This is a genomic window from Gluconobacter vitians (assembly GCF_015244565.1).
Classification (GTDB): Bacteria; Pseudomonadota; Alphaproteobacteria; order Acetobacterales; family Acetobacteraceae; genus Gluconobacter; species Gluconobacter vitians.
This window is the reverse complement of the sequence record NZ_JABCQG010000009.1, coordinates 56,930-114,600: the sequence shown is the minus strand read 5'-3', so window position 1 is coordinate 114,600 and position 57,671 is coordinate 56,930. Positions and strand designations below refer to the sequence as shown.

The 57,671-nt window shown below is 62.4% G+C and carries 49 protein-coding genes, 1 tRNA gene and 1 pseudogene (2 of these 51 running past the window's edge); 23 read left to right on the top strand and 28 right to left on the bottom strand.

The features are described 5' to 3' along the window. Both HKD24_RS08620 and HKD24_RS08615 read right to left on the bottom strand, forming a co-directional pair. Positions 1-34: transfer RNA gene (locus HKD24_RS08620), tRNA-Thr, on the bottom strand (it extends 42 nt beyond the left edge of the window). A gap of 79 nt (positions 35-113) precedes the next feature. Beyond that, a complete protein-coding gene (locus HKD24_RS08615; RefSeq protein WP_194259919.1) occupies positions 114-1,040 on the bottom strand; it encodes a 2-hydroxyacid dehydrogenase in 927 nt (308 codons plus the stop codon). A gap of 156 nt (positions 1,041-1,196) precedes the next feature. Between HKD24_RS08615 and HKD24_RS08610 the strand changes: the two genes are divergently transcribed. Further along, a complete protein-coding gene (locus HKD24_RS08610) occupies positions 1,197-1,385 on the top strand; it encodes a hypothetical protein (protein WP_194259918.1) in 189 nt (62 codons plus the stop codon). 21 nt (positions 1,386-1,406) lie between these two features. On the opposite strand, the gene HKD24_RS08605 is transcribed toward HKD24_RS08610, so the two are convergent. After that, positions 1,407-2,639, bottom strand: coding sequence for a pyridoxal-phosphate-dependent aminotransferase family protein (locus HKD24_RS08605; RefSeq protein WP_194259917.1), 1,233 nt, complete (start codon positions 2,637-2,639; stop codon positions 1,407-1,409). Then, positions 2,636-3,871, bottom strand: coding sequence for an allantoate amidohydrolase (locus HKD24_RS08600; RefSeq protein WP_194259916.1), 1,236 nt, complete (start codon positions 3,869-3,871; stop codon positions 2,636-2,638). Before HKD24_RS08600 ends, HKD24_RS08605 begins: the two co-directional genes overlap by 4 nt. A gap of 116 nt (positions 3,872-3,987) precedes the next feature. On the opposite strand from HKD24_RS08600, the gene HKD24_RS08595 reads away from it, so the two are divergent. Genes HKD24_RS08595 through HKD24_RS08585 form a run of 3 tightly spaced genes read left to right on the top strand, consistent with a single transcriptional unit; the run spans position 3,988 to position 7,716 of the window. Further along, positions 3,988-4,860: a LysR family transcriptional regulator gene (locus tag HKD24_RS08595; RefSeq protein ID WP_228124269.1), complete on the top strand. Its 873-nt coding sequence runs from the start codon at positions 3,988-3,990 to the stop codon at positions 4,858-4,860. 10 nt (positions 4,861-4,870) lie between these two features. Continuing rightward, complete coding sequence (locus HKD24_RS08590; protein WP_194259914.1) at positions 4,871-6,463, top strand: gamma-glutamyltransferase family protein; 1,593 nt, start codon at positions 4,871-4,873, stop codon at positions 6,461-6,463. Next, a complete protein-coding gene (locus HKD24_RS08585; RefSeq protein ID WP_194259913.1) occupies positions 6,457-7,716 on the top strand; it encodes a cation:dicarboxylate symporter family transporter in 1,260 nt (419 codons plus the stop codon). The genes HKD24_RS08590 and HKD24_RS08585 overlap by 7 nt, the downstream gene beginning before the upstream one ends. Here the strand turns inward: HKD24_RS08585 and HKD24_RS08580 are convergent, their stop codons facing one another. The 3 genes from HKD24_RS08580 to HKD24_RS08570 all read right to left on the bottom strand — a co-directional run bounded on the left by HKD24_RS08580 (position 7,717) and on the right by HKD24_RS08570 (position 10,286). Further along, positions 7,717-9,051, bottom strand: coding sequence for an AtzE family amidohydrolase (locus HKD24_RS08580; protein ID WP_194259912.1), 1,335 nt, complete (start codon positions 9,049-9,051; stop codon positions 7,717-7,719). Beyond that, on the bottom strand, positions 9,048-9,230 hold the full coding sequence (locus HKD24_RS08575; RefSeq protein WP_062500951.1) for a DUF4089 domain-containing protein: 183 nt from the start codon (positions 9,228-9,230) through the stop codon (positions 9,048-9,050). Before HKD24_RS08575 ends, HKD24_RS08580 begins: the two co-directional genes overlap by 4 nt. 141 nt (positions 9,231-9,371) lie before the next feature. Continuing rightward, positions 9,372-10,286, bottom strand: coding sequence for an NAD-dependent epimerase/dehydratase family protein (locus HKD24_RS08570; RefSeq protein WP_228124268.1), 915 nt, complete (start codon positions 10,284-10,286; stop codon positions 9,372-9,374). Positions 10,287-10,592: 306 nt separating this feature from the next. Here HKD24_RS08570 and flgH point away from each other — a divergent pair, with 306 nt between their 5' ends. Next, a complete protein-coding gene (flgH, locus tag HKD24_RS08565; protein WP_062507684.1) occupies positions 10,593-11,339 on the top strand; it encodes a flagellar basal body L-ring protein FlgH in 747 nt (248 codons plus the stop codon). 57 nt (positions 11,340-11,396) lie between these two features. On the opposite strand, the gene HKD24_RS08560 is transcribed toward flgH, so the two are convergent. The 9 genes from HKD24_RS08560 to hrcA all read right to left on the bottom strand — a co-directional run bounded on the left by HKD24_RS08560 (position 11,397) and on the right by hrcA (position 21,837). Then, positions 11,397-12,638: a tetratricopeptide repeat protein gene (locus HKD24_RS08560; RefSeq protein WP_194259910.1), complete on the bottom strand. Its 1,242-nt coding sequence runs from the start codon at positions 12,636-12,638 to the stop codon at positions 11,397-11,399. 3 nt (positions 12,639-12,641) lie between these two features. Next, positions 12,642-13,076: an ExbD/TolR family protein gene (locus HKD24_RS08555; protein ID WP_194259909.1), complete on the bottom strand. Its 435-nt coding sequence runs from the start codon at positions 13,074-13,076 to the stop codon at positions 12,642-12,644. 72 nt (positions 13,077-13,148) lie between these two features. Further along, positions 13,149-13,574, bottom strand: a complete 426-nt coding sequence (locus HKD24_RS08550) for an ExbD/TolR family protein (protein WP_062446513.1) — start codon at positions 13,572-13,574, stop codon at positions 13,149-13,151. A gap of 4 nt (positions 13,575-13,578) precedes the next feature. Continuing rightward, complete coding sequence (locus HKD24_RS08545; RefSeq protein WP_194259908.1) at positions 13,579-14,664, bottom strand: MotA/TolQ/ExbB proton channel family protein; 1,086 nt, start codon at positions 14,662-14,664, stop codon at positions 13,579-13,581. A gap of 137 nt (positions 14,665-14,801) precedes the next feature. Further along, positions 14,802-15,470 (bottom strand): energy transducer TonB, encoded by a 669-nt coding sequence (locus tag HKD24_RS08540; RefSeq protein WP_062500936.1) that lies wholly within the window; start codon positions 15,468-15,470, stop codon positions 14,802-14,804. Positions 15,471-15,890: 420 nt separating this feature from the next. Then, a protein-coding gene (prfB, locus tag HKD24_RS08535) for a peptide chain release factor 2 (protein WP_194259907.1) occupies positions 15,891-17,022 on the bottom strand; the annotation gives its coding sequence in 2 pieces (ribosomal slippage) (positions 15,891-16,952 and positions 16,954-17,022; 1,131 coding nt in all). 59 nt (positions 17,023-17,081) lie between these two features. Beyond that, complete coding sequence (locus tag HKD24_RS08530) at positions 17,082-19,727, bottom strand: penicillin-binding protein 1A (protein ID WP_194259906.1); 2,646 nt, start codon at positions 19,725-19,727, stop codon at positions 17,082-17,084. Positions 19,728-19,816: 89 nt separating this feature from the next. After that, positions 19,817-20,701, bottom strand: coding sequence for an aldo/keto reductase (locus HKD24_RS08525; RefSeq protein ID WP_194259905.1), 885 nt, complete (start codon positions 20,699-20,701; stop codon positions 19,817-19,819). 65 nt (positions 20,702-20,766) lie between these two features. Beyond that, the gene (hrcA, locus tag HKD24_RS08520; protein WP_194259904.1) at positions 20,767-21,837 is read right to left on the bottom strand and encodes a heat-inducible transcriptional repressor HrcA; all 1,071 of its coding nucleotides are present in this window, start codon (positions 21,835-21,837) and stop codon (positions 20,767-20,769) included. 81 nt (positions 21,838-21,918) lie between these two features. On the opposite strand from hrcA, the gene rph reads away from it, so the two are divergent. The 3 genes and pseudogenes from rph to HKD24_RS08505 all read left to right on the top strand — a co-directional run bounded on the left by rph (position 21,919) and on the right by HKD24_RS08505 (position 24,633). After that, positions 21,919-22,641, top strand: a complete 723-nt coding sequence (gene rph / locus HKD24_RS08515; RefSeq protein WP_194259903.1) for a ribonuclease PH — start codon at positions 21,919-21,921, stop codon at positions 22,639-22,641. Beyond that, on the top strand, positions 22,641-23,240 hold the full coding sequence (rdgB, locus tag HKD24_RS08510; RefSeq protein ID WP_194259937.1) for an RdgB/HAM1 family non-canonical purine NTP pyrophosphatase: 600 nt from the start codon (positions 22,641-22,643) through the stop codon (positions 23,238-23,240). Before rph ends, rdgB begins: the two co-directional genes overlap by 1 nt. 170 nt (positions 23,241-23,410) lie before the next feature. Next, a pseudogene (locus HKD24_RS08505) lies at positions 23,411-24,633 on the top strand (cation:proton antiporter). Positions 24,634-24,640: 7 nt separating this feature from the next. Here HKD24_RS08505 and HKD24_RS08500 read toward each other — a convergent pair. Together HKD24_RS08500 and HKD24_RS08495 are read right to left on the bottom strand one after the other, a co-directional pair. Continuing rightward, on the bottom strand, positions 24,641-26,020 hold the full coding sequence (locus HKD24_RS08500) for an amidohydrolase family protein (RefSeq protein ID WP_194259902.1): 1,380 nt from the start codon (positions 26,018-26,020) through the stop codon (positions 24,641-24,643). Positions 26,021-26,138: 118 nt separating this feature from the next. Further along, positions 26,139-27,956, bottom strand: a complete 1,818-nt coding sequence (locus HKD24_RS08495; protein ID WP_228124278.1) for an ABC transporter ATP-binding protein — start codon at positions 27,954-27,956, stop codon at positions 26,139-26,141. Positions 27,957-28,137: 181 nt separating this feature from the next. Between HKD24_RS08495 and nth the strand changes: the two genes are divergently transcribed. Beyond that, a complete protein-coding gene (gene nth, locus HKD24_RS08490) occupies positions 28,138-28,836 on the top strand; it encodes an endonuclease III (RefSeq protein ID WP_194259900.1) in 699 nt (232 codons plus the stop codon). Here nth and HKD24_RS08485 read toward each other — a convergent pair. From HKD24_RS08485 to HKD24_RS08470, 4 genes are all read right to left on the bottom strand, one after another. After that, a complete protein-coding gene (locus HKD24_RS08485) occupies positions 28,833-29,342 on the bottom strand; it encodes a hypothetical protein (protein WP_194259899.1) in 510 nt (169 codons plus the stop codon). The two genes, nth and HKD24_RS08485, sit on opposite strands and share 4 nt — an antisense overlap. 64 nt (positions 29,343-29,406) lie before the next feature. Then, positions 29,407-31,608, bottom strand: coding sequence for a ComEC/Rec2 family competence protein (locus HKD24_RS08480; protein WP_322783300.1), 2,202 nt, complete (start codon positions 31,606-31,608; stop codon positions 29,407-29,409). Between the two features lie 75 nt (positions 31,609-31,683). Further along, a complete protein-coding gene (locus HKD24_RS08475) occupies positions 31,684-32,409 on the bottom strand; it encodes an NADPH-dependent F420 reductase (protein ID WP_194259898.1) in 726 nt (241 codons plus the stop codon). Then, positions 32,406-32,993: a cupin gene (locus HKD24_RS08470; protein ID WP_194259897.1), complete on the bottom strand. Its 588-nt coding sequence runs from the start codon at positions 32,991-32,993 to the stop codon at positions 32,406-32,408. The genes HKD24_RS08475 and HKD24_RS08470 overlap by 4 nt, the downstream gene beginning before the upstream one ends. A 213-nt stretch (positions 32,994-33,206) precedes the next feature. On the opposite strand from HKD24_RS08470, the gene gltX reads away from it, so the two are divergent. The 9 genes from gltX to HKD24_RS08425 all read left to right on the top strand — a co-directional run bounded on the left by gltX (position 33,207) and on the right by HKD24_RS08425 (position 45,009). Beyond that, entirely contained in the window at positions 33,207-34,625 is a 1,419-nt protein-coding gene (gene gltX, locus HKD24_RS08465; RefSeq protein WP_194259896.1) for a glutamate--tRNA ligase, read from the top strand. Then, entirely contained in the window at positions 34,618-35,559 is a 942-nt protein-coding gene (locus tag HKD24_RS08460) for an aspartate carbamoyltransferase catalytic subunit (RefSeq protein WP_194259895.1), read from the top strand. The genes gltX and HKD24_RS08460 overlap by 8 nt, the downstream gene beginning before the upstream one ends. Further along, a complete protein-coding gene (locus HKD24_RS08455) occupies positions 35,556-36,842 on the top strand; it encodes a dihydroorotase (protein ID WP_194259894.1) in 1,287 nt (428 codons plus the stop codon). The genes HKD24_RS08460 and HKD24_RS08455 overlap by 4 nt, the downstream gene beginning before the upstream one ends. Continuing rightward, positions 36,839-37,471 (top strand): glycerol-3-phosphate 1-O-acyltransferase PlsY, encoded by a 633-nt coding sequence (gene plsY / locus HKD24_RS08450; RefSeq protein ID WP_194259893.1) that lies wholly within the window; start codon positions 36,839-36,841, stop codon positions 37,469-37,471. Before HKD24_RS08455 ends, plsY begins: the two co-directional genes overlap by 4 nt. A 44-nt stretch (positions 37,472-37,515) precedes the next feature. Next, positions 37,516-38,700 carry a DNA-processing protein DprA gene (gene dprA / locus HKD24_RS08445; RefSeq protein ID WP_194259892.1) on the top strand — a complete coding sequence of 395 codons (1,185 nt, stop codon included), beginning with the start codon at positions 37,516-37,518 and terminating at the stop codon, positions 38,698-38,700. A 25-nt stretch (positions 38,701-38,725) separates the two neighbouring features. Beyond that, positions 38,726-41,422 (top strand): type I DNA topoisomerase, encoded by a 2,697-nt coding sequence (topA, locus tag HKD24_RS08440; RefSeq protein ID WP_194259891.1) that lies wholly within the window; start codon positions 38,726-38,728, stop codon positions 41,420-41,422. A gap of 177 nt (positions 41,423-41,599) precedes the next feature. Then, complete coding sequence (locus tag HKD24_RS08435; protein ID WP_228124267.1) at positions 41,600-43,336, top strand: S41 family peptidase; 1,737 nt, start codon at positions 41,600-41,602, stop codon at positions 43,334-43,336. Between the two features lie 26 nt (positions 43,337-43,362). Continuing rightward, entirely contained in the window at positions 43,363-43,704 is a 342-nt protein-coding gene (locus tag HKD24_RS08430) for a DUF1491 family protein (protein WP_062507646.1), read from the top strand. Positions 43,705-43,860: 156 nt separating this feature from the next. Beyond that, positions 43,861-45,009, top strand: coding sequence for an OmpA family protein (locus tag HKD24_RS08425; protein WP_194259890.1), 1,149 nt, complete (start codon positions 43,861-43,863; stop codon positions 45,007-45,009). A gap of 132 nt (positions 45,010-45,141) precedes the next feature. Here the strand turns inward: HKD24_RS08425 and HKD24_RS08420 are convergent, their stop codons facing one another. After that, on the bottom strand, positions 45,142-45,687 hold the full coding sequence (locus tag HKD24_RS08420; RefSeq protein WP_194259934.1) for an Ig-like domain-containing protein: 546 nt from the start codon (positions 45,685-45,687) through the stop codon (positions 45,142-45,144). Between the two features lie 312 nt (positions 45,688-45,999). On the opposite strand from HKD24_RS08420, the gene HKD24_RS08415 reads away from it, so the two are divergent. From HKD24_RS08415 to HKD24_RS08395, 5 genes are all read left to right on the top strand, one after another. After that, entirely contained in the window at positions 46,000-46,560 is a 561-nt protein-coding gene (locus tag HKD24_RS08415) for a hypothetical protein (RefSeq protein ID WP_062507642.1), read from the top strand. A 67-nt stretch (positions 46,561-46,627) separates the two neighbouring features. Next, a complete protein-coding gene (gene parE, locus HKD24_RS08410; protein ID WP_194259889.1) occupies positions 46,628-48,643 on the top strand; it encodes a DNA topoisomerase IV subunit B in 2,016 nt (671 codons plus the stop codon). 2 nt (positions 48,644-48,645) lie between these two features. Continuing rightward, a complete protein-coding gene (locus tag HKD24_RS08405) occupies positions 48,646-49,536 on the top strand; it encodes an EamA family transporter (protein ID WP_194259888.1) in 891 nt (296 codons plus the stop codon). Between the two features lie 92 nt (positions 49,537-49,628). Continuing rightward, on the top strand, positions 49,629-50,051 hold the full coding sequence (locus HKD24_RS08400) for a DUF2946 family protein (RefSeq protein ID WP_194259887.1): 423 nt from the start codon (positions 49,629-49,631) through the stop codon (positions 50,049-50,051). Between the two features lie 115 nt (positions 50,052-50,166). Next, positions 50,167-52,311 (top strand): TonB-dependent receptor, encoded by a 2,145-nt coding sequence (locus HKD24_RS08395; protein ID WP_194259886.1) that lies wholly within the window; start codon positions 50,167-50,169, stop codon positions 52,309-52,311. Positions 52,312-52,341: 30 nt separating this feature from the next. Here HKD24_RS08395 and dld read toward each other — a convergent pair whose 3' ends face one another. The 5 genes from dld to ileS form a co-directional block, all read right to left on the bottom strand. Next, on the bottom strand, positions 52,342-54,072 hold the full coding sequence (gene dld, locus HKD24_RS08390; protein ID WP_194259885.1) for a D-lactate dehydrogenase: 1,731 nt from the start codon (positions 54,070-54,072) through the stop codon (positions 52,342-52,344). An 81-nt stretch (positions 54,073-54,153) separates the two neighbouring features. After that, positions 54,154-56,013, bottom strand: coding sequence for a DNA mismatch repair endonuclease MutL (gene mutL, locus HKD24_RS08385; RefSeq protein ID WP_194259884.1), 1,860 nt, complete (start codon positions 56,011-56,013; stop codon positions 54,154-54,156). A gap of 89 nt (positions 56,014-56,102) precedes the next feature. After that, positions 56,103-56,675, bottom strand: coding sequence for a DUF3035 domain-containing protein (locus HKD24_RS08380; RefSeq protein ID WP_062507636.1), 573 nt, complete (start codon positions 56,673-56,675; stop codon positions 56,103-56,105). A gap of 65 nt (positions 56,676-56,740) precedes the next feature. Further along, positions 56,741-57,253, bottom strand: a complete 513-nt coding sequence (gene lspA, locus HKD24_RS08375) for a signal peptidase II (RefSeq protein WP_062507634.1) — start codon at positions 57,251-57,253, stop codon at positions 56,741-56,743. Beyond that, a protein-coding gene (gene ileS, locus HKD24_RS08370) for an isoleucine--tRNA ligase (RefSeq protein WP_194259883.1) crosses the window boundary here: on the bottom strand, positions 57,253-57,671 show its end. 2,440 nt of this gene lie beyond the right edge of the window; only the last 419 of its 2,859 coding nucleotides appear in the window; its start codon lies off the right edge, out of view; it ends in the stop codon at positions 57,253-57,255. The genes lspA and ileS overlap by 1 nt, the downstream gene beginning before the upstream one ends.

Below are 57,671 nucleotides of genomic sequence, written 5' to 3'. Positions count from 1 at the left end.
GAATGACGTGCTCTACCAGCTGAGCTACACCGGCGCACCCATCAAGGTGGGCGCGTTCTAACCGAGCCCTTGGGGGTTGGCAAGCCGGAAAATGCAAAAACCGCTTCGAGACCTCAATAGCCGCGTCCGGTATCAATGACGCCGGTCATGAGTTCACCGGCTTCGTAGCGCCGCAGATTGGCCAGAACGGCCTCGGCTGCAGTGTCCGACTGGGCGGCGCTGGCGATATGCGGGGTCAGGAAAATGCGCGGATGATCCCAGAACGGATGTTCGGGCGGTAATGGTTCGGGTGTGGCAACGTCGAGCACGGCCTGTGAGAGCTGGCCGTTGTCGAGAGCGGGAATCAGATCGTCCTGCACCAGATGGCCACCACGGCCACAGTTGATGAGGCAGGCCCCTTTCGGCAGCTTTTCAAACAGGCTGCGATTGAGGATGCCGCGCGTAGCGTCCGTCAGCGGAACGAGACAGACCAGAATGTCGGTTTCCGCCAGAAACGCATCCAGCTCCCCTGCCCCGGCAAAGGACTTTACGCCCGGAACCTCGCGGCGACTGCGGCTCCAGCCCCGGCACTCGTATCCGAAGGAAACGAGCTTCTCCAGAACCGGACTGCCCAGTTCTCCCATACCCATGAGGCCAACACGGTAGAGCTTCGCCGGGCGGTTATGCGAACCATCCCAGACATGTTCGCGCTGCTGGCGGGCATAGCGGAACATGTCCCGGTGAAAGGACAGAACCGCCCACAGGACATATTCAATCATGCCCTCCACCAGACTGCTCTCCACCATCCGGATGATCTTTACGCCCGGAGGCACATTGGCGAGATTGAGCTGATCGATCCCTGCGCCCAGCGAGAACAGAACTTCAAGATTGGGAAAAAGCGTGGCGAGGTCGTCCGGTGTCTTCCAGGCCGCGAGATAGCGGACATCCTCTTTCGGGCCGGTTTCGGGCCAGACATAAAACGGCATGTCAGGCCGAGCCTTCGCGAACTTCTCGCCCCAGACCTTCGCGCGTTCGGGCGTGTGATGGAAGACGATCGACATTCTGCGTGTTCTCCAGCCGGAAAGATGTGCGGGAATGCTCGCGCCACGGGGAGTTCGGATCAACCCCGCACACCTGTTTGTGTATGGCCGACTACCGGGAACGCGCGCCGGGTTCGGGCGTAGAGGAGGCTGGATCTCATACAGGAGGGCAGGATCATGCCTCGTGGAGACAAGTCAGCCTATACGGACAAGCAGAAACGTCAGGCAGAGCATATCGAGGAAGGCTACGAAAAGCGTGGCGTCTCCGACAAGGAAGCCGAGCGCCGAGCCTGGGCCACCGTCAACAAGGAAGACGGTGGCGGAAAGAAAAGCGGATCGGGCCGGAAGAACCATCCGAAGGAATAGAACTTCCGGTCCGAAGACCGATCAGGCAGCGTCCCAGGCGGCGCGGGCTGCATCCACGCCTGAGCCGCGGTTGAGTTTTACACCCTCGCCGGCCAGCACGGAATCGAAGGCCGCAAGCGTGAGCAGGACCTTGTCCTTGCGGGCATTGATGCCCATTGCCCCAATACGCCAGATCTTTCCGGTCAGCGGACCAAAGGACGAGACGATCTCGATCCCGAAATCATCACGCATAAGCTGACGAATGCGGGTATTGTCCACACCTTCCGGCACCCAGACGCCCGTGACATTGCTCATGCGCGTGGCATCGTCCCCATAAACCTTCAGGCCCATGGCGCGCAGCCCGGCGACCATGGCGCGCCCTGCCCGTACATGACGGGCAACCCGGGCCTCCACACCCTCTTCCACGACCAGGCGCGCTGTTTCACGGGCGGCGTACAGCATGGACGTGGCTTCGGTATGATGGTTCATCCGCGCCGGGGACCAGTAGTTCATCAGCATCGCCAGATCGAAATAGTTCGACTGGATAACCGGACCATCACCCTGCGGCTGGCCGGTGGCAATGCCAGCTTCGTCATGGCGGCGCTTGAGGATAGCGGCAACGGCGCGTTCGGACAGTGTGATGGGTGCCGAGCCCGGAGGGCCGTTCAGGCATTTCTGCAGACCGGCCGTGGCAACGTCGATGTTCCAGGCGTCGGTCTCGAACGTCATGCCGCCGAGCGTGGCCGTGGCGTCCACATAAAACAGCACATCATGTTTGCGACAGATGCGGCCAATCTCTTCGAGCGGCTGAGCGGTCGTGGTGGAGGTATCACCATGAACACAGGCGACCAGACCGGGCTTATGCTCGATAATAGCAGCTTCAATGGCGGCCGGATCGACGACCTGCCCCCATTCCACATCCACCGTGCAGGGCACGCCGCCACAGCGATGAACGATTTCCGTCAGCAGCAGACCGAAGCGGCCAAAGCGCGGAATGACGACCTTTATGCCCGGCGAAACCAGCGAAACCAGCGCGGCCTCAATGGCCGAGCGGGCGGAACCGTTCACCAGCAGCGTCCAGTGGTTCTTCGTGCGGAAGACCTCACGATACAGGGCCATGACCTCGTCCATATAGGCGGTCATTTCCGGGTCCATCTGGCCGATCACGTCATAGGACATGGCGCGGAGGATACGCGGATGGACGTTCGTCGGTCCCGCACCCATCAGCAGACGGGACGGCGGATCAAGCTGGGCGAAAGTTGCGGGATGGGTCATGACTGGAACTCCTTGACGAAGGCAAGCAGCGCGCGATGGGCGAGATCGACATCTCCCACGCGGACGGTTTCATCGGGATGATGGCTCAGGCCGCCGGGGCTGCGGATGAACAGCATCCCCATCGGACACAGATCGACCATGGCCATGGCGTCATGCCCCGCACCGCTCAAAAGACGCTGGGCCGGGCGACCGGTGACGCTTGTGACGGCCCGCGCCAGACCGTCCACCAGTGCGGGCGCACAGGCGGCGGCAGGCAGGTATTGCGGGGTATCGAACGCAATGCCCAGACCGCGCCGGTCAGCGATGGCACGCAAATCCGTGCGGATCGCATCGGCCATGGCATCACGGGCTTCGTTGGTTTCGGCCCGCATGTCGAGCGAGAAGCGGACTTCGCCGGGAATGACATTCGATGTGTTTGGCGTCACGTCGATCTGGCCCACCGTAGCGACCTGCGTGGCACCCCCTGACGCACCATTGCGTTCGACCGCAAGAATCATTTCAGCAGCCGCCGTCAGGGCATCCTGACGCATGGTCATGGGCGTCGTGCCCGCATGGTCGGACTGGCCGGTAACGGTCACGCGCTGACGGGTCTGGGCGGCGATGGCAGTCACGACGCCGATCTCACCATCCGCGCTTTCGATGGCCGGGCCCTGTTCGATATGGGGTTCGATATAGGCGATCAGTTCATCCGGGCGACGGGCGGCTTCGCTCAGACCGGCGGGATCGAGGCCGTAACGGATCATGGCTTCCGCCACGGTCACACCGGACGCATCCGTCATGCCTTCAGGAACGGACTCAATCAGCCCGGCCATGGCACGGGAGCAGATCATGGGAGCCGCAAAGCGCGAACCTTCCTCGTCTCCGAAGCCCATGACTTCAATGGCGAATGGCAGGCGCGTGCCCTCTTCATTCAGGGCGGAGACCAGTTCGATCCCCAGCATGACACCGAGATTGCCGTCAAAGGCCCCGCCATTACGAACCGTATCGAGATGGGAGCCGATCATCAGCGCCGGAGCGCCGGGCGTCAGGCCCTCATAACGACCGATCAGGCTCCCGGCCGCATCCAGACGGGTGGTCAGACCGGCCTCCTCCATCCACTGCGCAACCTGCGTGAGTGTGCGCTGATAGGCAGGACCGAGCCAGAAGCGGAACAGACTGCCCGGTGTCTCGCTGAAAGGGACATCCGCGAGAATACGGCACCGCTCGACGGCGCGGGCTCCGTGGGCTGTCATGGGGGCTCCTGTTAGGGATGATGTGTCAAGACGAGTGGAACTGTGCTCTCATAACGGAGTCAGATCAAGTTGACCTGCCAATAAATATGGTCCCACATATCGGGATGAAAGATCAGATGCATCTCGACCCGTTCCATCTGCAATCCTTTCTCGCGGTCGCGGAAACGCTGCATTTCACGTCGGCCGCGCAGAGTCAGGGAGTAAGCCAGTCCACGATCAGCCAGCATGTCAGCCGGCTGGAGGAACAGCTTGGAACGCGCCTTCTGGCCCGGAGCACCAAGAGTGTGCGGCTGACGGAAGACGGCATGGCACTGATTGGTCTGGCACGGCAGCTTCTTCAGTGTGAGGACAGTATCCTGTCCCGTTTCCGGCAGGAGGCTCCAAGGGGGACGATCCGTCTGGGAGTAACGGAAGATCTGCTTCTGACGCGGTTTCCCGAAATCCTCGGAACATTCCGCGCGTCTCATCCCTCGCTTCAGATCACCATGACAGTCGGGCTATCGGCCTATCTGGCGCAGCTTCTGGAACAGGGAGAACTGGACGTCTGGTGCGGGATGCGGCGCACGACGGAGACACGCGGACAGAAGCTGTGGACCGAGGACATGCGCTGGTATGCGCCTGCGGGAACAGAGTTTCCGGCCGAGCAGTCCATTCCGCTCGTGACATTCCCCGATGGCAGCGTCACACGGCGGCTGGCGATCGAAACGCTCAACAAGGCCGGGCGCGCCTGGCATCTGGCCTTTACCAGCGGCAGTCTCGGCGCGCTTCTGGCGGCTGTGCGCGCCGGATATGGTGTAACCCCGCAGCCGGCTTTCCTGCGCAACGTGGAGCATCTGTCGCATTGTGCGTCGGGACTGCTGCCGGAAATGCCACAGGTCGAGTTCATTGCGTCCACCCGCCATCAGGTGGCGCAGGGGCCGGAAGAACTGCTGATCCGGACGCTCTGCGCTCATATTCCACGCCTGCAACCCGATCTCATGCCCCTTTGAGGACGCCGCCATGCTGACACCCAATGCTCTCGGCGGAATGGTAACGTCTCCGCATCATCTGGCCAGTCAGGCGGGGCTGGATGTCCTGCGCGAGGGCGGAACGGCGATTGAAGCGATCGTGGCCACGGCCTCCACGCTGGCAGTCGTCTATCCGCACATGACGGGACTGGGCGGGGATGCGTTCTGGCTGATCTGCTATCCTGATGGACGGACTGTGGCCATTGACGCCTGCGGGGCGCTGGCCATGGGCGCGGATCATGCGGTGTATGCCGAGGCCGGGCACAACGTCATTCCCTGGCGTGGCGGGCTTGCGGCCAATACGGTGGCCGGGACGGTCTCGGGCTGGGAGAAGGCGCTGGAACTGAGCAGCGATATCCGCGAGCCCCTCCCGCTGGACCGGCTTCTGCGGGACGCCATCTTTTATGCTGAGAATGGGCGTGTGGTCTCAGAGAGCGAGGCGGCCCTTCTGGCCCAGAAGCAACCGGAACTCATGTCGGATCCGACACTGGCGCGCATCTGTTTTCCAGAAGGCAAACCTTGGACAGCGGGCAGTATCCGCAAATCGCCCGAACTGGCGCAGACACTGAGAATGCTGAACCGGGACGGACTGCGCAGTTTCTATAATGGGCCGCTGGCGCGCAGTCTGGCCGCCGATCTGGCAGCGGCTGGCAGTCCGGTCCGGTCACTGGATCTTCTGGCGCATCGGGCAGAGGTCAAGGAACCGCTGCATGTGCAGACCAGCGATGGCTTCCTTTATAATACCGCCCCGCCCACACAGGGCGTGGCCTCGCTTCTGATCCTGGCCCTGTCGGATCATCTGAGCCGTGCGGACGGGCCGGAGAGCTTTGCGCATGTGCATGGTCTGGTCGAAGCCACCAAACAGGCGTTCCTCTACCGCAACCGCTATACGGATGGCAGCGAACATTCGGAATCCCGGGCCCGGGCTTTGCTGGCCGATCCGGCACGGCTGGAAGCGATGGCGTCCCGCATTTCCATGACCCATGCCCTGCCCTGGACGGAGCAGACGCAGTGGGGCGACACGACATGGATGGGGGCGATCGACCGCGATGGCGTTGCGGTCAGCATGATCCAGAGCCTGTATTTCGAATTCGGCTCCGGCGTGATGCTGCCGCAGAGCGGACTGTTCTGGCAGAACCGGGGATCGTCCTTCCGGCTGGCCCATTCGGGCTGGAACATTCTGCGCCCCGGAGCCAAGCCGTTTCATACGCTCAACCCGGCTGCCGCACGCCTGCGGGACGGGCGCACAATGGTCTATGGCACCATGGGCGGCGAAGGCCAGCCCCAGACACAGGCCGCGATCTTCAGCCGTCACGTCCGCTATGGGGTACCGCTTCAGGAAGCAATCTGCCGTCCTCGCTGGCTGCTCGGGCGCACCTGGGGAGACGAGAGCCTGTCGCTCAAGGTGGAACCGGGATTCAGTCCGAATGTCATGTCGCAGCTTGAAGCGGCCGGGCATACGGTTGAAGCACTCCCCGAACAGTCCATCATCATGGGTCACGCCGGCGCGCTGATCCGCCACGAAAACGGACGTCTCGAAGGCGCCACTGATCCACGCAGTGACGGAGCCGTTGCCGCGTGGTGAGAACTCTGGCCGGAAATCTGTTCGCGCAGGTCGTTCTGGCAACGGTACTCGGGCTTGGCGCCGGACTGTTTTTCCCAGGCCTCGCAGATGATGTGGGATGGATGACGGCGCTGTTCATGCGCCTCATCATCATGGCGGTCGGGCCGCTGCTGTTCTGTATCGTAACACTTGGGATTCTTGGGGCCGGATCGCTGAAAACGGTCGGGCGACTGGGGGGACAGGCCCTGCTCTATTTCGAGATCATGACAACACTCGCGCTCGGCGTAGCAGTTCTGGTGGCGATGGGGCTCGGAATCGGTCGGGGCGTCGGGTTCGTGCCGAGCGTCGAAGATATGCAGATGATCGCGTCCTATGGCGGCCATGCGCAGAGCCTGCGGGCGGGCGGCATCAGCGGATTCCTGCTCTCACTCGTGCCGCGCACCCCAGCGGAAGCCTTCGCACAGGGGAACGTCCTCCAAATCCTGGTCTTCGCGATTTTTGCCGGATGCTGCCTGAGCGGCATGGGAGAACGCAGCACACCTCTGGTCCGGCTGATCGAAAGCATCTCCGAACTGTTTTCGCGCATGATGGGTATCATCATCCGCGTGGCTCCTCTGGGCGTGTTCGGCGCGATGGTAACAACAACGGCGCGTTACGGACTGGAGACGATCGGGCATCTGGCCGGGTTCACAGCACTGTATTTCCTGCTGGTGGGTCTCTTTATCATTGGCGCGCTGGGCGGTGGGCTACGGCTTGCGGGCGTCAGTCCACTGCGGTTTGCACGTTATTTCCGCGAAGAACTGCTGATCGTCGCCACAACCACGGCATCGGACGCGGTTCTGCCCAGCCTGATGACCAAGCTCGAAAAACTCGGAGTGGAGCGTCAGGTCGTAGGGATCGTGGTGCCGGCCGGGTATTCGCTCAATCTGGATGCACTGTCGATCTATCTGGGACTGGCGGTCATCTTTCTGGCCAACGCTACCGGAACGCATCTGCCGGTCTGGCAGATCGCAACCCTGCTGGTGACAGCGCTGATCACCTCCAAAGGCGCGCACGGCATTCCGGGTTTTGCGATCGTCATTCTGGCGGCAACACTGGCAAGCGTGCCATCCATCCCGCCCGCAAGTCTGGTGATGCTGTTGGCAGTGGACTGGTTTGCAGGGATCGCGCGGGCCGTGGGCAATTTCGCAGGAAACTGCGTCGCCCCGGTTCTGATCGCAGCCCGGGAAAAGCGCCTCGACCACGCAAAGATGGCCGAGGCACTGGGACGTTAATCAGATCAGACGGGCTTCCGCCAGTCCGTCCGTTTCCAGCTTTTCAGCCAAAGCAAAGAGCTGGTCCTCGCGGCCCGGACGCGCAATCAATTGCGCACCGAGCGGCAGTCCTGGCACCTTCATCGGCACCGTCAGGACCGGGAAACCCGCCAGCGTCAGCGGCTGCGTGTAAAGACCCAGATTTGCGCGGGCAGAGACCATCTTGCCGCCGATTTCGATTTCCGGCTGATCGAAACGCGGAGCTTCGCCGACCAGCGCAGGGGCCAGCAGAATGTCCGTCTTCGCAAATGCCTCATGCATCCGGTCACGGAACCAGTGCCGTAGGCGATGGGCCTGAAAGATCAGTGTGGACGGCAGAAGAGCCCCGGCCAGCAGCCGATCACGGACAGCAGGATCATAGTCTGCAGCCTGGGTGCGCAGACGTCCGAGATGCTGCCCCGCCCCTTCGGAAGCACTAATGACAAACGCCGCAGCCCGTGCACGTGCCACTTCGGGGATCTCCACGACATCCGTAGCGCCCAGCGCCATGGACAGCGTATCGATCGCAGTCTGCATCGGCGCCGACATGTTTTCGCCAAACCAACCGCCAAGCCGGGAAATGCGCAGGCTGCTGACATCGACTTCCGCCAACGGTCTGGCGCAGAGCGCTTCAAAACAGGCTTTCAGTCCGCCCGCACTGTCGGCGAACGGGCCGACCGTATCGAGGCTCGGCACGAACGGGTAGCTGCCCTCCACGGACAACCGCCCCTGCGTTGCCCGCAGACCCCACACCCCACAGAGCGATGCCGGAACACGGATGGAGCCGTTCGTATCGGAGCCAAGACCTACCGAAAACATCCGAGCAGCCACACCCGCTGCCGAACCGCCTGACGATCCGCCGGCCAGACGCTCGGGAGCATGCGGATTACGGGTGTTGCCGTAATGGGCATTGATCGTGGCGAACCCGTAAGCGAATTCGTCCATGTTCGTCAGGGCGATGGGAATGGCCCCGGCCGCAATCATGTGCGCAACCACAACGGCATCCTGCGTGGCAGGCGGATCGTTGGCGAGGACTTTCGAGCCTGCGGTCGTGACTTCGCCGCGGACATCGAACAGATCCTTGATGCCAAACGGCACACCGGCAAGCGGTCCGGGATCGCGTCCCTGCAGCACAAGACGGTCCACCCTCTCGGCGGCTTCAAGAGCACGCTGCATCAGCAGGCGCGTGACACAGTGATAGCTTCCGTCCCGGCTTTCGATATCGGCCAGAGCCTTCACGGCCAGATCGCGTGCGGAGCGCTCGCCCTTGCGGACGCTGGCGGCAAGCGCAACCGTGCGCTGTTCAAGGCCGCTCATGGTTCGTACCGGAAAGCGGGTTCGAGGCGGTCCGGAAGTTCCAGCCCTTCGATCAGCGCGCCATAGCTGCGCAGGAGTTCAAGATTGGACCGTACCCCGGCATGGAACTCGGACGGGATGGTCAGGCCGTTCGCAGCGGCGAGCACCGTGATTTCACTGTCATGGGGGTCTGTCGTCATACGAACTCCGGTTTCCGGTTCTGCCTTGCTGACCATAATCCTGTCCTGTCCGCCGGTGCGATGACATTCACAGGAGGCCATAAAGAAAATGACGGCCCACTCGCGGACTGTCCAGCATCAGACGATGCCGGACCGGTATTTTCAGGGCTTGATCCGGTAACGCCAGTCATTAAGCACACTCACCAGCGTCTCATGCCAGGGGATCTGCGGGCTCCAGTCCAGCGCCTGCCGGGCAGCGGCCGGATTGCCCCGCATGGAAGGCAGGCCGGACGGACAGGGAATGTCTGGATCGACCTCAATGGTCGCCGAGACGCCAGCCACGTCCAGAAGATCAATGGCCATGGAACGGACCGTGCGGGTCACGCCGGAACAGATGTTCAAAGCGGTTCCGTTCGGCAGGGGCTGGGGAAGAGCCAGCGCATTGATATAGGCGTCACAGGCGTCGCGCACATCGGTGACGTCGAAGCCCGCGTCGGGATGGCCCACTCTGATGGTCGGCGCCTGCTGCCCGGCTTCAATCCGGGCAACCTGAGCGGCAAGAAACGGCAGGATGGCGTCTTCATCCTGCCCTGTTCCCACCTGGGTGAAAGAGCGCAGACGCAGGCCGTGCAGCCCTTCCCGGCTCAGATTGCCGATCGCCAGATCGGCCGCCGCCTTGCTGGAGGCATAGGCATTGACCGGCGCGATCACAGCGGATTCGTCGAGGGGCTGGCCGGAAGAGAAACTGGCCCCGTAGATTTCAGCTGTTGAGACGAAGATGAAGCTCGCCTGAGGCGCATGGGTCTCGAAGGTCTCGGCCAGGATAAGCGTCCCGTCCAGATTGACCGTCCAGGCATCGGCGCTTTCCGCCTTTGCACGTGCGACCGAGGAGACGGCGGCCAGATGCAGGCAGGCATCCGGCTTTTCATTCCGCACGAAACGCTCGACGGCAGCCCGGTCGCGGATGTCCATCGGGTCTTCCAGCAGGACATGTCCGGGAATGCGGTCCTGAAGCCGGGCCTTGAGATGCTGGCCGACAAATCCCTGCCCGCCGGTCAGCAGAATCCGGAGTCCCATCTCAGGACTGGAACGCGGAAAACCTGTCCGCGGTGGAAGAGGCAGAAACGGTCGGCATGGGGCAGTCTCCCGGCAGGATGGGCCCGGGCTGGCCGGAATGTCAGCCCACGCCATGCTGTTTTCGGCCACATCTCCCGACAGGGCAAGGGCGCAGCAGGAACCCAGGACATTCAGAACGGAGGCCTGCCGACAGCAATTCCTCGTCCGAGTCTTGCTAATGCACGATGGCAGCAGCGTCTTAACAGGTTTTTTACCGGTCTCGTGTTTGCTTGGGATCACACGGAACAGACGGATCTCACCTTTCTCATGCGGCACGCTTTTCGACATTCTGCTCGCACTCTGGGGCTGCTCGGCCTTCTGCCGGTCCTGTCAGCCTGCAACTCCCTCGCGCAGATGTCCGAGATCGGCCGACCACCCCGCATGACATCGATCACGGATCCGACGCGGGCAAACTCCTATCGCCCCGTCACCATGCCGATGCCGCCCCTGCAGGCCCCTCCTGATGAGGCAGCAAGTCTCTGGCGCTCCGGCAGCAAGGCATTCTTCAAGGATCAGCGCGCATCGCAGGTCGGCGACCTCGTCACGATCATCGTGGACATCACGGACAACGCCGCCTTCAACAACGGGACGACGGCCGACCGAACCGCGGACGAGAAATTTGGAATTCCCAATCTGTTTGGCATCAAGGGCAAGGTCATCAGTTCGATCACAGGCGCGGACAGTCTGAACACGGCCAGCAGCAGTGATTCCGGTGCGACCGGCAAGATCACCCGCAACGAGACCGTAACCCTGCGTCTGGCAGGGACCATCACGCAGGTTCTGCCGAACGGCAATTTTGTCGTGATGGGCAAACAGGAAGTGCGGGTGAACAGTGAATTGCGGGAACTGGGAGTCAGCGGCATTGTGCGTCCGCAGGACATCACGGCGGACAATACCGTAACGCATGACCGCATGGCGGAAGCCCGGATTTCCTATGGAGGCCGCGGGACGCTCACCCAGCTTCAGACCCCGCGCTATGGCCAGCAGGTCATGGATGCGATCCTGCCGTTCTGAACACAAAAAAGCCGGGGCAGAACCCCGGCTTTTCCATGCTTCTCCAAGACGGATGTCTTACTTCGCGGGACGCGACAGCAGCAGAGACCAGAGTTCAGCAACATCCTTAGCCGGGCCATTGCCCTGCACGGAAGAGAACGTCTTGATGGCTTCGGCTTTCTGGCCACCATCCATCTGCGCCATGCCGTATTCGACCTGCGCCAGATCCGGATAGCGCGGGTTCTTGCCCAAACCCGTCTTCATCAGAGCCAGACCAGCATCAACCTGTCCATTCAGGACCTGGTTATAGCCAGCGGTCAGAGCCGGGCCTGCACTCGGAGCAGAAGCAGCCTGCGTCACGGCAGAGGCAAGCTGGCTCCGGTTCGTTGCAGCCTGCTGGGCCACAAAGGCATGGAACTTCGCGTCAGCCGCTGCGGTCGGACCATTGCCAAGCGAATGATTGGCATAACCCTGGTTCAGCAGGTTAAGTGCCAGCTGCGGCAGCCCCATCTGGACGGCGCGCTCACCCATGTCCTGATAGTCGGAAGGATCCTTGAGCACACCGGTCGCCAGACGCAGACGCTCGACATAGAAAACGAGCGGCGGCGAAAGGTTCGGATTTGCCACCAGATCATGGATCAGCATCGACCAGTAGTCAGGCTTGGAATAATACTTGGCCAGCAGGACATAAGCATGCGTCTTGGCATCCGCGTCCTTCAGATTCGTATAGGCCGTTGCCAGCATCTGAAGCTGGTTTTCGGCCGGAACCTTGCCTGCCTTGATCGTAGCATCGACTTGCTCCTGCGCGGCCTTGGCCGTGCCCTTCCAGTCCTGCTGCAGGTAGTAGCACTGGATCAGCATCGTCTGCATGCGCGGATCGGCGCCGTATTCCTTCAGATAGCGCTCGGTCGCCGGGATGGCGCGGGCGTACTGCTTGGCGCTGTAGGCCATCGTGGCCTGTGCCATCAGCATCTGGCCTTTGGCAGCCTTCGGTGTACGGGAACTGTTGATCAGGACATCATAGGCCTTGATCGCAGCATCCGTGTTGCCGGACTGCGCGGCGATGGCCGCGCGCATCTGGGCCGTGGTGTAGGCTTCGTAATCAGTCTTGCCCTTGACCGCGTCTGCGGCGTCGACGGCTTCCATTGCCTTGGCATAGTTCTTGGATGCCAAGGCGCTCTGGGCCTGCTGCAGATCCTTGCCAACGGCCTGGCCGAGGACATCGTCAGCATGGGCGGAGCCGGCAAGCGCGGCGATACCGAAGACACCGGCCAGCAGAAGGTTACGGGCGCTCAGACGGCGGTAAAGGGACAAAGACACGAATTACTGTCCTTCCATGAACTGATCCAGACCGACAATTCCAAGCTTGGTCATGCCGAGACGCTGTGCATCCGCCATAACATGGGCCACCGTCTTGTAGTCAGCAAGACGATCGGGATGGATATGCATTTCAGGCTGGTCCGGCATTGCTGCGGCAGCTTCGAAATGGGCCTGAAGAGAGGCCTCGGACGTGATCGGCTCGTTGTTCCAGGAAATGCTGTTGTCGTAGCCGATGCTGACGGTCACGAGCTTAGGTTGTACGGTCGATGGGGGAGGATTGCCCTGAGGCAGATCGATCGCCACCGAGTGTGTCTGAAGCGGGATGGTGATGATCAGCATGATCAGCAGCACCAGCATCACGTCGATCAACGGCGTGGTGTTGATATCGACAATGCCTTCGTCTTCGTGCGTGCTGTCAGATCCGACGCTCATGCCCATGACGGCGGTTCTCCAAAAGGGTGACGTGAAAGCAGGAACGAGCCGCTTCGTTCAAAACGGCCCGACACGACCTCAGTTCGAGTGAGGCTGCTCGGTAATGAAGTCCACGTGGGCGATCCCTGCTTCCTGGCAGGTTGCAACCACCTGGCCGACTGCCAGATACTTGGCAGCCTGGTCACCGCGGATCTGGATCTGCGGCTGCGGCTTCTGCTTGGCCGCCTCGACGAGGCGGTTCAGCAGTTCGGTGTGGTTCGGGACGAGTGTCGTGTCCCAGAACACCTGACCGTTTGCATTCACGGCCAGGACAACGTTGCCCGGCTTGGTCTGTGTCGGCTGATTGGCATCAACCGGCAGCTTGACCTTCACCGTATGTGTGGCGACGGGGATGGTGATCAGAAAGATGATCAGCAGCACCAGCATCACGTCGACGAGGGGGGTGGTGTTGATTGCCGACACCACCTCGTCGTCACCGCCGCCTCCTCCGACGTTCATTCCCATGGTATCAGATCCGCTCGCTGGTGGTGATGGTGGTCGGGACAGCCATGCCGCCCTCGGCCGGAGCAACACCGTGACGGAAACCGCCGATCAGGACGGACTGGATGTCGGCAGCAAAGTTGCGGACGCGATCCATGGCACCCTTGTTACGGCGGACGAGCAGGTTGTAACCCAGCACGGCCGGAACAGCGGTGGCGAGACCGATGGCCGTCATGATGAGGGACTCACCAACCGGACCAGCGACCTTGTCGATGGAGGCCTGACCGGAAATACCGATGGCCGTCAGGGCGTGATAGATACCCCAGACCGTACCGAACAGACCGACGAACGGCGACGTGGAACCCACCGTACCGAGGAAGGCGAGACCGCCCTGCAAACGGGTGTTGATGGTGTCGACCGAGCGCGAGATGGACATTTCGGTCCAGGACGGCAGGTCGATCGAGTCACGCATGGAGCCTTCGTGGTGCTCGGCAGCCACGATGCCCGTCTCGGCGATGTAGCGGAACGGCGAAGACGGCTTCAGCGCAGCAGCACCATCGTGAACGGACGGCTTGGTCCAGAACTCACGTGCAGCTTCCTTGGACGCTGCGAAGACGCGGCCCTGTTCCAGGAACTTCATGACCATGATGATCCAGGTACCAGCGGACATGATCACCATGATGATCAGAACGCCACGGGCAATCGCATCACCATTGGCCCACAGGGCGCCGAGGCCGTACGGGTTGCCCTGCGGAGCAGGTGCTTCCGGCGTTGCGGTTGCGCTCTCGCCCGGCGTTGCGGCTGCGGCGGGAGACTGATCGGCAGGAGCAGCACTGTCGGCCGGAGCGCCGGCAGGTGCGCCAGCATCATTCGGAGCGGAAGCAGCCGGGGCGCCAGCCGGATCGGCGGAGGTCGTCGGGGTAGCCGGGCTGGAAGAGGGATCCACCGGAGCCGCTGCAGGAGCGCTCTGGTCAGCCGGAGCCGGCTGGGCGAAAGCGACGGCCGGTGCAACGGCACCGGAAGCCAGGGCCAGCGTCAGAGCCAGTGCGCTGGCCCGGACGGCACGCGCCTTCGTCGGAACGGCAAGGGCAGGAAGGCGGAACAGTCTGGTCATGAACTCCATATCCTCGTTAGAGATGCCCGTTTTCGGAGCTTGCTGGGTTGTCGGCCATATGGAGACCGGCCCTTTTCTGAGCCCTGCCAGGTTTGGAGACCCTGACAGGACAATTCTATTTGACGGTAGTCGAAAGATCAGTCGTCACCCATCGTGAAGTCGATGTGCAGCACGTGGTGATGCTCTGTTACCGGGGCGCCGTTTACGACGGCAGGCTGGTAACGGGCTCGACGAAGGAAGTCGAGTGCACTTTCCACGAACTCGTGACCACCGCTTGAACTCACAATGGTACAGTTTGCCGTCTTGCCGCTCGGAAGAATGTCACACGATGCGGTCACGTGACCTTCGCGGTTTTCTTCCATGGCTTCATCCGGATATTGCGCCTGCGCACCGTTGATCGGTCGTGCACCAGCCGAATGATCTGGAACTGCGTCAGCTGGCGGTCCCTGCGGCGGAGCCGGAACGGGCTCTGGCGACGGGGTCGGGCTGGGCGGCACCGGATGCGGCGGCTTGGTGTGCGTGACCCGCTGGACCGCTTTCGGCGGCGGCGGAACGCTGATCTTCGGCGGCGGAATGTACGGCGGTGGCGGCTGTTCCATCTGCGGCGGCGGCGGCGGTGGCGGTGGCGGCGGTGGCTTGGGCTGTTCCTTGATGACTTCCGTCTTGATAGGCGGCTTTTCCTGGACCAGTTTGCTCACAGCACCGCTCATGAGCGCATAGATCACGGCGCCCATAGCCAGCACGGCCACGACGATCGCGACAATGTAGTCTGTCGGCTTGCGCTGCTGTGCGGCGTAGCTCTTCATGTCGAAACCTTCTTACCCCTCACTGACACCGGCGTTGATCCACATCTGCCGGGTGCGGTGCCCCCGATTTCTGTGTTTCCATCGGGGTCCCTCACTGCGAACACATGAAATCCTTCATATGCCGTAAGGACATACCCGATATGCTGATTGGGCAGTCTAACCGCCATGCTGTCAAGCCGGCTATTGCCTTTATCGAAACGATTTTTTCATATTGACGACATAATCTTTGGTTCTGGATGACTTCATCCAAACGAAAATGTCGCTGGAAATCACCATAGCGCAATTTCACGATATGGCACCGTGACAGATTTAAGAAAATAGGGCGCCGGAACAGAGAACTGTTCCGGCGCCCTAGCGAATCCGTTCCGGTCAGGATACGCCCGCTCCCGCACATCATCGGGAGCGGTATAATGACTGCCCTTACTGGGCCGTGGCGCTGGCCTCCGAACGGGTAGCACCCACGCTCTGCGCCAGAGAAGCCGACATGAAGTCGTCCAGGGCCCCATCGAGCACGGCGCCCGGGTTCCCCTTTTCCACCCCCGTCCGCAGGTCCTTGACCAGCTGATACGGCGCAAGAACGTAAGAGCGGATCTGGTGTCCCCAGCCGATATCGGTCTTGGAAGCCTCGGTCTGGGCCGCCGCCGCCTCGCGCTTCTGAAGCTCGGCCTCATACATCCGCGCACGCAGCATTTCCATGGCCTTGGCACGGTTGCGGTGCTGCGAGCGGTCTGTCTGACAGGCCACCACGATCCCTGTGGGAACATGGGTGATCCGAATGGCCGAATCCGTCTTGTTGACGTGCTGACCACCTGCACCGGACGCCCGGAACGTATCGACACGCAGATCCGAATCGTTGATGTCGATCTCGATCGAATCATCTACGACCGGATAGACCCAGACAGACGCGAACGATGTCTGGCGACGGGCTGCCGCATCGAAGGGTGAAATCCGGACCAGACGATGCACGCCGGCCTCGGTCTTGAGCCAGCCATAGGCATTGGGGCCGCTCACCTGAATGGTGGCGGATTTGATGCCGGCCTGCTCGCCTTCGCTGCCTTCGATGAAGGTGACCTTGTAGCCATGCTGCTCGGCCCAGCGCGTGTACATGCGCAGGAGCATCTCGGCCCAGTCCTGGGCCTCCGTGCCACCCGCACCCGCATTCACCTCGACGTAACAGTCATTGCTGTCCGCTTCGCCCGAGAGCAGGCTTTCGATTTCACGCTTGTGGACGTCTTCGGCGATCCCCCGCAGGGTCTGGACGGCATCCTGGACGAGACTGTCGTCTCCTTCCATTTCCGCCAGTTCGACGAGTTCGAGCGTGCTTTCGACCTCGGCTTCGATCTGCTGGACGCCTTCGATCTGGTTGGCCAGCGTCGTCCGCTCGCGCATCAGCTTCTGGGCGGCATCCGCATCGTTCCACAGGTCGGGATCTTCAACGCGGTGATTCAGTTCCGCGAGGCGTGTTGTTGCGACATCCCAGTCAAAGATGCCTCCTCAGCAGTGCCACCGACTGCTTGATCTGTTCTGAAAGGGCCTCGGTTTCGGCCGACATAATGTCCTCCACTGAAAGGGCGGTTTCATGCCGCCCCATTCGGTCTGTTCTGGTGCGTCTTAGTATAGGCCGCCCACGCCGATGTCACCATCGGACGCAGCAGGTTTCTGGGCCTGTCCCGGCGTTGCCGGACCGCTGCCGCCCGAAGCGCTTCCCGGCTGACCGGGCGTCTGGGCCATGTCACTTTCGGAGTCCGAAATCACGGCATCGGCCCCGGTATCGGCGGCGGTCAGAGCTTCCGTACCTGCACCAAAGCCATGCAGTGCCACGGAAGCACCCGGAACCTGATCGGTTTTGAAGCCATCGACCGCGGAAATGCGACCTGTGTTGTAGCTGGCCAGCGTGATGCCGTCCGGAACCCGGAAATCCAGCTTCGGCCGGCTTGCGAGCGCGACCTTCATGATCTTGTTCCAGATCGGTCCGGCAACGCGGCCACCATCCGAATTGCGACCCAGCGTCTGGGGCGTGTCGAAACCGACCCAGACAACCGTGACGATATCGGGCGAGAAGCCGGCAAACCAGGCGTCATGGAAATCCTGACTGGTACCGGTCTTGCCCGCAACAGGACGGTCGATCCCCACTCCGGCCATGCGACCGGTACCGCGGGCAATCACGTCCTGCATCATCTTGACGATCTGGAACGTGCTCTGCTCGCTTGCAAGGGTCGGGCGTATGTCTGTCAGAGCCGGGACGGACACGCTGCCGGGCACGGGAGTGGCCGGAGCAACAGGTGCAGCGGACGGCGCTTCGGGGGCCGGAGGCGTCGTGCCATCATCCACAGCAGGCTGTTCACTGGGTGGGGCCTGCATGATGGTGCCAAGTTTCAGGCCGCCTGCCTGCCACAGGACACTGCCGGAGCGGTCCTGAATGTCATCCACGAGGGTCGGTGTGACGATATGCCCGCCATTGGCGATCGTGGCATAGGCCGCGGCCTCACGCATGACAGTCGTCTCAACAGCGCCAAGGGCCGCAGGCAACACATGCGGCATCTGCGCCACCAGCCCGGCGCGGATGGCCGTATCAGCAACAGCCTTCATGCCGAGATGGGCGGCAACGCGGATCGTCACGAGGTTCCGGCTTTCACGCAGCGCATCATGCAGGGTCGTTGGGCCCCAGTTATCGTGCTCGTAGTTCTGCGGATGCCAATCACCGTATGAGACGGGCGAATCATCGAAGCGTTCGGATGGGGAAATCCCCTTCTCCATCGCAGCCAGATAGACGAATGGCTTGAAGGACGATCCAGGCTGACGCAGCGCCTGCGTCACACGGTTGAACTGGCTCTCATGGAAGGACCAGCCACCGACCATCGCCAGAACGCGGCCCGTATGCACATCCAGCGTAACAGCAGCACCTTCGACCTGCGGGATCTGGCGCAGGGCTGCGGAGCCACTTTCCTGCGGTTCGATCATGATGACGTCACCGGCCCGGAGCGGATGCATCCGGCGCGCCCATACAATATCCGTTGCAAGAAGCGTACCCTTGCGGGCCGTTCCTTCTTCGATCCAGCCCACATGCGTGCCACCGGGCAGCACGACCGCCAGACGCCACTCACGCAGCATACCGCCCGGAGGCGTGACGTGATCGAGAACGCTTTCCCAGCCGTCATCCTGAATATTCGGCAGGTTGCGGAGAGGCCCCCGCCAGCCGCTATGGACGCGGTCGTAGTTCATCAGGCCTTCATGCAGAAGGCGCGTCTCGGTGACCTGAAGGCTCTGGTCGAGGCTGGTATGGACTTCCAGCCCGCCCTGAGCCGCCCGCTCCTGCCCATATTGGGCGATGAGTTGGCGGCGGACTTCCTCGCCGAACCATTCGGAATCCGGCAGCGGCCCGAAACGCTGCTTCTGCTGCGGGACCAGTGGCTCCTGCTTTTCCTGTTCGGCCTCCTGGCGTGTCAGCACACCAGCCTCGACCATCAGATCCAGAACAAGATTACGGCGCGCCATCGCGGCCTGCGGATGCAGGAACGGATTATAATTCGTGGGTGACTTAGGAAGGGCTGCCAGTGAGGCAGCCTCGGCATCATCAAGCTGATCCAGCGGCTTGTTGAAATAGCTCTGGGCGGCAGCGGCAACACCATAGGCACCGTTCCCGAGATAGATGCCGTTCAGGTAGATTTCGAGGATCTTGTCCTTGGACAGCACCTGCTCCATTTTCATGGCGAGCAGGGCTTCCTTGATCTTGCGGTCGAAGCTCAGAACATTGCTGTTGAGCAGCATGACCTTCGCGACCTGCTGGGTAATGGTCGAGGCTCCCAGCGGACGACGACCATGACGCGCAAAGATATCCGTCAGCCCCGCACGGCCGATCGCCATGAAATCCACACCGCCATGCGTGTAGAAATTATGGTCTTCGGTCGCGATGAAAGCATCCTTCACCCGCTCAGGGATGGCATTGATCGGCACGAAAATCCGGCGCTCGTTCGCCAGCTCCGCCATCAGCCGGTCGTCGGAAGCATAAATGCGGCTGACGGTCGGCGGCTGATAGGCGCGCAGGCTGTCCACGCTCGGCAGATCCGCCACGAGCTTGGCATAGGTCGTCCAGCTCAGGATGCCAGCCCCGGCGATCCCCACCAGCCCCACGCCGGCAATGATCGCCAGCGACTGCCGGTAGCGGCGGAAGCGTGGGGGACGTGGAGGCGTGGCGCCCGGGCCATGTGGATTGCCAGAGCCCTGAGAATTACGGGAACGGAAGGAACGTCGCGTCATGCGGCCTGCATAGCATTGTTCCGTATCCGCCGTCGCCCCCGTCTGAAAGGGTCATTTCGTGGCAGAGGCGCCACCCGAGAACCTCATGTTCAGCGCTGCGACGCTTTCCATGTGTCATGGCCCTGACGGTCGAGTTCGGCAAACTCTTCATCATTGAGATGCAGGGACGCTGCACGCACGTTGGATGCCAGATGCTCGGGACTTCCGGTCCCCGGAATGGGGAGCATGACGGGCGAGCGTTTCAGCAGCCAGGCCAGTGCGATCTGTCCGGCATCGGCATGGTGGTGATGGGCGATCTGGTCCATTGAGGTGCCGGGTTTGGCGAGATCACCGGCGGCAAGAGGCGCCCAGGGAATGAAGCCGATATTTTCCTTCGTGCAGTAGTCCAGCACGTCCTCGGAGGAGCGGTCCACGAGGTTGAACCGGTTCTGCACGGTCGAGACCGGGAAGCACTTTCTGGCCTTTTCGATCTCGGCAACGGTCACCTGCGACAGACCGACATGCCGGATCAGGCCTTCTTCGCGGAACTTCGCGATGGCCTCGAACTGCTTTTCGGCCGGACAGTCGGGGCCAATCCGATGAAGCTGCCACAGATCGATCCGGTCCACGCCCAGACGCCGCATGGACATCAGGACGCACTGGCGCAGATAATCGGGATTGCCGACCGGCTTCCAGATATCGGGACCATGACGTGTCAGGCCACCCTTGGTGGCAATGACCATGCCCTTATAGGGGTACAGCACTTCGCGGATCAGGTTTTCCGAGACGAACGGGCCGTAGGAATCCGCCGTGTCGACAAAGTCGATGCCGAATTTTTCCAGGCTTTCCAGCGTTCGGACAGCCTGCTCATGATCGGGCGGCTCACCCCAGATTCCCTTGCCGGTGATGCGCATGGCTCCAAAACCGAGGCGGTGGACCTTGAGGTCTCCACCGATCAGAAAAGTGCCGGATTTGCGGGCGTCGGGTCCAGACATGAGCAGGCTCCTATGTTCCGTGGTCCCTGTTCAACAGTCCGGACGGGTCAGGGTTGCCGAAAACTTCAGCCAAGCAGGCGCCCGACCATCCGCGCGGTGTAGTCCACGACCGGCACGATCCGCCCGTAATTCAGGCGGGTCGGGCCGATCACGCCAATGGCGCCCACGATCTTCTGGGCCTCATTGCGGGCCGGGGCCACGATCATGGAGACGCCCGACATGCCGAACATGCCGCTTTCGCGCCCGATATAGATCCGCACACCCTCGGACGCATCGGCCAGTTGCAGAAGCTGGAGCATGGTCTCCTGCGTCTCCAGATGGTCGAACAGCATGCGGATGGTTGTCAGGCGTTCGATCTCGGTAATGTCAGCCAGCAGTTTCCCCTGCCCTTTCACGAACAGCGTCCCGCCATCGGCGTCCCATGTCGCCAGCCCGCTTTCGATGACGCTGGCAGTCAGGGCATCCAGTTCGTGACGGCTGGCATCCATCTCCGTCCGCACCCGTTCGCGCAGATTACCCAGCGTCAGCTCCCCGAGACGGGAATTGAGATAGTTTCCGGCTTCAACCAGCGCCGAAGGCGGAACACCGGGCGGCGTTTCGATAATACGGTTCTCCACCTGCCCGTCCGAACCCACCAGAATGACCAGCACGCGCCCCGGACCCAGCGCCACGAACTCGATATGCTTGAGAGTCGCGTCCGATTTCGGCGCGAGCACCAGTCCGGCGGCCGAAGACAGGCCCGACAGCAGGGAGGACGCTTCGGAGAGAATGTCCTGATAGGAGCGTCCATGAATATCGAGGCGGCTGTCGATGCTGGCGCGATCCTCCTCGGTCAGGGAACTGAACTGGAGCAGCCCGTCCACAAACAGGCGCACGCCCTTTTCAGTTGGCAGCCGTCCGGCCGAGACGTGTGGACTGAACAGCAGTCCGGCACGGGCCAGTTCCGCCATGACATTGCGGATGGTGGCTGGGGACAGGCTGGGCTGCAGGCGCTGGGCCAGGGTCTGGCTGCCGATGGGTTCGCCGGTTTCAACATATTCCTCGACGATTTCCCGCAGGATCGCAGCTTCACGATCACCCAGACCGTGGGGCATCGGGATGGAGGGGCGGAACAGGAGAGGCTGTGGTCGCATCATGGTAAACCAACTGTCGGGGCTGGATGCCTTCGCGTCAAACGCGGTAGAGGCGGGACATATTCGACCACAGGATCTTTTTACATGACCAACACCGCAGGCAAGCGTCCTTCAGGGCGTGCACCGGACGAAAACCGCATTATTTCGATCGAGACCGGCTTTGCCCGCCATGCCGAGGGTTCGGCCCTCATCCGTGTGGGCGGGACGGAAGTTCTGTGCACGGCGACGATCGAAGACCGCGTGCCGCCCTTCCTGCGCAACAAGGGACAGGGCTGGATCACGGCGGAATACGGGATGCTCCCGCGCGCCACGCATAGCCGGGGCCAGCGCGAGGCCGCCAAGGGCAAACAGTCCGGCCGGACCCAGGAAATCCAGCGCCTGATCGCACGTTCGCTGCGCGCCTGCGTGGATCTGAAAAAGATCGGCGAGCGGACCATCACGCTCGACTGCGACGTGCTGAATGCGGATGGTGGCACGCGCTGTGCGTCCATCACGGGCGCCTGGGTGGCACTCTCTCTGGCGCTGAAAAAAGCCAAGCGCTCGCAGGCCCTGACGGCGCAGGTCGCGGCTGTCTCCTGCGGACTGACGGAGGCCGGTGCCGTGCTGGATCTGGATTACATCGAGGACAGCAGCGCACAGGCCGATACGAATTTCGTCCTGACGGCAGATGGTGGCATCATCGAAATTCAAGGGACGGCCGAGGACAAGCCGTTTCAGGAAAGCGAATTCTTCGAACTCCTGCGGCTGGCGAAGCTCGGCACGGCACGGCTGTTCGAAGCCCAGAACAAGGCGCTGGAGACTGCATGATGCGTAAACTTTCCCCCGGTTCAAAGATCGTGCTTGCCAGCCACAATGCCGGCAAGCTTCGCGAATTCTCCACCCTGCTGGCCAGGAGCGGAATCATCGTGCTCTCGGCCGCAGAACTGGATCTGGCCGAGTCGGAAGAAACGGAAGAGACCTTCACCGGCAATGCCGCCATCAAGGCTCTGGCCGCAGCCCGGGTCTCCGGACTGCCCGCGCTGGCCGATGATTCCGGGTTCTGCGTTTCAGCGCTGGATAACCGGCCGGGTGTCTATTCCGCGCGCTGGGGCGGGCCGGCCAAGGACATGCAGGTCGCGATGGAGCGCGTACACCGGGAGATGGGCGATAACCCGGATCACCGGGCATTCTTTGTCGCAGCCCTGTGTCTGGCCTGGCCGGATGGCGAGACCCGGACCGTGCAGGGCGAATGTCACGGCACGGTCGTCTGGCCGCCACGGGGCGATCACGGGCATGGTTATGACCCGATATTCGTGCCCGAGGGTGAAAGCCGGACATTCGCGGAAATGTCGGAAGCGGAGAAAAATGCCGTCAGTCATCGCGGGCGGGCGCTGGAGCAGTTCCTGAAGGACTTTATTGAAGCCTGACTGGAACAGACCCGGTTTTCCCAAGAGGAAAATCCGGGTTTATTTTTTCTGGAATTTCTGGATCCAAAAAGCACAAACATAGATCCACAAAATACATAGTAACAAAAAATCACCGCAAATTCTGTGATTCATATTACCCTGATCGGACCAGAAACAAAAAAGGGATCATCATGGGGAATGTGAAAGCACTGTTGGCGGATGCATTTATATTTGCCCTTATCCCATGGGGACTGTGGCAGCTGCTCAGACGCTCCATTCCGATTGCCATCCTGCCTATTCTGGTCGGCATTCTTCTTGCGGTCCTGCATTTTCCCGCCTCGACCATCGGCATTCCCTCGCTCTACGGCGATTATATCGGCTGGCTGGCCGTTCTGGTTCTGGCGTTCACTGCCGGGCTGGAAATGTGGCAGAACCCGACCCATTCCCCCGAAGCCGCAAACCTGCCCTCCCCGACGCTGGGCCGCCTTCTGTGCGGCGCACTGTGGCGCTGGGGATTCCATTCGTCATCGGCACCATTCTGGTCAAACTGTTCTTCCTGCCGCTGCATGGCTGGCAGGCCCCCCATGGGAATGGCTGGATTGGCGCCATGTCGATCGGGCTGTGCATTTCCGTCAGTGCCCTGCCGGTGCTGATCGGGATCGTACGCGAACTGGAGCCTGTCTATCGCCCTGTTGGACAGCTCGCCCTGAAACTCGCGGTCGTGGACGATGCCGCGCTCTGGATCGGTCTGGCCATCCTGCAGTTTGCGGCACGCGGACCTGACGCCCTGCATGGCTGGACCGGTTTCGAGGGGCTGGCCGTCCTGCTGCTGATCGGCATGGCCTTTCTCAGCAGCTGGGCCACGCGGAACCTCAAAAACCCGCCGATCTGGGTGATCTGGGCAGCTGTCCCCGCCTATCTCGCCGCCGGGTCCTGGGCGAGCCATGAACTGGGCCTGCATGAGCTGATCGGAGCCTATTTCGCAGGTGCGCTCATGCCGCCACGCTGGGTCCGTCGCCTGCCAGTCGAGGCCGTGGGTACGTTCTCACTGATCTGGCTGGCCCCCATGTTCTTCGGCCATAGCGGCCTTCGGATTGACGGCGATGCGCTGACCTGGCCGTCGGTCATAGCCTCGCTCCTGCTGGTCGTGATCGCCATTGTCACGAAGATCCTGGCCGTCTGGATCTTCCCGCCAGCACCGGGCCTGACGCACCGGCAGGCACTGGGCATTGGTTCGCTGCTGCAATGCAAAGGGCTGATGGAAATCGTGGCAGCGACCATCCTCCATGCCCATGGCATGATTTCGGAATTCGCCTTCGCATCCCTGATGGTTCTGGCCGTGATTTCCACGACCCTGACGGGACCGATGTTCCGGCTGGTGTCAGGGCGTTCCCGACCCCAGACCGCCGGATAACCGTTCCTCAGTTCTTCGAACGCACGGGGCCGTGGCTGACAAGCGTGCCCCGCTGCCAGACCTGATCGATCTGGTCCACGGCACCGATGTTTTCATCGGCATTACCATTCACAACCAGCAGATCGGCCCGACGACCCGGCGCGATCACACCACGATCGGACAGGTGCATCAACGCCGCGGCATTGCCGGTCGCCAGACTGATGGCCTGCACGGGCGAGAGTCCCGCCTGCACTGTCAGGTACAGTTCACGATGCTCGGCAAAACCGGGAATACGGGTCGGAGCAGCACCGGAATCCGTACCAAAACCGACCTTCACGCCGGCACGATACAGGACGGCCAGATTCTTCTGATTGATGGACAGCGCATAATGCGAGGCCTTGCTCAGAGGCTTGGCCATCGTCTCGGCACGCCATTTCGGGTCCGTAAACTGACGGCGCAGGGCCGGATCCATCCCCGCCAGCACGAATGGGTTGGAAAGCAGTTCGGGCTGTTCGGCATAAAGATAGTTCGCCTCGTCCAGATCCAGTGTCGCGATGTACCATGTTCCCTGACGGAGCATCGCGGCGATCAGATCGTGATCAACCGGCTGGTCCCGGACGCCATGAGCGAGAATATCAGCTTTTGAGGCCACGATGGCCTTGGCGACGGCGAGATCATGGATATGAACCGCAACCCGCGTGCCATGCTGATGCGCCTCGTCGATCGCAGCCTGATAGATGGCCGGAGGCAGCATCGGATAGGTCTTGCCGTCGGGCACGTCATTGCGGAAATCATCCACCCAGAGCTTCACCAGATCCGTATGCTCCGCGATCATCTGGTCCACGTCCTTGCGGGCCTCTTCGGGCGAAGTAGGGCGGAAAACCTGATCGGGACCGATACCATTGACCATGGCAGCCGGAGGCACACCATCAGGCGCGCCAATCCCCTGATCCACGCCATACAGATCCGCGCCCGGATTGCGGCCTTCATGCTGTTCCTGACGCAGCGTATCGAAAAGCGGAGAGCGGTTCAGACCCAGCGCCGTGACGGTCAGGACACCGTAATCGGAATACTGCTTCAGGGCCGCAAGAATATTGGCGCGGGTGTAATTATCGCGGCTGGCTCCCGTACCCTTCACAAGCCCGACATGGCTATGATCGCTAATGAGCGCAGGCATGAGCGTCTTGCCCGTCAGATCCACATGACGGGCATCGGCCGGTGCGGGAATACCCACGGAGATGATGGTGCCGTTATCAACGACCACCGTGGCATCCGGCTGGGCCAGGGCGCCCGTCCCGTCGATCAGCCGCGCATGTTCGAACGCCACCGGTTCAGCCATCGCACTCCCGACGATCAGGGCGGCAGGCGTTGCAAGCAGCAGGGCGGCGAAGGCGGAACGGATGGTCATGCAGCGGTCTCCTGTGTGGCTCCCGTCGGGCATCCTGTGGTCCGGGCGGAAAGGTCCATGAACGGAGGAACGCAGCCAGACCTGAAAGGATGCAAAAACGCACCCTTTCCCTCCCCGTTCAGACTTCCAGCGACTGAAGCTCGAACAGCCGGCGATAAATGCCACCTTCCCGTTCGATCAGTTCGGCATGGGTTCCATCTTCCTTCAGTTCGCCCCGGTTGAAGACAAGAATGCGGTCCAGTTCCATGACGGTCGAAAGACGATGCGCCACGACGATCACGGTCCGGTCCTGCATGAGGCGGCGCATGGCGTCCTGCACAAGAGCTTCAGATTCGGAATCAAGGCTGGACGTCGCTTCGTCAAAGATCAGGATCGGCGCATCGGCCAGAAAAGCGCGGGCGATGGCCACACGCTGGCGCTCGCCACCCGAGAGCTTCACACCCCGCTCACCGACCATGGTTTCATAACCTTCCGGCAGGCGCTCGATGAACGGCGCCGCATTGGCGAAACGCGCGGCTTCCTCGATTTCGGCACGGCTGGCATCAGGGCGTGCATAGGCGATGTTTTCCGCAAGCGTCCGATGGAACAGGACCGGTTCCTGCGGCACGATGGCGATATGCGAGCGCAGGGAGTCCTGCGTCACATGGGCAATATCCTGCCCGTCCACCACAATCCGCCCACCATTCACGTCATAAAGGCGCTGAAGCAGTTTGGTCAGGGTCGTCTTGCCCGATCCGCTCGGCCCGACAAGAGCAACGCGGGAGCCCGGCGCAATATCGATCGTCAGATCGTGGTAAAGCGGCTTGTCCTGTCCGGGATACTGGAAGTCCACATGCTCGAAGTGGATGGCACCCTGCGAGAAACGGGCCTCCTTGGCATCAGGAGCATCCCGAATGGCAGGCTCACGGCGGAAAATCGCCACCAGCTCTTCCATTTCGTTGACAGAACGCTGCACCTGGCTGACCTGCTGGCCCAGATCGCGCAGATAGCCCTGCACGAGGAACATCATCGTCAGCACATAGGCCACGTCACCCGGCCCCGCCTTGCCATCCCACCACAGCCAGACGGCCAGTCCGATCAGGAGCATCCGCATGGCGAGCGATGACAGGGCCTGAAGATTGGCGCTGTTGGTCCCGCGGATCCAGGTTTTGAGGGTGCGCTGACGCCAGCCGTGAATGATGCTGTCGAGCCGCTCGTCTTCCCGGTCTTCCGCACCGAACGCCTTGACGACGGGGTTGCAGGTTACGGCATCCGCCATCGCAGCACCCATTTTCGTATCCCACTCATTGGAGGCACGGGCGGTGGGCGCGACGTAACGCAGGGTCAGGGTGATGGAAAGCCAGGCAAACAGCACGACCGAGACCGCCAGCACCGAGCCCATAAGTGGCGAGCGGAACATCAGAACGGCCGTCGTGCCGCCCAGAACCAGCACTTCCGGCGCGATCAGAAGCAGCAGCGTGTCGTCGAGCGTATCGATCGCCCAGATGCCGCGTGTCAGCTTGCGAACGGTGGAGCCGGCAAAGTTGTTGGCATGCCAATCCGTCGAAAAACGCTGCACCCGATCAAAAGCCTGATTGGCAATTCGGTGCATGATGGCGAGCGTGAGATGCGAAATCCCGATAAAGGACGAGCGCCGCCCGAACAATCCGACCAGTCCCAGAACAATCAGCCCCCCGACCATAAGGAACGCATCGTCTCGCAGATGCAGAAGCTCGGCCGTCTGCTCAACGGCGGGGCCAGCAGCATGGCGGGAAATATCGTCCACCAGACGACCCGCCAGAATGGGCGTGCAGACATCGGCCAGGGTGGCGAGGCCGACGCCACCCAGGGTCTTTGACAGCAGAAGGGGATGGTCCCGCCAGCGGCTGGAGACGAAAGACAGGACCTCGGTAAAGGAGACGTCCTGCTTGCGGCCCTCCTGCTGCTGGGTGGTCATGGGAAGAGTGGTATCGGACACAAAACGCTCCGCCGTCTGTCTGCCTGCGGTGTGATGCAGGGCAGGCCACGGTGTGATGGCATGGAATTTTCAGAACTTTGCCGTATCTTGCTGTCTGTCCCAACCGGACGCAACAGCCCCGCAATACGCCCCGGTAACACATCCCAGTGGAGTGCCTGTCATGACCGATGCCCCCGCAACCGCAAGCCGGGCCATGAGCAAGGCAGTCGCGAAAGCCTTCATCACCGCACTGGCCGAGGCCAACCCCAACGCGGAGAGCGAACTTGTGTTCCGCAATCCGTTCGAACTTCTGGTGAGCGTCGTGCTCTCGGCCCAGGCCACGGACAAATCCGTCAACAAGGCGACGAAGGGCCTGTTCGAGGAAGCGCCCGATCCGGCGTCCATGGCAGCCCTCGGCGAGGACGGCATTGCGCGGCATATCCGCACGATCGGGCTGTGGCGGGCGAAGGCGCATAACGTGATGCTGCTATGCGAACAGTTGCTGGAATGGCACGGAGGACAGGTCCCGTCCGACCGGGCCTCGCTAGAAGCGCTGGCCGGCGTGGGGCGCAAGACGGCAAATGTCGTGATGAATGTCGCCTTCGGGGCGGATACGATGGCGGTAGACACGCATATCTTCCGCATCGGCAACCGGACCGGCCTGGCACCGGGCAAAACCGTGCGACAGGTTGAGGACGGGCTGGTTGCGCGGATCCCAAAAGACATGCTGCGCCCGGCGCATCACTGGCTGATCCTGCACGGACGCTATGTCTGCAAGGCGCGCGCACCGGAATGCTGGCGTTGCCCGGCGACGAAATGGTGCCTCTATCCCGACAAGCGGATGCAGGCCCCGCCGGCACGAAAAGCCGCTGCGACCTAAAGGATCTGCGCCGCTGTCCGGCGAGAGGCCTGATAGGACACGGAATAGACCACAATCGTGTTGACCACGCGCATATGCGTCGTCACCGAAAAGCCATTGGCGTTCCAGGTAATCTTTTCCGTCATGGGCGTCCGCACGTCGAAAAGCGGCTGGCCGTATTTCTGCCGGACGGCACGCCCCCATTCCTCGGCGCAGATGCGAACATCGCCAGAATCCGTATCCGTCAGGGCATGGACCTCCACCGAAGCCAGACGCCCGCCCAGAAAATTCACATCCACATTCGACAGGCACGACCCGATCGACGGCCCCTGCATGACATAGCGCGCGAAACCCGCCCGGGGCACCGGCGCGGGAAGCGCCATCATTTCCGGATGGCTGAACTTTGCTTCCGGCACGCTCATACCCAGGCTCAGCCCTTCCCAGATCACGGCGGGAGCGGCCTGCGCCGGAACAGCTGCCGTCAGTGCAAGCGCGAGCAGAACGCCCGTTGCGGGTTTGTAAGCCACGATAGCGGACCTCCTTGTACGGCGATCCTACAGGGCGATTGCTTTCCAAAAGGTTGAGAGGCGCTCACTCAGACTGGGCCAGAGGCAGGTTGGGCATGCCATGCCAGCCCACGGGCGGCACCCAGAGCCGGTTTCCCCGCCAGCTTCGGTCCGAGATGACCTTAAGATCCTGCCCTGCAAACACACTGTAGGCCCCATCCCGCCAGACCGAAAACCGGTCGATAGACGGCACATCCGGGCAGCCTTTCCGCGCAGGCGAGGCACTGATGAACAAGCTCACGCCCTCGCACAGCTCCACGGTAGGAAGATTATTGCCATCCGAAGCATCACGCACACGCAGCAGGACGGTCTGCGCACCAAGAGACATCCGGCACGGACCCGACAGACAGTCTGACGGTAGCGGCGCCGTGGGAAGGGCGAGAGCCTGCTGCCAGTCTTCCAGTGTACGGCGTTGCAGGCTGGAATGAGGCCCGACCAGAAGCACACCCTGACGACGCACAGCCATCAGCCCCGCATCCGGAGAAACAAGAATATCCGGCTTCGGCGCAAGCCAGATCGAGGCCAGCCCGACCGCGATAGGCAGCAGACCAGCAAGACATACCCTGCCCTTCCACAGGCACAGGAAACACAGTCCGAGCATGACCAGAAGCAGACCCCAGCCCGGCATGGCGGGCACAGGCTGATGCGCCATCGGAAACGCCGCCACACGCTCCGCCAGCGCCTGCACGATGTGGATTCCTATCCCCATGAGCTTTAAAAAAGGCGCTTCGGCATGGAACGGCATGGCCACGAGCGCCAGAAGCCCGACCGGCATGATCCAGACCGCTGCCAGCGGCACAGCCACGAGATTGGCCAGCACGAACCAGGGCTGGAGCGCGCCGAAATGCGCCATGCTGACCGGCAGGGTCGCCAGTCCGGCCAGAAGACTGGTCAGGACAAGCGCAGCACAATGGGACGCGACAACACGATACCACTCTCCTTCACCCCGCAGGCGCATGAGCGGCTCACGCAGGACACCATAGCCCGCGATCAGTCCCATCACGGCGGCAAAGGACATCTGGAACGACACATCGATAACCGAGACCGGCGAAACCAGCAGGATCAGGAGCGCCACGATGGACAGCGAGCGCATGGACAGCACGCGTCGCCCGGTCACGATGGCCAGCGTCACGATACTGGCCATGCCCAGCGCGCGCAGGCTGGGAAGATGCGCGCCTGTCAGCATCACATAACCCGCCCCGGCCAGCAGGCCGGCAACAGCAGCGATCTGCCGGCACGGCCAGCGCAGGGCGACATATTCAATGGCGGCCAGACCACAGCGCAGCGTCACAATGACAGCCGCCATCACAAGCCCCAGATGCAGCCCAGCCACAGCAAGAAGATGCGCCAGCCCCGAAGCGGAAAACGTCTCGCGCGTATGCTGGTCGATGCTCCCCGCCTCTCCCGCCAGAAGCGTCGCGGCAATGGCGGCAGTCTGGTCAGACAGCGCCGCATTGGCGCGCAGAGCCACGGTTTCGCGCAGGGATTCAATCCAGGACTGGCGGGAGGGCGCGCCTGAAAGGCTGGCCGGACCAAGCGCATAGCCGCTTCCGGCCAGCCCCGAGAACCAGGCTTCCCGCCGAAGATCCCGCCCGCCGGGCCAGGAGGGTGGTGGCGGTGCGCGCAGCATGGTGCGCAGGCGGATTGTGCTTCCGGGCTCGGGAAGCAGATCGTCATCATCGCGCAGACGGATATGCAGCGTCCGGCGCAACGGCGCCATCCCGGCATCGACAGGCGTGTCAAACACAGCATCCGCAAGTGTCACGCGATGACCGTCATCCTCGTCATCATTGCGGGGCGGCAGGATTTCCAGCGACTGGACGCGCCCGGTCAGAACCGTCGCATGGCTGGGCAGGGCCGGCATCGGCGGCTGCATCCGGGCCTGAAACGCCAGATCGCCAAACCCGATCGCCGCAGAGAGCAGCGCGAATCCCAGCAAACGCGGAAACAGCCGCTGCCAGCCCCACCAGAAACAGGCAGACCCCATCAGGATCGGCAGAACCGTGACGAGCACAACAGACAGGATGGAAGGCTCGAACGGCAGAACCAGATACAGCATGGCTCCGAGCCCAACCGCGACCGGAAGCCAGCAGATCATCTGCCGCCCCTGATCCAGAAAAGACCGGATGATGGCAGGCGGTGGCGTCAATGCGGGGTCAGGGGACTCCGGGCTGGCCAGAAGTTCGCGCGGATCAAGGTCCGGAACGGAAAGGGGCTCTGTTTTCACGGACAGGACCGTAACGGATTTTTCCGCAGGACGCGCCTCCTCACTCGAGGCCGACGCATCCCGAACAGACTTCCCTTACTGCGACAGGTGAAGCGCCTGTTTCAGACCAGCGGCATCCTGTTCCAGCTCAAAACCGGTGTTGCCCGGCTGAAACAGCTTTGCAGTCGCAAGATTTCCGGTCACCACAGGCTCGAATCCGGCCGCCCTTACCAGCGCCACCACCTGCGACACGGCCTGCGCATCATCTCCCGCAACCGGTACGGCCAGAAGAGGCGCCGCACGATGGGCTTCGGAGCGGAGCGTGGTCATGTCGACGGAATTGAACGCCCGCACCACATGCGCGGACGGGAAATAACGCTGGGTCGTCACACCCGCCCCATCCTTCTGCGCCGTATCCGCAATCGCCCCATCCCGCCAGGGGTAGGGATTGGACGGGTCAAGCACGACCTTATCCAGCAGCGTCCGGCTGAGCTGCGGGCCAAGCTGCGGAATGGCGCCATAGGGCACGGCGAGAACCACGATATCTCCGTAAGCCGACGCCTGGGCCGGGGTTCCGGCGGTAGCGAGCGGGCCAAGCGACGTTGCGAGCGACTGCGCTTCGGTCAGGGAACGGGCCGAGACCATGACGTGATAGCCCGCATGGACCCAGAGTTCGGCCAGCGTCGTGCCGACATGGCCGGTGCCGATGATGCCGATCCGGGTTTTCTGGCCTGTGCTCTCAACCGCGCTGGCGCTGCTGACCGTGGCCAGACCTGCGAGCGCTGCAAGAAAGGGACGTCGTCTGAGAGGAAAGGCTGTCATGAGGGATGCCATTCCCGTGCGAGGACGCCTGCTCCGCCCTGAACCGGATCGGTTTTCGGGAATGGCAGGTCATGGATGCGGGCGCTCTGTTCTGCTGTGGGCGCAGCACGGAGAATGTCGAAGGACTGGTTGGGCGGATAAGCGCCAATGACAGTGAAATCTTCATCCGAGCCAAGATTGCAGTGTCCCGTTCCCGCCGGAAGCAGGGCGATATCGCCACCACGCACCTCGACCGTCCGGGCCTTCGGGCCACCGAGCATGAGGCGGGCAGAGCCGTTGGAGAACCCCAGAACTTCATGCCCCAGGCTGTGATAGTGGTGAAACGGATAAACGCCGTTCCGCCACTGCGGTGGCCAGCCGTTACGGGCAAACAGATCCTCATAGACCGATTCACGGTTCGGCCCTGCTTCCAGCGCATTGCGATAGACAATGACGGGAAGGTCCGGATTGTTCGGCACCCAGTCATTGGCGTGCAGCGTAAAGACGTCCACGTGCGATGTCGTGGCGCTCGCATGATGGATCCTGCCCTCTCCGAAGGTCAGTCCCAGCCCTGCCAGCAGGGCGTTGAAATCGCGTCGGTTCATCGAAAAGGCACCATCCGGACTATTGAGGTACAGGATAGGCAGGTTCGGGAAAGGACAGGAAATCACACGCGCTTGAAGAGGCTTAGCTTTTTGTAAGACACGGCGTTTTGACGGTTTTCCCGGACAATCCGGCGATCGGCGGAGCGAGGGGCCGCAAACAGGACCCTGTGCTGGCGGATGGAAGCGCAGGGCAGAGCGTGATATGACGGTGACATGACCATCCGTACGCGATTTGCCCCCTCCCCGACGGGTCTGCTGCATGTCGGCAATGCCCGCGCCGCCCTGTTCAATTTCCTCTTTGCACGCCACCACGGCGGCGAATTCCTTCTGAGGATCGAGGACACCGACAAGGAACGCTCCACCCAGAAAGCCGTGGACGTGATCTTTGACGGTCTGGCCTGGATGGGGATCGAGGCAGATGCGGAGCCGGTTTTCCAGTCCGCACGTCAGGACCGCCACACGGAAGTCGCGCTGGAGCTTCTGGCAAAGGGGCAGGCTTACAAGTGCTTCTGCACGCCGGAAGAGCTGACCGCCATGCGTGAGAAGGCCATGACCGAGAAGCGCCCGCCCCGTTACGACGGCACCTGGCGGGACCGCGATCCGTCCGAGGCCCCCGAGGGCGCACCTTATGTGGTACGTCTCAAGGCACCGCGCGAAGGTGAGACCGTCATCAAGGATCTGGTGCAGGGCGAAGTCCGCGTGGCGAATGCGGAGATGGACGATCTGATCCTGCTGCGCTCCGATGGCACGCCGACCTATCTACATGCCGTGGTTGTTGACGATCATGACATGGAGATCACCCATGTCATGCGCGGTGACGATCACCTGACGAACACGTTCCGTCAGGCCATGATCTATCGCGCCATGGGCTGGGACCTGCCGCATTTCGCACATCTGCCGCTGATCCACGGACCGGATGGCGCCAAGCTGTCCAAGCGTCACGGCGCACAGTCAGTCGTGGATTTCCGCGAGGAAGGCTATCTGCCGGAAGCCCTGTGCAACTACCTGCTGCGTTTGGGCTGGGGTCATGGCGATGCCGAAGTCCTCTCCCGTGAAGAGCAGATCAAGCTGTTCGATCTAGACGGCGTGGGCCGGTCCCCATCGCGCATGGATTACGTCAAGCTGGCGCATCTGAATGGAATCTGGATGCGTCAGGCTGATGATACGCGCCTGACGAATGACGTCATGGAGCGCCTTCAGGGCCGAGAAGGTGTGGGGACGGACGACAAAACCCGCGCGCGCATCCTTGCGATGATGCCGGGCCTCAAGGAACGCGCCAAGACGCTGGTGGAACTGGCGGATAATGCCGCTTTTGCAGGCTTCACCCTGCCGCTGACCTTCACACCCAAGGCCGAGAAGCTGCTCGGCGAGGATGGACGCAGGGTTCTCGAAGGCGTCGGCAAGGAACTCGCCGCTCTCAAGGATTTCACGCCCGAAGCCATCGACGCCACGCTGCGCGCCTATGCCGAGAAGCACGAAATCAAGCTCGGCTCCGTGGCCCAGCCGCTGCGCGCTGCCATGACGGGCTCTACGACCTCTCCGGGCATTGACCTGACGCTGTCGGCTCTGGGTCAGGACGAGGTCCTGGCCCGCATTGCCGCCGTTCTCGCTTCCGGGTCTGTCGATGCCTGAGCAGCCTTCCGTCCCCCGGCATCTGCTGGGAATCGAGGGGCTGTCGGCCGAACAGCTCGTGCCGTTCCTCGATCTGGCGGAAAGCTACGCGCTTCTGAGCCGCTCGCGTTCTGCGCCGCGTGATGCGCTGCGGGGACGGACGGTCATCAACCTGTTCTACGAAGACAGCACCCGCACCCGCACGAGTTTCGAACTCGCGGGCAAGCGGCTGGGCGCGGATGTGATCAACATGTCCGTCGCCACGAGTTCGGTGAACAAGGGCGAGACGCTGCTGGATACAGCAGCAACGCTGAACGCCATGCGCTGCGATTTGCTGGTCGTGCGGCATGCGCAATCCGGTGCCCCTGCCCTGCTCTCGCAGAAGGTGGAGGCCAGTGTCGTCAATGCGGGCGATGGCACGCATGAACACCCGACACAGGCGCTGCTCGATGCGCTGACGATCCGCCGTCATTTCGGCCGCCTTGAGGGCCTTACCGTCGCGATCTGCGGTGATGTCGGGCACAGCCGGGTGGCGCGCTCCAACATCCATCTGCTGACGGCGTTCGGAAACCGGGTCCGTCTGGCTGGACCGCCGACGCTCCTGCCCGCCGCCATTGCGGAGCTCGGGAATGTCGAGCTGTATTCCGACATGGACAAGGCGCTTGAAGGCGCGGATGTCATCATGTCCCTGCGGCTTCAGAAAGAGCGCATGGGCGCCGGTCTGGTGCCTAGTGCCCGCGAGTATTTCCGTTTCTTCGGGCTGGATCGCAGGCGTCTGGCGCTGGCGAAACCTGGCGCGCTCGTCATGCATCCGGGGCCGATGAATCGCGGGGTGGAAATCGCGTCGGACGTGGCGGATTCGGACCAGAGTGTGATTTCCGAACAGGTTGAAATGGGCGTGGCCGTGCGGATGGCGGTTCTGGACCGCCTGTCCCGGGCACGGATGCCGGTATGAGTAATATCGTTTTTGAAAATGTCCGCCTGATCGACCCGGCCTCGGGTCGCGATGAGACCGGACGACTTGTGGTGCGTCAGGGGAAGATCGTCGCCTGCGAAGATGGATCGGTCCCCGAAGGAGCGCGGGTCATCGATGGCGCGGGCGCAGTCCTGTGTCCGGGACTGGTGGACATGCGCGTGGCGCTCGGGGAGCCGGGCTCGGAATACCGTGAGAGCGTCTCCTCTGGCGCGCGAGCGGCCGTAGCGGGCGGCATCACGACGATGGCGGTTCTGCCCAATACGTCACCACCGATCGACAATCCGGCGCTGGTTCATCTGCTGCGCGTTCGGGGCGAAGAGACGGGTATGGTCTCGATCCATCCTTACGGTGCGCTGACGCGCGGCTGTGAGGGCGGCGAGATGGCCGAACTCGGGTTGCTGCGGGACGCCGGAGCGGTCGCGTTTACTGATGGAACGCGGGCCATCGCTGATGCCAAGCAGATGCGTAATCTGCTGTCCTATTCGCGTTTTCTTGACGCCATCGTCGTTCAGCATCCGGAAGAGCCGTCGCTGGCCAAGGGCGCCTGTGCCACGGCTGGCGCGCGCGCCGTGCGGATGGGGCTGCCCCAGGTTCCGGCAGCAGCCGAGGCCATCATGATCGCACGCGACCTGCGTCTGGCGGACATGACGGGTGCGCGCCTGCATTTTGCCCATGTCTCGACGGCGGAGGGACTGGATCTGATCCGCGAGGCCAAAAGCCGCGGCATTCGTGTGACCTGCGATACAGCACCACCCTATTTCGCGATGACGGAAGACGATATCGGCGATTTCCGCACTTATGCGAAACTGTCGCCTCCCCTGCGCAACGAAGCGGACCGTAAGGCCGTCTGTGCTGCGCTGGCGGATGGGACGATTGATGCCGTAGCCTCCGATCATGCCCCGGCGGACGCCGACGACAAGCGGCTGCCGTTTGCACAGGCGCGGGCCGGTGGAACGGGGCTGGTCACGCTGATGGGCGTCACGCTCGGCGCCGGGCTGCCACTGGTTGATGCGTTGCGACTGGTGACGTCCGCTCCGGCAGCCCTGCTCGGTCTTGAGGCCGGAACGCTGGCAGTCGGAAGCGATGCCGATCTCTGCCTGTTCGATCCGGACAAATCATGGACCGTCATAGCCGGGGAACTTCCGGGTCGGGCGCAGAACACGCCTTTTGATGGACGGAACCTGAAAGGCCGTGTCCTGCGCACGTTCAAACGCGGTGTGGAGGTCTTCACGGCCGATAACCAGCCGGATGCGGCTGCATGAGCGGCTTTCAGGCACAGCTGATCCTCCTGTCTCTCGTGGCCTATGTCATCGGCAGCATTCCATTCGGTCTGCTTCTGACGGCATTGGCCGGCGGCGGGGATATCCGCAAGATCGGATCGGGCAATATCGGCGCGACCAATGTCCTGCGTACGGGACGCCGTGGACTGGCAGCGGCCACGCTTCTTCTTGATGCCCTCAAGGGGGCAGTGGCTGTCCTGATCGCCCGGTTTTTCTTTCCTGGGGCGAATGAGACGACCATGGCCGTAGCGGCCGTGGCCGTCGTGATCGGACACTGCTTTCCGGTCTGGCTCGGCTTCCGCGGCGGCAAGGGCGTTGCAACGGGACTGGGCACGATCTGGGTTCTGTCCTGGCCGGTTGGGCTGGCCTGCTGCGCGGTCTGGCTGCTGGTCGCGCGTCTGAGCCGGATTTCCTCAGCCGGGGCGCTGGCGGCGTTCCTTCTGGCTCCCGTGCTGATGGTTCTGTTATCGGGTCATCCGCTGCATTCACCGATCTCCGTGGCGACGCTTCTTGTCTCGCTGCTGATCTGGGCCCGGCATTCAGGTAATATCGCCCGGCTTCTGACAGGACGGGAGCCGCGTGTGAACGTGGATCAGGCTTCCCGGCGCTAGATTTTAAGTACCTGTTAAGGAATCTGTCCTAAGAAAAAGATCTTATGACAGCGTCTCTAGCTCCCCTTCCCGTCATGTCCGCAACAGACCGAATCGACGCACTCCGTCTGGCGCGGACGCCCGGTGTCGGCTCCATCAACTTTGCGCGACTGATGACGCAATATGGCAGCGCCGGTGCAGCTCTGGCGGCCCTGCCTGCCCGGATGCGCAAGGCAGGGCGCCGGGAAGAGCCTGTCATTCCATCCGTTTCACGCATGACGGAGGAGCTGGAACGCCTTGAAAAACTGGGCGGAAACATGCTGATCCGCAGCGACCGGGACTACCCGCTTCTCCTGTCCCGCGTCCCCGATGCCCCGCCGGTTCTGTTCACGCTTGGAGACGTGCGCAAACTGTCGGTCCGCGCCGTGGGAGTTGTGGGCGCGCGCAATGCCTCGGCTGCAGGGATCCGGATGGCGGAGAGCCTTTCAGCCGAGATGGCACATGCCGGACTTTGCGTGATTTCCGGGCTGGCACGGGGAATCGACTCGGCGGCCCATGCCGCAGCTCTTCATCCCGGACTGACGGTCGCGGCCATCGCGGGTGGGCTGGATCATGTCTATCCGCCTGAGAACGCCTCCCTGCAGCAGCAGATTGCCGAGCGGGGCTGTCTGGTAACGGAAGCGCTGCTGGGCACTGCACCCCAGGCTCGCCATTTTCCGCGGCGTAACCGCCTGATTGCCGGAATGTCGCAGGCCTGCCTGATCATCGAGGCAATGCTTGGATCCGGCACGCTGATCACGGCTGATCTCGCCCAGTCCTATAACCGTGAACTTCTGGTTGTGCCCGGTTCGCCGCTTGATCCGCGGTCACGGGGTGGAAACCAGTTACTGAAAACGGGCCAGGCGACGCTGACAGAAAATATCAGTGATATTCTTCAGGCCCTGCCGCTAGAACTTCCCCCGCGTGAGCTGGCGCCCTGGCAGCGCGCGCCAGGCCACAACCCGCTTCTGACGGGGTTTTCCGAGCCTTCAGTCGCATGGGGCGCGGCGCCAGAAGATGACTGGATTGATCCGGATGTGATCCAGAAAACAGTGTGTGCGCTTCTGTCCGTAACACCTGTAGCAGTTGACGAGGTGGTGCGCCGCTGCCAGTTCTCCGTGTCGGCAGTGCTTGCGACGCTGGCCGAGCTGGAGCTCGGAGGGGTCGTGGAGTTTGTGCCCGGCGGACGCGTGGCGTTGCTGCCGAACTGAAGTGACGCGGAATACCGGAGTGGCGATGACGGACGTTGTGGTGGTCGAGAGCCCGGCAAAGGCCAAGACGATCAACAAGTATCTGGGAAGCGGATATACCGTGCTCGCTTCGTTCGGCCATGTGCGGGATCTGCCGCCCAAGGACGGCAGCGTGCGCCCGGACGAGAACTTTGCCATGAGCTGGCAGACGGACGAGCGCGGCGCAAAGCAGATCTCTGCCATTACCAAGGCGCTGAAGGGGGCGAAGAACCTTTACCTCGCCACTGACCCGGATCGCGAGGGTGAGGCGATTTCCTGGCACGTCCGCAGCGTTCTGGAAGAAAAGAAGCTTCTGAAGAACGTCGACGTCCATCGCGTCACCTTCAACGAAATCACGAAATCAGCCGTCACGGCTGCGATGGCAGCGCCTCGTGAGCTGGACCGTCCGCTGATCGACGCCTATCTGGCCCGTCGCGCGCTGGACTATCTGGTGGGCTTCACGCTTTCTCCCGTCCTGTGGCGCAAGCTGCCCGGCAGCCGGAGTGCGGGGCGCGTGCAATCCGTTGCTCTGCGCCTGATCTGCGAGCGCGAAGCCGAGATTGAAGTCTTCCGGCCCAAGGAATACTGGACCGTCACCGGCGGCTTCACGACCCCGGGCAAAGCGGCGTTTCAGGCACGTCTGACGCATCTGAAGGGCGAGAAGCTCGACCAGTTCGACCTGAACAACGAGCAGCTGGCTTTCGGTGCGCGCGACACCGTTCTGGGTGGACAGTTCACGGTCCGCTCCGTCGAGCGCAAGCGCACCAAGCGCAATCCGCCGCCGCCGTTCACGACGTCCACCCTGCAGCAGGAAGCCTCGCGCAAGCTCGGCATGAGCGCGCAGACCACGATGCGCACGGCCCAGCAGCTTTATGAAGGTGTGGATCTGCGTGGCGAGACCACCGGTCTGATCACCTATATGCGGACCGATGGCGTGACGATGGCAAAGGAAGCCATCGGGGCCATCCGCGGGCATATCGGCAAGGCGTTCGGTGACGAATACGTTCCAGATTATCCGCGCAGCTATTCGACCAAGGCCAAGAATGCGCAGGAAGCCCATGAGGCCATCCGCCCGACGGACGTGTTCCTCACACCGCAACAGGTCGCCCATGCCCTGACGCCGGAGCAGAAGAAGCTTTACGAGCTGATCTGGAAGCGCTCCGTCGCCTCGCAGATGCAGTCGGCCGAACTGGATCAGGTGGCAGTAACGCTGGCGGATGCGAGCGGCCAGACCCTTCTGCGCGCCACGGGCTCGACCATCGCGTTCGACGGCTTCCTCAAGCTCTATATCGAAGGCCGTGACGACACGAAGGCCGAAGACGAGGACGGCAAGCTCCTGCCGCCCATGAAGGAAGGCGACCGCCTGACGACGGGGACTGTGGAGGCCGAGCAGCACTTCACCCAGCCGCCGCCGCGCTATTCGGAAGCCTCGCTCGTCAAGAAAATGGAAGAGATCGGCATTGGCCGTCCCTCGACCTATGCCTCCATCCTCGGTGTGCTGCGGGACCGCAACTATGTGCGCCTGGACGCACGGCGCTTCGTTCCCGAAGATCGCGGCCGTCTGGTCACGGCATTCCTGACGTCGTTCTTCGAGCGCTATGTTGATACCGGCTTCACGGCCTCGCTCGAAGAGCAGCTCGATGACATTTCGGGCGGCCGGGCCGACTGGCATGATGTCATGGCCGCCTTCTGGCATGACTTCTCGGCTGCCGTGGCGCAGACCAAGGATCTGAAGATCTCGGACGTCATCGACGCACTGGACGAAGACCTCGGACCGCATTTCTTCCCGCCACGTCCCGATGGCGCCGATCCGCGCGTCTGCACGTCCTGCGGAACCGGGCGACTGGGTCTGCGGCTGGGCAAGTTCGGCGCCTTCATCGGCTGTTCGAACTATCCGACCTGCCAGTTCACCCGCCGTCTGGTGGCCGAGGAAGGCGATACCGAAGGGCTGAATGACGGCCCGAAAGTTCTGGGACAGGATCCGGAGACCGGTGAAGACGTCACGATCCGCCGCGGGCCTTACGGTCTGTATATCCAGCGCGGAGAGCCGAACCCCGAAGACAAAAAAGCCAAGCCCAAGCGGACGACCATTCCCAAGGGTCTCGACGGCAACACCATGACGCTGGAACAGGCGCTGGGGCTGCTGTCCCTGCCACGTCTGGTCGGGCTTCATCCCGAGACAGGCGAGAAGATCGAGGCCGGTCTGGGACGGTTCGGACCCTATGTGAAGATGGGCGCCATCTACGGCACGCTCGACAAGGACGATGACGTCCTGACCGTCGGGCTGAACCGTGCCGTGGATGCGCTGGCCAAGAAACTGGCCTCCATCCGCAATCTGGGACTGCACCCGAAAGACGGCGAACCGGTCATGATCCGCAAGGGACGTTTTGGTCCGTACGCGCAGCATGGCCAGCTGATCGCCAACCTGCCGAAGGGGCAGGATATGGACGAGGTCACGCTGGATGAGGCCGTGGCGCTTCTGGCGGAGAAGGGCAAACCACTGAAAGGTGGCGCAAAAAAATCTTCGACCAAAAAAGCCGCTCCAAAAGCTGCAAAGGCCAAGAAAGCCGTTGCGTCTGCGGAAGGTGATGAGGCGGCTCCGAAGAAGGCGACAAAGCGCAGTCCGGCCAAAACCGCCACAAAGACGAAAACCACAACGCCGCGGAAGCGTAAGACTGTCTCCGACACGTCGTCGGAAGACTGAGAACAGATCGGGTCGGCAGTGTTGCCAGATGGCACTCCCGACCCCACATTCGGTCTGGCAAGTCTTTACCGTGGCTGAAGTTTGTGGCGTGGTCACGTTACGGGAGCAGCCGTTTTTTGCCGTCCCGTCTCCAAGGACCCCGTCTTGCGTCATGCCGTCCGCCCTATGACCTTTTTCATGCCGCGCAGCCGCGAGGCGGCATGTCACCCGGCCCTGTGTCTGGTGGTCTGCATGTTTCTTCTGGTAGCCCCGACAGGATCCGCAAGATCACAGCCGGCTCCTGCTGCTGGGCAGGCCGCGTCCGCCGCCACGCCCACACCTGTCCCACCTACATTTTCAGCCTCCGTCACACGGGAGGTTCTGGTTGCAGCCCTCGGCTTTCTGGAGCCACGCACGCTTGAAGCCCATTCCGCGCGGGATTTCTGTGTCTGGGGGCTGGATGGTCTGACAGCCATTGACCCGACGCTGTCCGTTACCGAAACGCAGTCTGCAGTTTCGGAACCCGCAACCGCGCATACTCCGGGTGCTGCCATGGCAGCGGAAAAGACTGCTGACGCATCCGCGCATACACCGGCTGTGCTGAACGTCCTTCAGGGGCAGACGGTCATATTCAGCCGGACCATGCCTGCCGCAGACAGCAACGGCGCATGGGCCGATCTGGTCACGGCTGCCATGCAGGCAGCCTGGCAGCACTCCTCCACCCTGCGCGACGCCGGATCAGATGCCCTTCTGCAGGGTTTCTTTGACGAGCTTTTCAATCATCTCGATCCCTATTCCCGCTATCTTGGCCCCTCGCCCGCCATGTCGGACCGCACCCGGCGGACGGGCAATACGGGAACGGTCGGTCTGAGCCTGGGACAGAGCGGGCGGACGATCGTGATCACCGCCGTCAATGCCAACGGCCCCGCTTGGGAAGCCGGCGTGGACATGGGGGAGCGTCTGGTTTCCGTCAACGGGCGGACGACGCGTGGTCAGGATGTCGCCACGGTCCAGGCATGGCTGGATGGTGACGAACATACGTCCGTTACACTGGGAATCGCCGCGAAGGGACACCGGACGACGACCGTTCGGCTGGAACGCGCGCAGGTGCCCCCCGAGACCGTGTTTGCCTCGACGGACGGGCCCTTCACCGTTCTGCGCGTCACCTCCTTTTCGACCCAGACAGCCGAGGAAATCAGCCAGTACATTGATCAGGTCGTAGATGAGCCGACGCCGGATGCGCCCTCACAGACTGCAGACAGAAAGAAGGCCGCGGGAATCATCATCGATCTGCGCGGAGACCGTGGCGGCGTCCTCCAGCAGGCCGTGACCACGGCGGCCCTGCTGCTGGATCACGGGGTTGCCGTGACCACGCATGGCCGAAACCCTCTGGCCAACCACATCTGGGCCGTTCAGGGTGGGGACATGACCAATGGGACACCCGTGGCAATTCTCGTGGATGGACGGACAGCGAGTGCTGCTGAAATCCTGGCCTCCGCCCTGGCCGATCATCGCCGCGCTGTCGTGATCGGCAGCGAGACGCTGGGCAAGGGACTCGTGCAGGTGATCGGACAGATGCCGAACGGGGGCGAACTCTTCGTGACGTGGAGTCGCAATCAGGCTCCTCTCGGCTGGCCGATCCAGGGGCTGGGCGTCATGCCGCAACTCTGCACGTCACTCGGCACGGACTCCCTGCAGGCCCAGATCTCTGCGCTCAAGCAGGGAAACACCCTGCAGGCCGAAGCCGTGCAGATGGCGCGCGCGGCCCGCTACCCGGTTCCGGTTTCGAAAATCCTCGAGATCCGGAAGCACTGTCCGGCCGCCATCGGTTCGGACGCCGACATCGACGCAGCGAGGGCACTGCTGTCTTCCCCCGCCGCCTACAGGGCGGCTCTGGAGTCTGTTCCTGACGAGAACAGCGCGCCCCTCCACTAACCTTGCAGGATGAACGGAAAACAGTCATGGGCGCACGATTGAAAACGGGACTGTGGGTACGGGCTGTCCTACGCCGTATTTCCTCGGACGGCACGTCTGCCATGGTCCTGAAGAAAGGTGACGAAGACGCCGGTGCGGTTCTGATCGTCCTGACGGACCGTTCGGGCGGACTCGGCGTCCTGCGGGAAGACGGCTCCGACTGGGCCCGCGTGGACGCCCACGATCCGGCCAGTGTGGACGCCTATCTGGAGCGCCAGAAGAAATATGACCCGGACCTGTGGATCATCGAACTGGAGATGCGGGATGTCTCCCAACCCGTGGAGCGGACGCTCGGATCGCGGCGCCTCGATCTGGACGAAGAGGCATAAACTGTGGGAGGGAAGACACAGCACATGGCGAACCTGTCATAAAGAAAACCGCATGATGCGGCATTGTGCTGTGTGATGCGTTGCCATCGTCCGAGCTTTCGGCAAGAACACACACAGATAAGGTTGGCAGATTTGGCTGGTTGGAGAGAAATGGACATGACGCAACGATCCGTTGTCAGGACCTGGCTTACCCGCGCCGGGTTCACTGCAGGCGTTTCGATTCTCGTCATGGGTGCCGCAACCGCACAGCCCGTCAAAGGCCTGTATGTTGCAGGTGAAGGCGGTGCGAGCTTCAATCAGGACCAGACCGCACGCCTGTCCCCTGTCTTTCCGAGCGGACGCGACCATTACCAGGCCGGCGTAACCGGGATTGGCAGCCTCGGCTATGGGCTTGGAAACGGTTTCCGGGTCGAAGTCGAAGGCAACTACCGCAACAACCGCCTGCAGCAGTTCCGCTCCAGCACCTTCCCGTCATCCGTCGGTGGCCGTCAGCAGGGCTATGGCGTCATGGCCAATGCGCTGTTCGACATGGATATCGGCAAATCCTGGGTTTTCCCGTATTTTGGCGCCGGTATCGGCTATGGCTGGCAGGCGATGAACACCTATGTTCATGCTCCGAACGGCGCTTTTGACCAGCACGTGGGCGGCACGACCGGGAACTTTGCCTATCAGGGTATCTTCGGTCTGTCCTTCCCTGTTCCCTGGGTCGTGGGTCTGTCGGCCACGGCGGAATACCGCTTCTACACGCTGATGGGCCCGAACGGGCATCATGCCACGGCAACCGGTATTTATGGTGGCTGGGACAAGACCAAGGAATTCGGGGTTTCCAGCGGTAACCGCGATACCCGCACGGACTTCAATCATTCCCTGATGCTGGGGCTGCGCTACGAGTTCAATCCGGCGCCCCCGCCGCCGAAACCGGTTGCCGCTCCCATGCCGATCCCTGCCCCGGCCCCCACCCGCACCTATCTGGTGTTCTTCGACTGGGATTCGGCTGAGCTGAGCGCCCGCGCCAAAGCTGTGGTGGCTGCTGCGGCACGCAATTCCACGTCCGTGCAGGTCACGCATATCGAGGTCAGCGGCTATACCGACACCTCGGCCGCCCATCCCGGACACCGTGGCGAGGCCTACAACATGGCGCTCTCGCAGCGTCGTGCGAACACGGTCAAGGAAGAGCTGGTACGTGATGGCGTAGCCGCAGGGCTGATCACGACGCAGGGTTTTGGCGAGAGCCACCCGCTGGTGGTTACCGGCCCCAATACCCGCGAACCCCAGAACCGCCGGGTAGAAATCGACTTCAAGTAAGACGGTCTATCCGCGATCCGGCCAGCCGGCGGTCTCCTGTGAGGCCGCCGGTTTTTTTTGTGACTGTCAGGCATGAAAAAAGGGCGGAGAGAGATCTCTCCGCCCTTTTGGATCCATCAGCGGGATGGACGCTTATTTCTTGCGGCGCACCGTGTGACGGACAGTCGCCTTTTTGGTGGTCGTCTTGGTCGGTGTCGGGGCGACAACGGCAGGCGGCTTTGGAACAACAACGCCTGTTGCGTCGACCGTGGCGTGGATCGTCAGGTGCTCGCGCTTCTGGCCGCCACCGGGGATCAGCTCGGCCGTGAACGAATCCGTTCCGGCATAGGCCGTAGCCGGCGTGTAGTCCACGTAGGTCTTGCCATCGTAATTGTAGAGGAAGGCCTTGCCGTGTGTCGGCGCCGGACTGACACCGAAGGAGGCATAGTTGCCACCCATCGGCTTCTGGATGGCGATGGAGCACAGTCCGTCATCACTGCGGACCGTCATGTCGACACTCATTGTCCCGTCAGCGGCCTTTTTGACGGCGGAGACGTGACAGACAGCGGAGGTCCGCTGGTAGCCGAAGGGATTCGGAGCCACGGAACGCTGGACGATCGGCTGCTGGGCACAACCGGAGAGAAGCAGGGATACGACAAGTGCCGAACCCAGGGTAATGGCAGAACCTCGCAGACGCACGGTCAACTCCAACGCATCGTGACTGGACATGCCGCGTTTTCACGGCGGACAGACGTTCGGATGTAGAACAGGACAGCACGGGGCGAAAGACTGCGTGAAGGGACAGCGACCATTTTGACGGTATTTTATGCCTGATGGCGGATAAATTGGTGTTGAGAGGGTATGCGCCCATTTTCTGCCACGAAATCATGTTTCGGATTAAGGGCTTGCCGCACGTTCCTCAGACGCAGAATCAGCTTTCGCAGGGGGTCGACCGCGGGTAGTCTGTTCCAGTGGTTGTGGCCGGTCGATCCGGTCTTGTGGAGTCTGTCAATGCCGTCGATCTTTCGTCGTTCCTTCAAGAGCCTGCTTGCTGTCGGGCTTTCCTGCGCTACGCTTGCTGCCGTTCATCCCCTGTCCGCCCGCGCTGCGGACTGTGGCAATTCGCCCGCTCACGAAGCCTTCGATGTGGCCGGCCTGAAGTCCGAGCTGATGGTGACGGCGCTGTCCTGCAAGGCGCAGGAGCGTTACAATGCCTTTGTCGGCAAGTTCCGCCCGGCCCTGCTGAGCGCCGATGAGCGTCTGAACAGCTATTTCCGCACGACCTATGGCCGTCGCGCCCAGGTCGAGCATGACGACTACATCACGCAGCTTGCTGACATCCAGTCGCTGGGTGGCCTGAAATCCGGCACGGTGTTCTGCCAGCAGCGCGAAGCCATGTTCGATGAGATCGACGCGCTGGAAACCGCGTCCGACCTGGCGCATTACGCTGAAGCCAAGGACGTCGCCCAGCCGGCCTCTTATGAGAGCTGTGAAGCCCCGGCCACGGTGGATCGCCACTCCCGCAAGGGCGTAACGAAGCGGGCCACCACCCGTCGCACGAACCGCGCCTGAGCCAATCTCTGATCCTGTCGCGAAGCGTTCGCTTGACGTTCCGTGACGGGACGGCGACAACGCAGACATGAGCGATCTGTTCGAGTCAGGAAAGACAGGCAAAACCCGGGCCGGCGGCACCCGCAAGGGGACGGTCGACACGGAATATGGCGCCCACGACATCGAGGTGCTGGAAGGGCTTGAGCCCGTCCGGCGCCGTCCGGGCATGTATATCGGCGGCACGGATGATACCGCGTATCACCATCTGGCCTCCGAAATCCTTGATAATGCGATGGATGAGGCAGTGGCGGGGCACGCCACGACCATCGATGTCCGGCTGGAAGGCCCGCGCACGCTCATGGTGCGCGACAATGGCCGTGGTATTCCAACCGATCCCCATCCGAAATTTCCCAAGAAATCCGCGCTTGAGGTGATCTTCACCACGCTGCATGCGGGCGGAAAGTTCTCCGGCAAGGCCTATGACACCTCCGGCGGCCTGCATGGCGTCGGCAGTTCGGTCGTCAATGCGCTGTCCGAGAAGCTGGAAGTCGAGGTCGCGCGGGACCGGACGCTGTACCGGCAGGACTTCGTGCGCGGTGTCTCGCTGGCGCCGCTGGCGGAAGTCGGCAATGCGCCCAACCGCCGCGGGACGACGGTGCGTTTCACGCCCGACCCGGAAATTTTTGGCAATCATCATTTCTCCCCTGCGCGCCTCTACCGGATGTGCTGCTCCAAGGCCGCGCTGTTCCGGGGGGTGACGATTCAGTGGAAATGCGAGCCGTCCCTCATCAAGGCCGGGGACGAGACACCGGTCGAGGCCACCATCCAGTTCCCCAACGGTCTGGAAGACGCCCTTTCGGCAGAGCTCGGACCGGATCCGGATCTGCTGACGCCGATCTGGGCCGGCGACGTCGAGCTGCCGATTGCGGCAGACGGCCGTACAGGCGGGCGCGTGGAATGGGCGGTGGCATTTCTTGAGAGCGGTACGGCCTCGCTCTCCTCGTTCTGCAACACGATTCCCACGCCGCAGGGTGGCACGCATGAGGCCGGGTTCCGGGCGGCGTTGGTCAAGGGGCTGCGCGCCTGGGGCGACCAGCGCAAGGTCAAACGGGCTGCTGCGATCTCGGCCGAGGATGTCCTTGGCTCCGTGGCTGCCAAGCTCTCGGTCTTCATCCGCGATCCGCAGTTCCAGGGCCAGACCAAGGACAAGCTGACCTCACAGGAAGCTTCACGGCTGGTCGAAGGCGCACTGCGTGACCGTGTGGATCACTGGCTTGGCGGCAATCCGCAACAGGCTGACACCCTGCTGGCCTTCATGGTGGAGCGGGCGGAAGAGCGTCTGCGCCGCCGCGAAGTCAAGGACACGGCCCGCAAGAGCGCGACGCGCAAGCTGCGCCTGCCAGGCAAGCTGACGGACTGCACCCGCGAAAATGCAGCCGAGACGGAACTGTTCCTCGTGGAGGGCGAATCGGCCGGTGGTTCGGCACGTCAGGCCCGTGACCGCGAGACGCAGGCCGTGCTGCCGCTGCGGGGAAAAATCCTCAACGTGGCCTCCGCGACAACCGACAAGCTGCGGGCCAACCAGGAACTTCGGGACCTGACCGAGGCTCTGGGCTGCGGCATCGGAGCATCGTTCGACATCAGCCGTCTGCGCTACGGGCGCGTCATCATCATGACGGATGCCGACGTGGACGGGGCGCATATCGCTTCGCTTCTGATGACGTTCTTCTATCGCGAGATGCCGGAGCTGATCCGTCACGGGCACCTGCATCTGGCGCAGCCGCCGCTCTATCGCATCACGCATGGGCCCAAGACGGTCTATGCGATGGATGATCAGGACCGCGTCCGGCGCATCAAGACCGATTTCAAGGCGAATGCGAAGGTCGAGGTCTCCCGGTTCAAGGGCCTGGGTGAGATGCCGGTGAAGGATCTCAAGGAAACGACCATGGATCCGGCCCGGCGTACGCTTCTGCGGGTTATCACCCCGGCCGAGGACCGTCTGGCAACTAGTGAGCGTGTCGAAAGCCTCATGGGCCGCAAGCCGGAGCTGCGTTTCCGCTTCATTCAGGAACATGCCCGGTCCGTTGACGAGCTCGACGTCTGAGCGTGTCGTCACCGGCCAGTACCACGGAGTCTCATAGCCAGCTCAAGGCCGTCGGATGTCTGATCGGAGGGATTTCCTCCTTTCAGATCGGCGCAACGCTGGCAAAGGGGCTGTTTCCCCTGTTCGGTCCGACCGGCATGGTGGGGCTGCGCGTGTGTCTGGCGGCCGTGATCCTGCTGTCCATCTGGCGACCAACGCGGGGGACCCTGACGGTCGAGCGCGTGAAGCTGCTCCTGCCCTATGGCGCATCTGTTGCGGTCATGAACTTCTGTTTTTATGTGGCACTGGTCCGGCTGCCGCTCGGCGTTGTTGTCGCGCTTGAGTTTACAGGACCGCTTACGCTGGCACTGGTCGGGTCACGCCGATGGCTGGATCTGTGCTGGGCCGGGCTTGTGGTTCTGGGACTGTTTCTGCTGCTGCGACCGGAAGGCGCGACGGTCGGCCTGTCGTCACTCAACCTGTTCGGCGTAGCGGCGGCTCTTCTGAGCGGGTGCGGCTGGGTGGTCTATATCCTGACGGGCACGCGGATGGGCAGGATGTTTCCTGCGCCCGTTGCGACCACTCTGGGCATGAGCACGGCGGCGATCATCCTGCTGCCCTGCCTGATCCCCACGATCCCGACGGTTCTGACCCATCCCTGGCAGGGCGGCGCCGCGCTGAGCGTTGCGGTCCTGTCCTCGGCAGTGCCCTATATCCTGGACATGATGGCCATGCGGAACCTGAGCCCGCGTGATCTGGGCATCCTGCTGAGCATGGAGCCCATGCTGGGTGCGCTTTCAGGATTCATTTTCCTGCATGAGGCGCTATCCATCATGCGCTGGATGGGCGTGCTGTGCATTGCCGCGGCTTCGGCCGGGAATGTCCTGACGGGTCGGCAGAAGCCGCTGCACTGACCGTCATCAGCTGAAAACCGGCGGAAATATAGGGATGGGCCGTATTCTGCTCCCTTGACCGGGCCGTAGCTCGGGCGCCAGATGCGGGCATCATGTCTGCCCATCCTTTCCCTTCAACCCGACGGTCCCGCGCCTGTGCGCTTGCGGTCATCGTCGCGGTGTTGCTGGGATTTCTGGGGCAACTGGTTCTTCAGGGATGTGCCTATCCCGAGGAAAGCCCACGGGCGACGATCGAGCGCCTGACGGGAATCGACATTGCGCCGTTACCTGCGGTGATGGCGGAACCAATGCCGGGTATGATGTCCGGGCATCATTCTCACCACCATTCCCATGATGGCAGTTGTCCGCTCTGCCCTCTGTTGCAGCTTCTGGCTGTTATTCTTGCCAGCCTGCCTGTCATGCCGGGTTGTGGAACCGTCGGACGCCTGATCCGGCAGAAACCCGGTGCGCCACGTGCACCGCCGGCGATCCGGCGTCTGCTTCCCCCGTCCCGAGGGCCTCCCTGCCTCGTCTGAACTCTATCGTGGTCATGGCGGAGGATAAAGGGTTCTGCGGTCTGCTTTTCTGAAGCGGGCCTTCAGGGCGTGATCCGCCGTGACTGGGTTTTCAGACCAGTCGAGGATGTGGATCATGCTCCCTCTCTTCAGCGTCCGTGCAGACGGAAGCGCATGCCGTGCCTGCACGCTTCTTGCCGCCATCGCTTTTTCCCTGAGCACTTTTCCATCAGCGTCTGCGCAGGATGACGCTGCCCCGCCAGAGTCTGTTGAAGCTGGCAAGGCCGAACAGTTGAGCGTCATCGGCATGCGCCAGCCGCGAACGACCAGCGCGGATACGGCGCATCTTCTGGACCATGCGCTGGGCTACAGCACCTATTCCGCAGGCGGTGTTTCCGCCCTCCCCGTCCTGAACGGCATGGCCGATGACCGCGTGGCGACACTCGTGGACGGGATGCGGATCGATGCGGCCTGCCCGAACCACATGAACCCGGCCATGTCCTATGTCGATCCGGACAGCGTGTCCCATGCCGTGGCGATTGCGGGCATCACGCCTGTCAGTCTGGGCGGGGACAGTATCGGCGGCACCGTGGAGGTCGAACGGAAAGACCCGCTATTCGCCAAGACAGGCAATATCCTCGTGACGGGGCATGTGCGTGGCGATTATCGCAGCAATGGCGGCGGGTCAGGGGCTTCGGGTTCCCTGACGGTCGCCAATGACATGTTCAGCCTGCGCTATACAGCGTCTTATTCCCATGCCAGCGACTATCAGGCTGGCGGGAACGGGCAGCATGTGCGGTCCACGGACTATCTGAGCTTCAACCATGCAGTGACGCTGGGCGTGAAGAAAGCCAATCATCTGCTGGCCCTGACCTTTGGGCAGCAGGACATCCCGTATGAGGGCTTTCCCAACCAGTATATGGACATGACGAACAACCGGTCCACTTTCGTGAACGGCAAGTACAAGGGCGATTTCAACTGGGGCACGCTGGATGTGCGCGGATCCTGGCAGCGAGTGACGCATGTCATGGATATGCTGTCAGACAAGGGCGGCCATAGTGCCACCACGGGTATGCCGATGAACACGGACGCGCGGACGGCGGCCTATGCGATCAAGGCGACCATTCCGCTCGGGCTTAAACATACGCTCAAGCTGGGCAGTTCCTTCGACCATAACGGGTTGAACGACTGGTGGCCGCCTGTGCAGCGCAGCATGATGATGGGACCTGGCACCTATCACAACATCAATAACGGCCATCGGAACCGGCTGGGACATTTCGCGGAATGGGATGCGCAGTGGCTGCCGCGCTTTTCCACGCAGCTCGGGTTCCGCAATGATGTGGTGATGATGAATACCGGGAAAGTCGCGCCCTATTCCTGGAGCAGCATGATGTCGATGGCGGATGCGGCCGCAGCCGAGACATTCAACAAGACGTCACGCGGCCGGACGGACGTCAATTTCGACGTCACGGCAACAGGACGCTGGAAGCCGCTGGACAGTCTGTCCATTGAAGGGGGCTATGCCCGCAAGACGCGCTCACCGAACCTGTATGAGCGCTATGCCTGGGGCATGGGCAGCATGGCGACGCGCATGATCGGCTGGTTTGGCGATGGCAACGGCTATGTGGGAAACCTGAATCTGTCGCCCGAAATCGCCAATACGGCCAGCGTGACGGTGAACTGGCATGACCCCAACCCGACGCAGCGCTGGGACCTGAAAATCCAGCCGTTTTACACCTACACGCACAACTACATTAACGTCCGGCGACTGGAGAGCTTTTCGAACGGGCTGTCGATGCTGGGTTTCGTCAACCACAGTGCGCAGAGCTACGGCATCAACGCCTCAGGGTCCGTACGCCTCTGGGACAGACCGGCTTACGGACGGGGCGAGCTTGTCGGAAACATCAACTGGGTGCGCGGCGTGGATCTGGTGACGCATTCGGGCCTGTATCACCAGATGCCGGCAAATGGCGTGATCGGGCTGCACGAGACCTATGAGAACTGGACGGGTCGCGTCGAGGTAACGCTCGTGAAATCCAAGGACACCGTGGACTGGCTGCGCAACGAGCCCCGCACGCCGGGCTACGCGCTGCTGGGGCTTGGGGGGAGCTATCGCTGGCGGTATTTCACGCTCAATGCCGAACTGGCGAACGTACTGAACCAGCGATATTACCTGCCGCTTGGCGGCCTCTCGCTGGGTGATTACGATGCCACGGGTGTTCTGGGGCCGTTGCCCGGAATGGGGCGGTCCTTCAACATGAACCTGACCGCCTCATTCTGAAAAAACCGGGCCGGGAGAACCGGGAGCGCGTCAGACGCTCTCGGCAACCCAGTTCCGCTTCTTTGTCGCCAGACCGATGCCCGGATTGAAGCAGTTGCAGGGGTCGAGGCTGCGGTAATGCTCGACCATTTCCTCGGGCGCTTTGTAGAGATGTCCGACATTGTGTTCCGCCGGATAGCGCGCCCCGCGGGCATCCAGTCCGGGAAGCATGTCGTGCTCCACCTTCATGGCGTTGTAACCCTTCTTGATCACGTAATCCTGGTGCATCACGTGGCAGAAGAAGTGGCCGTAATAGAGTTTGACGATGATCCGGTCCTCGATTTCCTTGGGAAGGACCTCGAACCATTCACGGTCGTTGCGGCGCAGGGCAACGTCGAGCGCTACGATGTCTTCAGCGGTTTTCGTATGGACCGCACGGTAACGCACGGCGGCACCGGCTGCGGCGAAGCGGTGCAGGAAGGCGCGCGTGCCTTCATCCGGCGTACATTCGAAGAAGGCGCCACCTGTGCTTGAGGCCCACTGCTCCAGATAGGCACGGACGGGTGCGGTCATATGGGCGGAGACCTTGAGCATCAGGTGATGCTCGAAACGGTCGCGGTAGTCGCACATGCGTTGGGGAAGCTGTTTCGGCAGAAAGCGGCTGATAAACTGCATTGCCAGATCGCTGAAATGATCCGGCAGGAATGGCAGGCGCTGCGCGAAAACGTCGAACCTGGACTTCATGGAGAAGAACATCGGCAGGTATTTCGTACCGAAATAGCGGATGACCGCAAACGTGTCCTTGCCGTATTTTTCGGCAATATTGAACGCATCGCGATGCAGGTATTCACCGGCGATCGGCAGCTCGTCGAAATGGGTCAGGGCGTGACGGCGGAGGTCTTCGAGGTCGGATGTGTTGTTCGTCCCGATATAGAACACGCCCGGATTCCTGTTGGCTTCGAACGTGTCGAGACGGACAGCAAACACGACCAGCTTGCCCGCACAGCCTGCGGCTTCATACCAGCGGTTGGGATCGGCATTGAAGCGGGCGGGAGTGTCGGCATCCACGTCCCGGACATGGGTGGCGTAGTTCTCGTCATGACCGCGACCGGCTTTCCAGTCGATGGCGCTTTCCGGAAGCTGTCCGGCCTGTACGGCGGCAAGGATCTGCTCGGGATTGCCTTCAAGACGGATGCCGAGATGATTGACGAGATGGAGTTTGCCGTCCTCGCCCATCTGGCCGAACAGGGCCATCTCGGTAAAGGCCGGTCCACGCTGCACCAACGCGCCGCCGGAGTTGTTGCTGACGCCGCCGAGAACCGAGGCGCCGATACAGGACGAACCGATCACGGAATGGGGTTCGCGACCGATCGCAGCCAGTTTTTCTTCCAGATCATGCAGGGTGGAGCCCGGCAGGCAGACGACCTGCTTGCCCTGACCGATCAGGTGGATGCCGTCCAGACGGTTCGTGCTGATGATGACGACATCGCGGTCGTAGTCATTGCCGTCAGGGGTAGAACCGCCGGTCAGGCCGGTATTGGCGGCCTGCATGATGATGATCCGGCCCGTCTCGGCGCAGAGCTTTGCGGCGCGCCACAGCTCCACCAGACTGCTGGGCTGGAGAACCGCAACCACGTCACCCATGCCGAATCGGAAGCCCTTGCGGAAACGGTAGGTTGCGCTCGGCTTGGTCAGGACGTGGCGCGCGCCCACGATGGCACGGAGGGAATGAATGAGCGAGGCGTTGCTGACCTCGGAACTACTTTTCAGGGACGCTGACATTCTGTTGTCTTTCCTACCGCCAAAGTGATCGCAGCTGGTCCTAACATGGTGTTGCAAGAAACCGCTCTTCAACCCTGCGTGTTATTTAACGCGTCCAAAAAGACGTTCAAGTTCACGCCGTGTCAGTTTGAGCCAGGTTGGTCGTCCGTGTGAACAAGTATTTGCACGCGGTGTCAGTTCCATCTCGCGCAACAGGGCATCCATTTCCTCAGGCTTGAGACGACGACCTGCGCGGATGCTGCCGTGACATGCCATCCGCGCCAGAATGGCATCCAGATGATGCGAAAGACTTCCCGTACCTGCAGGGGCCAGATCCGGATCGCTGACCAGTTCGTCGGCCACGTCTTTCAGAAGCCCCTGAATGTCCTGTGCCCCCAGAAGAGCGGGAACCGAGCGCAGCAGCACGCTGCCGGGACCGAAAGATTCAAGATCGATCCCGAGCTTCGAAAGCTCCTCCGCGCGCGCCATGAGAGCTTCCGCCTCGCGACGCGGCAGGTCCACCACTTCCGGTAGAAGCAGGGCCTGCGACCGCAATGTCCCACCACTGGCATATTGTTCGCGCAGACGCTCATGGGTCAGGCGCTCATGGGCAGCATGCTGGTCCACGAGAACGAGGTCGCCATCGGGTGCTAGGGCCAGAATGTATGTGTCAAAAACCTGCGCAATGGCGGCACCGAGCGGGAATGCAGGATCGAGGGCTTCTGGCTGCTGCGGAGCACGGGCAGCGGGAGCAAAAGCCGGATCTGTTTCCGCAAAACCCGGTCGGGCCAGAGGCGGAGTAGCGTCCCGCAGAGGCGAAGACCGTGGGGCATAACCGGTCGGCAGGCTGCCCTGTAGCGGTACGGAGGCCGATGCGTCCCGTGGCTCCGGCAGGCGGGGCGGATAGACGATGGACGGGCGCGAACCGAAGCTCGCATGAATGCCGCCACCGCCATTCGAACCATGACCCAGCGCCCGGCCCAGACCGCCAATGACGAGAGACCGGATTTCGGCTTCATCGGCAAAGCGCAGTTCGGTCTTGGCAGGATGCACGTTCACATCCAGCCGTTCCAGCGGCACTTTCAGATGCAGCGCCATAACCGGGAAGCGGCCACGCTCAATGACGGGACGATAGGCCACGCGGATGGCTGTGCGGAGCATCGGGTCCGTGACAGGCCGGTTGTTGACCAGAATGAACTGGCCCGACCCGGTGGCGCGGGTCCGGGCAGGGCCGCAGGCAAAACCCGACAGACGGACAGAACCGCGCTGTTCATCGAGCGGGATCAGCGTGTCGGGCGTCGTGTCCAGAACAGCGGCCGTGCGGGCGATGGGGCTCTGTTCCGGCAGGTCGAACAGAACCTTGTCGTCCAGCAGAACGCGCATGGCGCAATGGGGCGCGGACAGGGCCAGACGACGCATGACGGATTCGGCATGGCCGCTCTCGACCCGGGCGCTTTTGAGGAACTTGCGTCGTGCCGGGGTGGCAAAGAACAGGTCTGTCACGACGATGCGCGTGCCAACCGGACCGGATGCAGGCTGTAGTGGCGTGATGACACCGCCATCGACGCGGATGCACCATGCAGTGTCTGACTCCGGCGTACGGGACGTGATGGACAGGCGCGCACTGGCGCCGATGGACGGCAATGCCTCGCCCCGAAAACCCAGCGTGCGGATCTGGACGAGGCGGTCGTCCTGAAGCTTGGAGGTACAGTGCCGCTCGACGGCCAGTTCCAGTTCGGCCGGGGTCATGCCGCAGCCATTGTCGGTGACGTCGATCCGGTCCGTCCCGCCAGCGCGCAGGGCAACTACAATGCGGGTTGCGCCGGCATCAACAGCGTTCTCCACCAGTTCCTTGAGAGCGGCGGCGGGGCGTTCAATGACCTCGCCGGCTGCAATCAGGTCAATGACATGGCCGGAAAGACGACGGATTGTGGGGCGGGAAAAGGACGGGGCCTCGGACACGATGCCTCCTCATCGTCCGGACAGAGTCCGGACGGCAGACAGGGCCGTCCCTTCTGCCCGGTCATCAGGACAGACGGGACGGAGGGTATTCAGAGAACGCCCAGGAAAGCTTTCTTCTTGCGGACGGTTGGGGTCGCACCTGTTGCCGGGTTGCGGCCCAGAGCCGAGTTTTCGCGGATGCGGCGGTTTTCGGCGTCTCCATCAACGACGGAACCGGCGCTGCCACCTTTCCAGAACATCAGGTTGTCCACGAAGCCCGCGTCAGCCGTCCCGAGTTCGGCATTGTTCGGCGCATTGGCGGACTTGTCCACCTGCCCGACAAGCGCGCTCTGGCCCGAACTGCCCTGTCCGGCATCCGGGTGCAGGGCCGTGTCCGGCGACAGGGTTTCAAGCGCCTGCATCCGCGGGCTTTCGTCCGGACGGTGGGCGTCGGCTGCGCCGGGAAGCTGCATCTGCTCGGAAGGCGGCATCGACAGCGGGGCGCGGGTGGTGACGGTGTACTCGTCGGGCATGGCCCGTTCGAGGCCGATCGCGCGTGAGACATCCGCACCCGAGCAGCCCGAAAGCAGCAGGCCGACGGAAGCCATGGCACCCATCTGGACACTGAGACGGGCAACGGAAAGACGGTTACGACGCATGGAGGGCCCCTGGGACGCGATCATGATGCAACACTCCTACAGTCCGCGCGACGCGGGGGCAAGCCATTGGAACAAGTTCCGCAATCGCATCACTTGGCCGCGGCCTGACGTTCCGCGAGCAGGGAGTCGATCAGCCAGACGATGACGCCGCAGACGATCCCTGAATCCGCGATATTGAAGACATACCATGACCAGCCGAATGCATGGGCGTGCAGGAAATCCACAACCGCCCCATAGCGCAGGCGGTCAATGACATTGCCAATGGCGCCACCGGCAATCGCACCACAGGATGCCGCCACGAGCGTGCGCTTCGTGCGTGTCAGGGTCCAGACCAGAAGCCCTACGGCGATCAGGGAAACCGCGCAGAAAATCCACGGTCCCCGGCTGCCGAGGCCGCCGAACATGCCGAACGTCACGGCGTGGTTCCAGACCATTGTGAAGTTCAGGAACGGCAGGATCTCGACCGACCCCCGGTCCGGCAGATGGTAAACATAGAGGATCCAGTCCTTGCTGGCCTGATCCAGAACGAGGACCAGAACCAGCAGGGCGAGACCCAGAACCATACGGCCGGTCCGGCTCATGCCCTCATGCCACAGGGACATCAGGCACTCACCACGTCGATGCAGCGGCGGCACAGGGCCGGATGTTCGGCGTTCTCGCCGACCTCGGGCAGGACCTTCCAGCAGCGGGCACATTTATGGCCCGGCGCACGCTCGACCTGCGGACCGCCATGAGCCGTGTCCCCCGGCAGCAGCTCGGTTTCCGCATGGGAGGTGATGAGCAGTTCGGCCCAGTCCAGCCCGCCGAAGATCCCGGCTTCTTCCTGCGAAAGCGGCAGCGTAACGCTGGCTTCGAGCGAGGAGCCGATCGTGCCGTCGCGGCGGGCGGTTTCCAGCTCGGTCGTGATCAGGCGGCGATAGGCGCGGATGTCTTCCCAGCGGTTGCCAAGTTCCGGATCGTTCCATTCGGCGTCCGGCTCGAAGAACTGCGCAAGATGCACGCTCTCTCCTTCGCCGAAGC

What these genes read in the sequence shown, in the direction of transcription:
- HKD24_RS08615 (WP_194259919.1), bottom strand. Translation starts at nt 1,040, where the DNA reads ATGTCGATCGTCTTCCATCACACGCCCGAACGCGCGAAGGTCTGGGGC.
- HKD24_RS08610 (WP_194259918.1), top strand. Translation starts at nt 1,197, where the DNA reads ATGCCTCGTGGAGACAAGTCAGCCTATACGGACAAGCAGAAACGTCAG.
- HKD24_RS08605 (WP_194259917.1), bottom strand. Translation starts at nt 2,639, where the DNA reads ATGACCCATCCCGCAACTTTCGCCCAGCTTGATCCGCCGTCCCGTCTG.
- HKD24_RS08600 (WP_194259916.1), bottom strand. Translation starts at nt 3,871, where the DNA reads ATGACAGCCCACGGAGCCCGCGCCGTCGAGCGGTGCCGTATTCTCGCG.
- HKD24_RS08595 (WP_228124269.1), top strand. Translation starts at nt 3,988, where the DNA reads ATGCATCTCGACCCGTTCCATCTGCAATCCTTTCTCGCGGTCGCGGAA.
- HKD24_RS08590 (WP_194259914.1), top strand. Translation starts at nt 4,871, where the DNA reads ATGCTGACACCCAATGCTCTCGGCGGAATGGTAACGTCTCCGCATCAT.
- HKD24_RS08580 (WP_194259912.1), bottom strand. Translation starts at nt 9,051, where the DNA reads ATGAGCGGCCTTGAACAGCGCACGGTTGCGCTTGCCGCCAGCGTCCGC.
- HKD24_RS08575 (WP_062500951.1), bottom strand. Translation starts at nt 9,230, where the DNA reads ATGACGACAGACCCCCATGACAGTGAAATCACGGTGCTCGCCGCTGCG.
- HKD24_RS08570 (WP_228124268.1), bottom strand. Translation starts at nt 10,286, where the DNA reads ATGGGACTCCGGATTCTGCTGACCGGCGGGCAGGGATTTGTCGGCCAG.
- flgH (WP_062507684.1), top strand. Translation starts at nt 10,593, where the DNA reads ATGCGGCACGCTTTTCGACATTCTGCTCGCACTCTGGGGCTGCTCGGC.
- HKD24_RS08555 (WP_194259909.1), bottom strand. Translation starts at nt 13,076, where the DNA reads ATGGGCATGAGCGTCGGATCTGACAGCACGCACGAAGACGAAGGCATT.
- HKD24_RS08550 (WP_062446513.1), bottom strand. Translation starts at nt 13,574, where the DNA reads ATGGGAATGAACGTCGGAGGAGGCGGCGGTGACGACGAGGTGGTGTCG.
- HKD24_RS08545 (WP_194259908.1), bottom strand. Translation starts at nt 14,664, where the DNA reads ATGACCAGACTGTTCCGCCTTCCTGCCCTTGCCGTTCCGACGAAGGCG.
- HKD24_RS08540 (WP_062500936.1), bottom strand. Translation starts at nt 15,470, where the DNA reads ATGAAGAGCTACGCCGCACAGCAGCGCAAGCCGACAGACTACATTGTC.
- HKD24_RS08530 (WP_194259906.1), bottom strand. Translation starts at nt 19,727, where the DNA reads ATGACGCGACGTTCCTTCCGTTCCCGTAATTCTCAGGGCTCTGGCAAT.
- HKD24_RS08525 (WP_194259905.1), bottom strand. Translation starts at nt 20,701, where the DNA reads ATGTCTGGACCCGACGCCCGCAAATCCGGCACTTTTCTGATCGGTGGA.
- hrcA (WP_194259904.1), bottom strand. Translation starts at nt 21,837, where the DNA reads ATGATGCGACCACAGCCTCTCCTGTTCCGCCCCTCCATCCCGATGCCC.
- rph (WP_194259903.1), top strand. Translation starts at nt 21,919, where the DNA reads ATGACCAACACCGCAGGCAAGCGTCCTTCAGGGCGTGCACCGGACGAA.
- rdgB (WP_194259937.1), top strand. Translation starts at nt 22,641, where the DNA reads ATGCGTAAACTTTCCCCCGGTTCAAAGATCGTGCTTGCCAGCCACAAT.
- HKD24_RS08500 (WP_194259902.1), bottom strand. Translation starts at nt 26,020, where the DNA reads ATGACCATCCGTTCCGCCTTCGCCGCCCTGCTGCTTGCAACGCCTGCC.
- HKD24_RS08495 (WP_228124278.1), bottom strand. Translation starts at nt 27,956, where the DNA reads ATGACCACCCAGCAGCAGGAGGGCCGCAAGCAGGACGTCTCCTTTACC.
- nth (WP_194259900.1), top strand. Translation starts at nt 28,138, where the DNA reads ATGACCGATGCCCCCGCAACCGCAAGCCGGGCCATGAGCAAGGCAGTC.
- HKD24_RS08475 (WP_194259898.1), bottom strand. Translation starts at nt 32,409, where the DNA reads ATGACAGCCTTTCCTCTCAGACGACGTCCCTTTCTTGCAGCGCTCGCA.
- HKD24_RS08470 (WP_194259897.1), bottom strand. Translation starts at nt 32,993, where the DNA reads ATGAACCGACGCGATTTCAACGCCCTGCTGGCAGGGCTGGGACTGACC.
- gltX (WP_194259896.1), top strand. Translation starts at nt 33,207, where the DNA reads ATGACCATCCGTACGCGATTTGCCCCCTCCCCGACGGGTCTGCTGCAT.
- HKD24_RS08460 (WP_194259895.1), top strand. Translation starts at nt 34,618, where the DNA reads ATGCCTGAGCAGCCTTCCGTCCCCCGGCATCTGCTGGGAATCGAGGGG.
- HKD24_RS08455 (WP_194259894.1), top strand. Translation starts at nt 35,556, where the DNA reads ATGAGTAATATCGTTTTTGAAAATGTCCGCCTGATCGACCCGGCCTCG.
- plsY (WP_194259893.1), top strand. Translation starts at nt 36,839, where the DNA reads ATGAGCGGCTTTCAGGCACAGCTGATCCTCCTGTCTCTCGTGGCCTAT.
- dprA (WP_194259892.1), top strand. Translation starts at nt 37,516, where the DNA reads ATGACAGCGTCTCTAGCTCCCCTTCCCGTCATGTCCGCAACAGACCGA.
- topA (WP_194259891.1), top strand. Translation starts at nt 38,726, where the DNA reads ATGACGGACGTTGTGGTGGTCGAGAGCCCGGCAAAGGCCAAGACGATC.
- HKD24_RS08435 (WP_228124267.1), top strand. Translation starts at nt 41,600, where the DNA reads ATGCCGCGCAGCCGCGAGGCGGCATGTCACCCGGCCCTGTGTCTGGTG.
- HKD24_RS08430 (WP_062507646.1), top strand. Translation starts at nt 43,363, where the DNA reads ATGGGCGCACGATTGAAAACGGGACTGTGGGTACGGGCTGTCCTACGC.
- HKD24_RS08425 (WP_194259890.1), top strand. Translation starts at nt 43,861, where the DNA reads ATGACGCAACGATCCGTTGTCAGGACCTGGCTTACCCGCGCCGGGTTC.
- HKD24_RS08415 (WP_062507642.1), top strand. Translation starts at nt 46,000, where the DNA reads ATGCCGTCGATCTTTCGTCGTTCCTTCAAGAGCCTGCTTGCTGTCGGG.
- parE (WP_194259889.1), top strand. Translation starts at nt 46,628, where the DNA reads ATGAGCGATCTGTTCGAGTCAGGAAAGACAGGCAAAACCCGGGCCGGC.
- HKD24_RS08400 (WP_194259887.1), top strand. Translation starts at nt 49,629, where the DNA reads ATGTCTGCCCATCCTTTCCCTTCAACCCGACGGTCCCGCGCCTGTGCG.
- HKD24_RS08395 (WP_194259886.1), top strand. Translation starts at nt 50,167, where the DNA reads ATGCTCCCTCTCTTCAGCGTCCGTGCAGACGGAAGCGCATGCCGTGCC.
- dld (WP_194259885.1), bottom strand. Translation starts at nt 54,072, where the DNA reads ATGTCAGCGTCCCTGAAAAGTAGTTCCGAGGTCAGCAACGCCTCGCTC.
- HKD24_RS08380 (WP_062507636.1), bottom strand. Translation starts at nt 56,675, where the DNA reads ATGATCGCGTCCCAGGGGCCCTCCATGCGTCGTAACCGTCTTTCCGTT.
- lspA (WP_062507634.1), bottom strand. Translation starts at nt 57,253, where the DNA reads ATGTCCCTGTGGCATGAGGGCATGAGCCGGACCGGCCGTATGGTTCTG.